Below are 57,671 nucleotides of genomic sequence, written 5' to 3'. Positions count from 1 at the left end.
CCGGGCCCTCGATGATGCCGAAGAGCAGCGCGCCCGCCCCGAGGACCAGCAGCGCCGAGCCGGGCAGGTCCAGCGGCGCGGTGTGCCGGGGGATCCGGGGCGCCGCCGCGGCGCACCAGACCAGCAGGGCCAGGCCGAGCGGTACGTAGCACCAGAACAGCCCCTGCCAGGGCAGGTACTGAAGGATCAGCGCGCCGCCGGCGTTGCCGGCCATCCCGCCGATGCCGAGCGCCGTGCTCCAGGCGGCGACCGCGCCGGCCCTGTGTGCGGGCGGGGCGGCGTGCAGCAGGACGGCCATGGTCGCCGGGACCAGCAGCGCGGCTCCCGCGCCCGAGACCGCGCGACCGGCCAGCAGCAGCGGCAGGGTGGGCGCCAGCGCGCTCAGCAGGGCACCCGCCGCGAACACCCCGAGCCCGGTCAGCAGGGCGCCCTTGCGGCCGAGCCGGTCGCCCAGCGCACCGGCCGGGACCAGCAGCCCCGCGAAGACCAGTACGTAGGTGTCGACGATCCACAGCAGCTGGGAGGCGGACGGGTGCAGGCCGCTCGCGGCGATCTTGGGTATGGCCAGGTTCATCGCGGCCACCAGGGACTGGGCGACCAGCACACCGGCGCACATCGCGGCGGTCACCGAGCGGCGCCGCCCGGAACCGACGCCGACCGCCGGAGCGGACGTTGCGGAAGACAGGGTCGAAGTCATGGCCGGGACGCTAGGCTCGCGGTGACTTAACTTCAAATGCAAGGTATGCACTTCATGATTGCGCGAAACGCAAACATCGACTTCAACCTGCTGCCGGCGCTGGACGCCCTGTTGGAGGAGGAGAGCGTGACCGCGGCCGCGGACCGGCTGGGGCTCTCCGGGCCGGCGATGAGCCGCGCCCTGGGACGGATCCGCCGGACCATCGGCGACCCGGTGCTGGTCCGCGCCGGCCGCCGGATGGTGCCCACCCCGCGCGCCCTGGAGATCAGGGCCGAGGTGCGCCGCCTGGTGGAGGGGGCCCACGGGGTGCTGGCCCCGTCCGCCCCTGCCGACCCGGCACAGCTGGCCCGGACCTTCACCCTCACCAGCAGCGACCTCTTCATCACCGCCGTCGGCCCGCGGCTGCTGGCGCTCGCCGCCGAGGAAGCGCCGCAGGTCGTCCTGCGCTTCCTCGGCGAGAGCCCGGTCGATGTGCCGCTGCTGCGGGACGGCGCGGCGGACCTGGAGCTCGGCATCCTCGACAGCCGCGAGCCGGAGATCCGTACCGAGCGGCTCTTCACCGACCGCGGGGTGGCGGTGGTGCGCGAGGGCCACCCGCTGACCACCGCGCCGCTCACCCCGCGCCGCTACGCCGCCGCCGCGCACCTCAACGTCACCCGGCGCGGCCGGCTGACCGGCCCGGTGGACACCGCGCTCGCCGCACTCGGGCTGCGCCGCCGGGTGATCGCCACCGTTCCCACCTTCGCCGCCTCGCTGCTGATGATCCGCGACAGCGATGTGGTCGGCCATGCCAGCGAGCGGGCGGGGGCGGCCACGGTCCGCGGGTTGGGGCTGTGCACGCTGCCGATCCCGCTCGACCTGCCGTCGATGACCATCGAGATGGCCTGGCACCCCCGCCACGAGGCGGACCCGGGCCACATCTGGCTGCGCGGTCTGGTCCGGCGGGTGGTCGCCGAGGAGGTCAGTGGCGGATCCGCCACGGGACGACCGTGAAGTCGCCGCTCTCCAGGATCTCGAAGGGCGCCGACGCCACGCACCGCGGCAGGTCCTTGGTCTCGGCCGGGTCGTTGGTGGCTGCCCAGCTGTAGCCGAGCCGGTCGTGCCGGCCGTCGTCGCGGACGCTGAAGCCGACCCGCTTGCCCTTCAGGCCCGGCCGGTCGGTCCGGGTGACGATGCCGGAGGCGGTGGCGGTCTTGCCGCCGGTCATCAGGCAGTCGATTCGCCCCTCGGCGAAGCCGTGGGTCCTGTTGGGGAAGACATGGCTGAACCGGAAGGTGCCCTTGGCGTCGAGCGGGCCCTGGTCCTTGCGGAAGCGCGCGTCGAACGTGAAGTGGATGTTGTCGCCGGCCGAGCGGTAGAGCTTGGCGGAGCCGGTCAGGCTGGCGCCGGCGTCGGCGGCCGGGGCGGGGTGTGCGGGCCGGGCGGCGGGTGCGCCGTCCGAGGCGGCCGCGGAGCCGGCGGTCAGGGCCGCGGCCAGCGCCACCGCCCCGGCCGTGGCGAGCGCGATCCGGGCGCGGGAGCGGCGGTTGGGGGAGGAAAGAGGGGGCATCGGGGCCTTCCAGGGGCTGGGCGGAGGACGTTCGGCCGGCTGGGTTCCGGCCGCCTCCAGGCTTCCGGCCGGCCCACGGTCGGGCATCGGGCCGCAGAGCGACGCCGTTCCGCCGCTCGGCGGAACGGCACCCGGCGGCCCGTACGACCACGGCGGTACCGGCCGCCCGGCCACCGGCTCGTCGCCGTCCTGCCGCCACCCTGGCCGCGGCCCGGCGCCGCCCTGGCTCTGGCTCGTCGCCACCCCGGCTGCGGCCCGTCGCCGCCCCGCCGGAGCCCGGTTCCACCCGGCCCGACCTGCGGGAACATCGGGCGCAATGAATCGCCGGAGAGTCGCTTGAATACGCAATGAATCACCGGTCGGCATGCAACGGTGGCGCCTTGTCCGGAATCGTCGGCTCCCCGTACCGTCGATGCGTCCCGCCCGCACCCGTTCCGTCGAGGGGTCCCATGACGTCGCTGCACACCGCCCTGCTCCAGAGTTCGGGACGGCCCGGCGATGTCGCTCACAACCTGCGGGTGCTCGACGACGCGGCCCGCTCGGCGGCGGCGCACGGCGCCGGCCTGCTGGTCACGCCCGAGATGTTCCTCACCGGCTACGCCATCGGCGACGCCGTGCCCCGGCTCGCCGAGCCCGCCGACGGCGCGTCCGCGGAAGCCGTCGCCGCGATCGCCGCCCGCCACGGCCTGGCGGTCGCCTACGGCTTCCCCGAGCGGGACGGGACGGCGGTGTACAACGCCGTCCAGCTCATCGGCCCCGACGGGCAGCGGCTGGCCGCCTACCGCAAGACCCACCTGTTCGGCTGCTTCGAGCGGGAGTGGTTCACCCCGGGCGACCGGGCGGTCGTCCAGGCCGAGCTGGGCGGCCTCCGGATCGGCCTGATGATCTGCTACGACGTGGAGTTCCCGGAGAACGTCCGCGCGCACGCCCTGGCCGGCACCGACCTGCTGCTGGTGCCCACCGCGCAGATGCACCCCTTCCAGTTCGTCGCCGAGTCGCTGGTGCCGGTCCGCGCCTTCGAGAACCAGATGTACCTCGCGTACGTCAACCGCACCGGCCCGGAAGGGGAGTTCGAGTTCGTCGGGCTCTCCACGCTGGTCGGGCCGGACGGCGTCGCCCGGGCCCGCGCCGGCCGCGGCGAGGAGCTGGTGCACGCCGCCGTCGACCCGGAGTTCCTGGCCGCCTCGCGCGAGCTGAACCCGTACCTGCGCGACCGCCGCCCCGGCCTGTACACCTCGCTCGTCTGACCCGCCCCTCCCCCTTCTGCCACACCATCGGCTTTTCCGTGCAAGGAGTCCGTACCCCATGACGTCCACGGTGCCCCCCGCCGTCCCGCACACCGACGCCCAGCCGCCGATCACCATGTTCGGTCCGGACTTCCCCTACGCCTACGACGACTACCTCGCCCACCCGGCGGGTCTCGGCCAGATACCCGCGACTGAGCACGGCACCGAGGTCGCCGTCATCGGCGGCGGCCTCTCCGGCATCGTCACCGCGTACGAGCTGATGAAGATGGGCCTCAAGCCTGTCGTCTACGAGGCCGACCAGATCGGCGGCCGGCTGCGGACCGTCGGCTTCGAGGGCTGCTCCTCCTTCGGCGACGAGGAGCTCAACTGCGAGCTGGGCGCGATGCGCTTCCCGCCGTCCTCCACCGCGCTCCAGCACTACATCGACCTGGTGGGCCTGACGACCACGCCGTTCCCCAACCCGCTGGCCGAGGCGACCCCGTCCACCGTCGTCGACCTCAAGGGCGAGTCGCACTACGCCGAGACCCTCGACGACCTGCCCGCGGTGTACCGCCAGGTCGCCGAGGCCTGGAACGCCTGCCTGGAGGAGGGCGCCGACTTCTCCGACATGAACCAGGCGATGCGCGAGCGCGACGTCCCGCGGATCCGCGAGATCTGGGCGAAGCTCGTCGAGAAGCTCGACAACCAGACCTTCTACGGCTTCCTCTGCGACTCCGAGGCGTTCCGGTCCTTCCGGCACCGCGAGATCTTCGGCCAGGTCGGCTTCGGCACCGGCGGCTGGGACACCGACTTCCCCAACTCCATCCTGGAGATCCTGCGCGTCGTCTACACCGAGGCCGACGACCACCACCGCGGCATCGTCGGCGGCTCCCAGCAGTTGCCGCTGCGCCTGTGGGAGCGCGAGCCGCAGAAGATCGTCCACTGGGCGCCGGGCACCTCGCTGTCCTCGCTGCACGACGGCGCCCCGCGCCCGGCCGTGACCCGGATGCACCGCACCGCCGGCAACCGCGTCACCGTCACCGACGCCTCCGGCGACATCCGCTCCTACGAGGCCGTCGTCTTCACCGCGCAGTCCTGGATGCTGCTGTCCAAGATCTCCTGTGACGACGAGCTGTTCCCGATCGACCACTGGACGGCGATCGAGCGGACCCACTACATGGAGTCCTCCAAGCTCTTCGTGCCGGTGGACCGGCCGTTCTGGCTGGACAAGGACGAGGAGACCGGGCGCGACGTCATGTCGATGACGCTGACCGACCGGATGACCCGCGGCACCTACCTCCTCGACAACGGGCCCGACCGGCCCGCCGTCATCTGCCTCTCCTACACCTGGTGCGACGACAGCCTCAAGTGGCTGCCGCTGGACGCCAACGAGCGGATGGAGGTCATGCTGAAGTCGCTGTCGGAGATCTATCCGAAGGTCGACATCCGCAAGCACATCATCGGCAACCCGGTCACCGTCTCCTGGGAGAACGAGCCCTACTTCATGGGCGCGTTCAAGGCCAACCTGCCCGGCCACTACCGCTACCAGCGGCGGCTGTTCACCCACTTCATGCAGGACCGGCTGCCCGAGGACAAGCGCGGCATCTTCCTCGCCGGCGACGACATCTCCTGGACGGCCGGCTGGGCCGAGGGCGCGGTGCAGACCGCGCTGAACGCGGTCTGGGGCGTGATGCACCACTTCGGCGGTGCCACCGACGCCACCAACCCCGGTCCGGGGGACGTCTACGACACGATCGCGCCCGTCGAGCTCCCCGAGGACTGAGCTTCCCGGGGGCTGAGCCCCCGGGGCTGGGCTCCTCGGGGGCTGAGTTCCCCGGGACCTGGGCTCACCGGGGAGTGCATTCCCCGAGCCCAGATGCCCGAGCCCGGGACGCCTGAGCCCGGACGCCCGAGCCCGGGCGCCCGAGGTCGGGTGTCCCGAGAACCGAACGGCGGCGGGGCCCCGCACCGCCGGGCCCCGCTGCCGCTGTGGACGGCCCTACACCCCCGCCGCCCGCGCCGCGGTGTACACCTCCGCCGCGAGGTCCTTGAGCTCCTCGGCGTCCCGGGCCCGGCCCTGCAGATCGATCAGGACCTCCGCCACGCCCACCGCGGCATGCTCGGCCAGGTCCGCCACGATCTGCGCCACGCTGCCCTGGAACGGGCGGCGGTCCGGCCCGTCGTACGGGGCGCCGGTGTGGTCGGCATTGGCCCGCAGCACGCTCTGCACCGGCTCCCGACGGCCCCGCTCCGCGGCCAGCTCCTGGAGCTGCCGCCACTGTGCGGCGAGCGCCTTCGCCCCCGCGCCGACCGGCATCCAGCCGTCCGCCCGGTCCACCAGCCGGCGCAGCGTCCGGGGGTTGTTCGCCGGCAGCAGGATCGGTAGCGGCCCCTTCGGCTTGGGGCCCACGACGGACGGGGCGACGGTGGTCAGCGCGCCCTCGTACGTCACCGGGTCCGGCCCCCACACCGCCCGGCAGACGTCGATCACCTCGTCGAGCACCTCGCCGCGCCGCGCGAACGGGGCGACCGAGGCGGCCGCGTACTCGTCCAGCGACCAGCCGGTGCCCAGGCCGGCCACCACCCGTCCGCCGCTCGCCGCGTCCAGCGAGGCCAGGGCGCGGGCCAGTTGGAAGGGGACGTGCAACGGGGCGACCAGCACGCTGGTGCCCAGCCGGGCCCGTTCGGTGGCCCCGGCGGCCAGGGCCAGCGTCACCAGCGGGTCGGCCACCGACCGGTACTGGTCCGGCCAGGGCAGGCCCGGGACGTTGTACAGCCCCTGGGTGGCGGGCTCCGGGAACAGCACCCGCTCGAAGACCCACAGGCTCGCGTAACCGGTCTGCTCGGCCGCCCGCGCCACATCGGCGACGTCCCGCCCGAGGTCGTACTGCCGCATCTGCGGGAGGCCCAGACCGAGTCGGATGGTCATGCACCACCCTCCTTCGTCTCGTGAGTGTCGTCGGTCACCCGTCGTCCCGGCCAACGTACCGCCGGTGCACGGGAGTTCGGGGATGAGAAGCGGTGGGGCGCCCGGTCAGCCGGACAGCGGGGTCAGCAGCATCCGCCCGACCAGGCCCACCCCGGCGTCCAGCCGCTCGGTGAACTCCTCGGTCACCTCCGGCAGCCGGCGTACGGTCCACAGCGCCCGGGCCGCCACCCAGGCGCCGTCCCTGGCCTTGTCCAGGCTCCAGGAGCCGATCAGATGGGTCAGCGGATCGGCCACGTCCAGGACGTCCGGGCCGGGCATCAGCTGCTCGCGGATCCGCTCCTCCAGGCTCGTCAGCACCCCGCCCACCCGGTCGAAGTCGCCCTCCAGGGCGTCCGGTTCGCACTCCAGCGCCCGGCAGGTGTCCAGCACCGCCAGCGCCAGGTCATGGCCGATATGGGCGTTGATCCCGGCCAGCGCGAACTGCAGCGGGTGCACCCCCGGGTGGCGACGCAGCTGGAAGAGCGGGCGCCAGCAGGCGGGCGCCCGTAGCCCGGCGGTCGCGGCGTCCACCGCGGCGAAGTAGCGCCGGGCGAAGCGGATGTCCAGCTCGCCGGCGGATCGCGGGTCGGCGAACCCGCCGCCCGCGATCCGCTGCGCCACCGCTTCGGTGACGGTCAGATAGACCCCGTTGAAGACGGCCACCCCGTCTTCGGTGGGCAGCGCGGCGTCCAGCGCCCGCATCCGTGCCAGCACCTCCGCCACGCCGCCAGCGGTCGGGGTGCCCGGCCGGCCGCGGTCATCGCCGCGCTGCTCCTGAGTCGTCGTCATGGCCCCAGCGTGGCAGCCGGTCCGTGGCCGGGGCGCGACCCGCCGGTTGCCGTTGCCCGGAAGGGGGTAATAACCGGCGCGCCCTCTTGTGGCCCGCCCCGCGCACCGCCGGAGGGGCACCGCACCGGCCGGTGAGGACGCCGGATCGTTCCGCGTTCCAGGAAGCGCCGCGGTCAACACGGCGCGCCGTCCCGGAGGTTGGCCCATGCCCTCACGACGTTCCGCCGCGCTGGTGACCGTGTTGCTGAGCGTGGCGGCGCTGCTGTCCGCCGCCGCTCCGGCGCAGCGGGTGCCGGCCGCCCGGCCCCGGGTGCTGGCGAGCTGGACGCAGCCCGATGCGGCCAGCTCCCGCAGGTGGGAGGCGGCCCGCGGTGAGCGGTCGAGGTGGTCCGCCTACCGCTTCGACTGGTCCACGGACTACTGCACCAGGGCGCCCGACAGGCCGCTGGGCCTGCCCTTCCACCTGCCCTGCGCGCGGCACGACTTCGGCTACCGCAACTACAAGGCGGCCGGCGCCTTCCGCGTCAACAAGCCACGGCTGGACAGCGCGCTGTACGCCGACCTGAAGCGGGTCTGCGCACACCGCTCCGGCCGGAAGCGGACCGCCTGCGACCGCCTGGCCTGGACGTACTACCAGGCGGTGCGCAGGCTGGGGCACTGAGGCCCGGCGGGCCGGCGGCTCAGTCCTCGTCGTCGTACGACGAGGTGCCCTCGTCCAGCAGCGGCGGCTGCTCCTTGAGGTGGGCGGGGGCCAGGGCGCGCAGGACGTGGTAGCCGGCCAGGACCACGATCGTGCCCAGGGCGATGCCGCTGAGCTCGAAGTGGGCGCTGATGTGCAGGCTGACACCGCCGACGCCGATGATGACGCCCGCGGCGACGGGCACGAGGTTGAGCGGATTGCGCAGGTCCACCGCGTTGTGCACCCAGATCTGGGCGCCCAGCAGGCCGATCATGCCGTAGAGGATGACGGTGATGCCGCCCAGCACCCCGCCGGGGATGGCGGCCACGACGGCGCCGAACTTGGGGCACAGGCCGAACAGCAGGGCGAAGCCGGCCGCCGCCCAGTAGGCCGCGGTGGAGTAGACCCGGGTCGCCGCCATCACGCCGATGTTCTCGGAGTAGGTGGTGTTGGGCGGGCCGCCGAGCGCGGTGGAGAGCACCGAGGCCGCGCCGTCCGCGGAGATCGCGGTGCCGAGCTCGTCGTCCAGCGGGTCCCCGGTCATCTCGCCGACCGCCTTGACGTGTCCGGCGTTCTCCGCGACCAGGGCGATCACCACGGGGAGTGCCACCAGGACCGCGGACCACTGGAAGCTCGGCCCGTGGAACTGCGGCAGCCCGATCCAGTCGGCCTTGCCGACCGCGGAGAAGTCCAGCCGCCAGTGGTCGGTGATCTGCCCCGCGCCGTTCACCGAGTGGATCATCCCGAAGACCCGGTCGAAGACCCAGGAGACCGCGTAGCCGAAGACCAGTCCGAGGAAGATCGCGATCCGGGACCAGAAGCCGCGCAGACAGACCACCGCGAGCCCGGTGAACAGCATGGTCAGCAGCGCCACCCACTGGTCCTGCGGCCAGTACGTGGTCGCCGTCACCGGCGCCAGGTTGAAGCCGATCAGCATCACCACCGCGCCGGTGACCACCGGCGGCATCACGGCGTGGATGACCCGCGCCCCGAAGCGCTGTACGGCGAGGCCGATCAGGAACAGCACCACCCCGACGACCAGCACCGCGCCGGTCACGGTGGCGCTGGTGCCGCCCTGCGCCCGGATGACCGCGGCCACCCCGACGAACGAGAGCGAGCAGCCGAGGTAGGACGGCACCCGGCCGCGCGTGGCCAGCAGGAAGATGACTGTGGCGACCCCGGACATCATGATCGCCAGGTTGGGGTCCAGCCCCATCAGGACGGGGGCGACGAAGCTCGCCCCGAACATCGCGACGACGTGCTGCGCGCCCAGACCCACCGTCCGCGGCCACGTCAGCCGCTCGTCCGGTCTGACCACGGCTCCGGGGGCCGGGTTGCGCCCGTCGCCATGCACGGTCCAGCGCACGCCGAGGCCCATGGTTGCTCCACTTCTCCACACGGTGATGACCGGGCAATGCTAGAGCGGCGTAAGTCCGCTTCCTGGTGGTCTGGTGGGTTCTGCGGCTGGTATGGCCTCGGTCACTGCCGCCGCTTCGGGCGGGCGGTCGACCCCGGGCCGGTGGGCGCGGTGACCTAAGCGTCCGCTTACCATGGCTCCGCCCCAGCGAACCGAGAAGTACAGGAGCCCCACCCCGTGAGCGTCGAATCCCTCCAGGCCGCCGACCCCGTCGCCTACGGCCAACTGGTCCCGGTCACCGTCCACTTCGACGACCTCGACGCCCTCGGCATGCTGCACAACTCCCGCTACCCGCTGCTGGCCGAGCGCGCCTGGGCGGAGTACTGGCACGGCCGCGGCTTCCGCTTCGACGGCGACTGGGCCGCCGCGGGCGACATGTGCAACGTCATCAAGGAGATGCGGGTCTCCTACGAGCGCTCGGTCACCAGCCCCGGCCGCTACGCCGCGCACCTGTGGGTCGAGCGCCTCGGCCGCACCGGTCTGACCTACGGCTTCCGGCTCTGCTCGGCCGACGGCGCGGTGACCTTCGCCCAGGGGCACCGGGTGCTGGTCCGGGTCGACGCGGAGACGCTGCGCCCGACCCCGTGGTCGGACCGGGCCCGGGCGGTCGCCACCGAGCTGCTCCGGCCCGAGCCGGACGCCGCCGACGTGGCGGCGGACGCGGCATCGGACGCGGACCCGGGCGCAGCCGAGGCAGCCTGAGCGGGGCTTGCCTCGGCGGGGGTTGCCTCAGCGGGCCCGGCCGCCGGACCGGACGGGACCGGACCGGACCGGCGCACGGCCGCGGCCCGTCGCCGTCATGGCCGCTCCGGGGCGGCGGCCGTCACGACCGCTGTGCGCCGCCGGTCGTCAGGACCGTTCCGGGCCGCCGGCCACCGCGGCGGCCCCGGGCCCGCCCGCCCGTACGCCGTCACCCGCCGCTGCCCGCGCGGCCGGCCCTCACTCCTCCGCGTCCCGGCCCGCCCGCTCCGCCAGGAACGCGGCATAGGTCAGTCGCCCCTCGGCGTGCTCCGGGGTGAGGTTGCCGCCCCGCCGCAGCGCCGCGGCGCCCGCGCCCGGCAGCCGTACCGGCAGCAGTAGCCGGCGCCGGCCGCCCGCCTCCAGCGTGGCCCGTACCAGCTCACGCGCCGTCAGCACCTCCGGGCCGCCCAGATCCGGAACCTGCCCGGCCGGCTCCCCGGCCGCCAACACGGCCAGCCGGTCGGCCACTTCGCGGACCTCGACCGGCTGCACCCGTAGCCCGGTCGGCACCGGTACCACCGGCGACCGGGCGCCCGCCTTGATCACCTTGAGCACCAGCTGGTGGAACTGCGTGGTCCGCAGCACCGTCCAGCCCAGGCCCGACCCCTCGATCAGCCGCTCCACCGCGAGCTTGGTGCGGTAGTAGCCGATGGGCACCCGGTCCACACCGACGATCGAGATGTACAACAGGTGCGGCACCGCCGCCGCCCGTGCCGCCTCGATCAGTCGTCCGGCCGCCTCGGCGTCGCCGCCGCTCGGCGTGGAGGCGCAGTGCACGATCGCGTCCACCCCGGCCACCGCCTCGCGCAGCCCGGTGCCGTCGCGCAGATCGACCGCGTACGACTCCGGCCGGAGCCGCCCGAAGCCGGTGTGCGGGCGCCGGCTCAGCGAGCGGACGTCATGGCCGTCGTCGAGCAGCCGGTCGATCAGGGGGCGCCCGAGGGTGCCCGTGCCGCCGGTGACCAGAAGTGTCGCCATCGCCGATCAGTCCTTGAGGTGGGGTGGGTGCGGTGGGGGAGGGCGCGCCCGCGGTGCGTGCCCTCCCCGCTATGACGGATCACCCGCCCCGCCTGTGACACGGCGGCGCGCCGGGGGCTGTGAGGCAGCCCACAGCGCTTCGCTCGCATGGGCGACGATCGGCCGTGGCAGACTGAAGCTGTACTGACATAAGAGCAGCAGCGCACTCCGGGGTCGGTGTAATTCCGAACCGGCGGTAATAGTCCGCGACCCGTCCGCAGCCAGCGGCCGGTTGAGCAGGTGGAATTCCTGCACCGACGGTGAAAGTCCGGATGGGAGGCAGTGCGCGGCGGGCGAGCTTCGGTACACCGCCGTCGGCGGCGCGTCCGGTCGTTTCCGGACGGGCCCTGTCGTACGTCCCGGTGTTTTCGTCGTTCCGTTTCCGCTTCTGTCGTTCCGACAGCCCCGGAGTCCGTGCCCGATGAGGCAGGAGGACCCGGTGGCCACCGCAGCCCCCGTCGAAACCGCGGCGATGCGCCGAGCCATCGAGCTCGCCGCGCGCGGTCTGGGGCACACCAGCCCCAACCCCGTCGTCGGCTGCGTCATCCTGGACCCGCTCGGCCGCATCGTCGGCGAGGGCTACCACCAGCGGGCCGGCGGGCCGCACGCCGAGGTCCACGCCCTGCGCGCCGCCGGCGACCGGGCCCAGGGCGGCACCGCCGTGGTCACCCTCGAACCGTGCAACCACACCGGTCGCACCGGCCCCTGCGCCCGGGCGCTGATCGACGCCGGTGTCGCCCGGGTCGTCTACGCCGTCTCCGACCCCGATCCGGCCGCCACCGGCGGCGCGGTCACCCTGGCCGAGGCCGGCATCGACGTCGAGGGCGGCCTGCTCGTCGACGAGGCCACGGCCGGCAACGAGGCCTGGCTCACCTCCGTGCAGCGCGGCCGTCCCTTCGTGCTGTGGAAGTACGCGGCCACCCTCGACGGCCGGATCGCCGCCGCCGACGGCACCAGCCGCTGGATCTCCTCGCCCGAGTCGCGCGCCGACGTACACCGGCTGCGGGCCGCCGCGGACGCCGTGATCGTCGGCTCCGGCACCGCCCGCGCCGACGACCCGCAGCTCGGCGCCCGGATCGGCGGACTGGCCGACGACGAGGTCAGCCAGCCGCTGCGGGTCGTGGTCGACTCCGGCGCCACCGCCGTCAAGGCCGGCGCCCGCGTCCTGGACGGCACCGCGCCCACCCTCATCGCGGTCGCCGAGGACGCCGACGCCGCCCACCTCGAAGGCCTCGCCCCGCTGGTGCGCCTCCCGCGCGCCACCGACGGGCGCGGCCTGCACATTCCCGCCCTGCTCCAGGCCCTGTACGCACGGGAGGTGCGCTCCGTCCTGCTGGAGGGCGGGCCCACCCTCGCCGGGGCCTTCCTCGCCGCCCGGGCCGTCGACAAGGTCGTCTGCTACCTCGCGCCGGTACTGCTCGGTGCCGGGCCGGCCGCCCTCGGCGATGCCGGAATCACCACCATCGCCCGGGCGCTGCGGCTCGAGGTGACCGGCACCGAACGGCTCGGTCCCGATCTGCGCATCACCGCCACGCCCGTCCGTCCCGCCCTCCACGAGGAGAACTGAAGTGTTCACCGGAATCGTCGAAGAACTGGGTGAGGTCGTCGCCGTCGAGAACCTCGGTGATGCTCCCCCAGCTACCGCTGGGGGTGCCCCCACTCGCTCCGCTCGGTTCCGCCTGCGCGGCCCCGTCGTCACCGAGGACGCCAAGCACGGTGACTCGATCGCGGTCAACGGCGTCTGCCTGACCGTCGTGGACACCGCCAACGGCGAGTTCACCGCCGATGTGATGGCCGAGACGCTGCAGCGCTCCAGCCTCGGTGCGCTGGCCCCCGGTTCGCGGGTCAATCTGGAGCGCCCCATGGCGCTCGGCGGGCGGCTCGGCGGGCACCTCGTCCAGGGCCATGTCGACGGCACCGGCACCCTCGTCGAGCGCATCCCCGGCGAGCACTGGGAGATCGTCAAGATCGCACTGCCGCCCGCGCTGTCCTGCTACGTCGTCGAGAAGGGCTCCATCACCGTCGACGGCGTCAGCCTCACCGTCGTCGACGCCGCCGACGACTACTTCACCATCAGCCTGATCCCGACCACCCTCGCCCTGACCACGCTGGGCCTCAAGCAGGCCGGCGACCCGGTGAACCTGGAGGTCGACGTCCTCGCCAAGTACGTCGAGCGGCTGCTGGGCCGGGGCGGGGACGGCACGGACCTGAGGGACATCGAGGAGATCAAGGAGATGGACCGGTGAGCGCCCTCGACGCCCTGAACGGCCAGGCCTTCACCGCCTTCGGGCAGCACGTCATCTGGTCGGACATGATCGGCAACACCATCGGCCTGGCCGCCCTGGCGCTCGGCTGGCGGCGGTCGGTGTGGACCTGGCCCGCCCAGTTCCTCTCCGGCGTGATCCTCGTCGCCGCCTACGCCTCCGCCCACCTCAGCGGCGGCGTCGGCAAGCAACTCCTGGTCATCGGGGTCGCGTTGTGGGGCTGGCGGCAGTGGCAGCGCGGCCGGCGGCAGGCCCAGGACGGCACCATCGCCGTACGCTTCGCCGGCCGCCGGGAGCGCGTGGTGCTGCTGGCCGGCACCGCCCTGGGCACCGTCGCCGTCGGCGGCCTGTTCACCCTGCTGCCGCAGCTGTCCTGGAACCCCTGGCCGGACGCCTACATCTTCGTCGGCACGCTCGCCGCGATGGTCGCCCAGGCCCGCGGCCTGGTCGAGTTCTGGTTCGCCTGGTTGCTGGTCGACGTGGTCGGTGTGCCGCTCGCCTTCAGCAGCGGGCTCGCCTTCTCCGGCTTCGTCTACGTCGTCTACCTCGCGCTCGTCGTATGGGGCCTGCGCGACTGGTGGCTCCGCTCCCGCGCCGCGGAGCGCCCCGTCCTGGAAGGAGCAGCGGCATGACCGCACTGCAGAGCTGGTACGACGCCCCCGTCGACGGACCGGAGGCGCTGGCGCTGGACCCCGTCGAGCAGGCCATCGCCGATATCGCCGCAGGCCGGCCGGTCGTCGTCGTGGACGACGAGAACCGCGAGAACGAGGGCGACCTCGTCATCGCCGCGGAGAAGGCCACCCCCGAGATCGTGGCCTTCATGATGAGCGAGTGCCGCGGTCTGATCTGCGCCCCCATGGAAGGCCCGGAGCTGGACCGGCTGGAGCTCCCGCAGATGGTCGAGCACAACACCGAGTCGATGCGGACGGCCTTCACCGTCTCCGTCGACGCCACCGCCGCGCACGGCGTCACCACCGGCATCTCCGCCGCCGACCGCGCCACCACCCTCCGGCTGCTGGCCGCCGGCGACTCCGTGGCCGGCGACTTCGTCCGGCCCGGCCACATCTTCCCGCTGCGCGCCCGGCCCGGCGGCGTGTTGGTCCGCAACGGCCACACCGAGGCTGGCGTCGACCTCGCCCGGCTCGCCGGACTGCGCCCGGCCGCCGCCATCGTGGAGATCGCCGGCGAGGACGGCACCATGCTGCGACTGCCCGAGCTGGTGCCGTTCGCCCGCAAGCACGGCCTGTCGATCATCTCCATCGAGGACCTGATCGCCTACCGCAGGTCGTCCGAGCCCACCGTCCGCCGCGAGGCCACCACCCGGCTGCCCACCGCACACGGCGAGTTCACCGCGTACGGCTACCGTTCCACCGTCGACGGCGTCGAGCACATCGCGCTGGTCGCCGGCGACCTCGGCGACGGCACCGACGTCCTGGTGCGGGTCCACTCCGAGTGCCTGACCGGCGACGTCTTCCACTCGCTGCGCTGCGACTGCGGCCCCCAGCTTCAGGCCTCGCTGGAGCGCATCGCCGAGGCCGGCCGCGGTGTGGTGATCTACCTCCGCGGCCACGAGGGACGCGGCATCGGACTGCTGTCCAAGCTGCGCGCCTACGAGCTCCAGGAGCGCGGCCGGGACACCCTCGACGCCAACCTCGAACTGGGGCTGCCCGCCGACTCCCGCGACTACGCTGCCGGCGCGCAGATGCTGACCGACCTCGGCGTGCGCTCGCTGCGCCTGATGACCAACAACCCCGACAAGACCGCCGCCCTGGTGCGGCACGGCCTGACGGTCTCCGGCCGCGAGCCGATGCCCGTGCAGGCCGGCGAACACAACCTGCGGTACCTCCGCACCAAGCGGGACCGCATGGGCCACGACCTGCCCTGGCTGGACCCCGGTGCCGACACCGGCACCGGAGCGGGCGACGAGGCGGCCCCCACCACCGCGACCACCTGCGACAACCAGTAGCACCGGACCGGCGGTCCACCCCACCACCCCACCATCACCCCAACGAGGAGAACCGTGAGCGGCAAGGGCGCACCCGAACTGACCGTGAAGAACTGTGGCGACCTGCGGGTGGCCGTGATCGCCGCGCAGTGGCACGAGAAGGTCATGGACGGCCTCGTCGACGGCGCCCTGCGCGCCCTGACCGAGCTGGGCATCGACGAACCGACCCTGCTGCGGGTGCCCGGCACCTTCGAGCTGCCGGTCGTCGCCAAGGTCCTGGCCGGCCGGGGCTATGACGCGATCGTCGCCCTCGGCGTGGTCATCCGCGGTGGCACCCCGCACTTCGACTACGTCTGCCAGGGCGTCACCCAGGGCCTGACCCAGGTCGCGGTGGACACCGGCGTCCCGGTCGGCTTCGGCGTGCTCACCTGCGACACCGAGGAGCAGGCGCTCGACCGCGCGGGCCTCGAAGGGTCGGTCGAGGACAAGGGCCACGAGGCGGTCACCGCCGCCGTCGCCACCGCCGCCACCCTGCGGACCGTGTCCGAGCCCTGGCGCTGAGCCCGCCCGTCGCCCGCCACCACCCATCAGTCGAGGCGCTGCGCGCCGCCCGCCCGTCGCCCGCCACCACCCACGAATCGAGGCGCTGCGCGCCGCTGCACAATCACCGCGTAGGGTAGCCACCATCATGTCCAAGAAGACGTTCGAGGAGCTCTTCGCCGAGCTCCAGCAGAAGGCCGCCACCGGCGACCCCGCCACCTCCCGTACCGCCGAGCTGGTGCAGGCCGGTGTCCATACGATCGGCAAGAAGGTCGTCGAGGAGGCCGCGGAGGTCTGGATGGCCGCCGAGTACGAGTCCCACGAGGCGGCCGCCGAGGAGATCTCCCAGCTCCTCTACCACCTCCAGGTCATGATGGTCGCCAAGGGCATCTCCCTCGACGACGTCTACGCCCACCTCTGATCCACCCCCTGCACCCACCGCAACGCTCCTCACCCGCAAAGGAACTCGCTCTCATGCTGCGCATCGCTGTCCCCAACAAGGGTTCACTGTCCGAGCCTGCGTCGGCGATGCTTCATGAGGCCGGCTACCGCCAGCGCAAGGACCGCAGGGAGCTGGTCCTGGTCGACGCGGAGAACGACGTCGAGTTCTTCTTCCTGCGCCCCCGGGACATCGCGGTCTACGTCGGCTCCGGCAAGCTCGACATCGGCATCACCGGCCGTGACCTGCTGCTGGACTCCGGCTCGCCGGCCGAGGAGATCCTCCAGCTGGGCTTCGCCGGGTCGACCTTCCGCTACGCCACCCGCCCGGGTACCGCCAAGGACGTCAGCGAGTTCGGCGGGATGACCGTCGCCACCTCCTTCTCCGGCCTGGTCACCCAACACCTCGCCGACAACGGCGTGGACGCCTCGGTCGTCCACCTCGACGGCGCGGTGGAGACCGCCATCCAGCTGGGCGTCGCCGAGATCATCGCCGATGTGGTGGAGACCGGCACCACCCTGCGCAACGCCGGCCTGGAGATCATCGGTGAGCCGATCCTCACCTCCGAGGCCGTGGTCATCCGCGGCACCGGCGCCGATGAGGACGACCCGAAGGTCCGCCAGTTCCTCCGCCGTATGCAGGGCGTCCTGGTGGCCCGCCGGTACGTGATGATGGACTACGACATCCGCGTCGAGCACGTCGAGAAGGCCGTGGCCCTCACCCCGGGCCTGGAGTCGCCGACCGTCTCCCCGCTGCACCACGAGGGCTGGGTCGCGGTCCGCTCGATGGTCCCGTCCAAGGACGCCCAGCGCATCATGGACGAGCTCTACGACCTGGGCGCCCGCGCCATCCTGACCACCGGCATCCACGCCTGCCGGCTCTGACCGGCCCGCTCCGTACGACGAAGACGACGGAAGACCACGGAAGATCACGGAAGACCACGACGTGTCCGCGGAAACACAGCCCTCTCTGCCCAGCCTCCCGGTGACCTTCCGGCCGACCCGCACCCGGGTCGTCCTGTACACCGTCGGCCTCGCCCAGCTCGCCGCCCTCACGGCGATCGCCATGGCGCTGCCGAAGCTGACCGGTGGCGAGCGGCTCAGCTTCGTCGTCACCGGCCTGCTGGTCGGCGCCGTCCTCCTGCTGCTCAGCCGCCCCAAGGTGGTCGCGCGGCAGGAGGGCGTCACGGTGGTCAACCTCACCACCAAGCGCGAGCTGGCCTGGGCCCAGATCGTCCGGGTCAACCTGCGGGTCGGTGACCCGTGGGTCCACCTCGACCTCGCCGACGGCACCAGCCTGCCCGCCATGGGCATCCAGCCCGGAATCGCCAGGGACCAGGCCATCCGGGACGCCCGGGCGCTGCGCGATCTGACCGAGAAGCACGGTGCGCTCGACCACACGGCCGGATGAGCCTGCCCTGATGCGGTCCCCGATGTTTACTCTGTTCCCCGGGGCGCGCCCGCGCCCAGCCCGCTAGCGGGCCCCTGCGACCCGAGGAGTGACTCCCTCCGGCAATGGACGGATCGTCCTGTAGTACCTGCGCCGCCCCTCCCTCTCCCGCGCACACCACGGAGGCGGCGGCATGACCGGCCCCCTGCTGCTGCTCGCCGCGGCCCTGGTGCTGATCCTGGCCAACGGCTTCTTCGTGGCCGCCGAGTTCGGCCTTGTCACCGTCGAGAAGGCGGACGCCGAACGGGCCGCGGACGGCGGCGACCGCCGCGCCCGCACCGTGGTCCTTGCACTCCGCGAACTCTCCTTCCAACTCTCCGGCACCCAACTCGGCATCACCATCACCTCCTTGGTGGTCGGTATGCTCGCCGAGCCCGCGCTGGCCCAGCTGCTGTCCGGGCCGCTGCGCGCGACCGGCCTGCCCAAGGGCGCGGTCCCCGGCGTCGCCGTCGTCATCGGCATGCTGCTGGCCTCCGCCGTCCAGATGGTGATCGGCGAGCTGGTGCCCAAGAACTGGGCGGTCTCCAAGCCGCTGCCGGTCGCCCGCTTCGTGGCCGGTCCCCAGCAGGCCTTCTCGCGCTTCTTCCGGCCGGTGATCACCCTGCTGAACACCGTCGCCAACCGGCTCGTCCGGGCGCTGGGCGTGGAGCCGACCGATGAGCTGGCGTCCGCCCGCACCCCCGGTGAACTGGTCTCGCTGGCCCGGCACTCCGCCCGCGCCGGCGCCATCGAGCAGGACACCGCGGACCTCTTTGTCCGCACCCTGTCGCTGGGCGACCTGACCGCGGAGAACGTGATGACGCCGCGGGTACGGGTCAGCGCCCTCCAGGCGACCGCGACCGCCGAGGACGTGGTGAACCTGACCCGGGCCACCGGCCTGTCCCGCTTCCCCGTCTACCACACCCGTCTCGACGAGGTCGTCGGCATGGTGCACCTCAAGGACGCGCTGGCCGTCCCCGCGGAGGACCGGCTGCGCACGCCCGTCGGGCGGATCGCGGTGGCGCCGCTGCTGGTGCCCGAGACGCTGCCGGTGCAGCCGCTGTTGGAGCGGCTGCGCAGCGAACAGCCGATCGCGGTGGTCGTCGACGAGTACGGCGGCACGGCCGGTGTGGTCACGCTGGAGGACATCATCGAGGAACTGGTCGGCGAGGTCCGCGACGAGCACGACGGGGTGGACCTGCCGGAGCTCGGCCAGGCCCCGCCCGAGGAGGGCCGCCCGACCTGGGACGCCGACGGCGGCTGCCGGGTCGACACCCTGCGCAAGATCGGCCTGGAGGCCCCGGAAGGGCCGTACGAAACGGTGGCGGGACTGGTGGCACACATACTCGGCCGGATCCCGGCCCCCGGCGACACCGCGGAACTGGACGGCTGGCGGCTGCGGGTGCGACTGGTCTCGCACCACCGCGCCGAGCGGATAAGGCTGGTCCGGACCGCCCCCGCCGCCCCCGCCACCCGTGAGCCCGCGGCGGCCGGTGCGGAGGTGGCCCGATGACCCTGGTCCAGCTCCTGTTCGCGGTACTGCTGGTGCTCGCCAACGGCTTCTTCGTCGGCGCGGAGTTCGCCCTGGTCTCGGTGCGCCGCTCGCAGATCGAGCCGCTGGCGACCGAGGGGTCCGGACGGGCCCGCCAGGTGCTGTACGGCCTGGAGAACCTCCCGCAGATGATGGCCGCCGCCCAGTTCGGCATCACCGTCTGCTCGCTGACGCTCGGCGCGGTCGCCGAACCGACCGTCGCCCGCCTCCTGGAGCCGCTCTTCGAGGCGGTGCACCTGCCCGCCGCCCTGGTCCATCCGCTCGGCTACGTCATAGCCCTGGCGCTGGTGGTCTTCCTCCACCTCGTCATCGGCGAGATGGTCCCCAAGAACCTGGCGATGGCGGCGCCCGAGAAGACCGCCCTGTGGTTCAGCCCCGGCCTGGTCGCCTTCGCCCGGCTGTGCCGCCCGGTCACCGCCCTCCTCGGTGCCTGCGCCCACGGGGTGCTACGGCTCTTCCGCGTCGAGCCCAAGGACGAGGTCGAGGCGGTCTTCACCAGCGAACAGCTGACCCACCTGGTGGAGGACGCCGGCCAGGCGGGCCTGCTCGAACCGGCCGAGCAGGAGCGCCTCTCCGACGCCCTGGAACTGGGCAGCCGCCCGGTCACCGATGTCCTCCTCGACCGGGCGGCCCTGGTCACCGTCGAGCCGACGGTCTCGCCCCGCCAGGTGGAGGAGCTGACCGTACGGACCGGCTACTCGCGCTTCCCGGTCTGCGCACCCGGCGGCGCGTACATGGGGTATCTGCACGTCAAGGACGTCCTCGACCTGGAGGAACGGGACCGTGCGGTGCCCCAGCGGATCTGGCACCCGATGACCACGCTCCGCGCCGAGCTGCCCCTGGACGACGCCCTGACCGCGATGCGGCGGGCGGCCTCCCACCTGGCGGCGGTCGCCGACCCCACCGGGCGGGTCCTGGGGCTGGTGGCCCTGGAGGACGTCCTGGAGATGCTGGTCGGCGAGGTCCGCGATCCGGCGCACCACCGGGCACCGGAGCCCCGCGGGGAGGCGGCGCTGCCCGCCGACGACCCGGCGCTGGCGGGCTGATCCGGCCGCAGCCGCCCCGCCCGTGGCCGACCGGCCGTGCGCCGGGCGGCTACCGCGGCGGCACCGGCCCCTGGGGGTCCGGCCCGCGGCCCGAGAAGACCTCGCCGTACGCCTGCATCAGATCGGGCAGCCGCAGCGTCGCGAGGTCGTCGCGGGCCGGGGTGCCGCGCCAGGTGGACAGCCGTAGATCGCGGTAGGCGCAGCTCTTCTCGTAGAGGGTGCGCAGGAAGCGGCCGTTGCCCAGCTCGTCGATCCAGCCCTGGTCGACGACGTGGGCGCTGATGCTGGACAGCTCCTCGCGGGCCTCCTCGTCCCAGCCGTCGCCGTTCTCGGCGGCCAACACCTCCCCGATCGCGGTCAGCTCCAACGGCCGGTAACTGGGGAAGTCGACCCGGGTGGTGAAGCGGGAGGACAGCCCCGGGTTGGCCGCCAGCAGCCGGTCCATGCCCTCGGGATAGCCCGCGAGGATCACCACCAGCCGGTCGCGGTTGTCCTCGGCGCGCTTGAGCAGCACCTGCAGCGCCTCGTCGCCGTAGGCGTCGCCCTTGCTGTAGCCGGAATTGGACAGGCTGTACGCCTCGTCCACGAAGAGCACGCCGCCCAGCGCGGAGTCGATCAGCTCATTGGCCTTCACGGCGGTCTGCCCGAGGAACTCGCCGACCAGATCGGCGCGTTGGGCCTCCACGAGGTGGTCGCCGCCGAGCAGCCCCAGCGCGTAGAAGACCCGCCCCAGTATGCGGGCCACGGTCGTCTTGCCGGTGCCGGACGGACCGGAGAAGACGAAGTGCCGCTTGGGTGGCTGCACCGGCAGTCCCTGGCCCGCCCGCAGCCCCGCCATCCGCAGCTGCGCGGACAGCGCCCGCACCTGCCGCTTGACCGGCTCCATGCCGACCATCCGCTCCAGCTCCGCCAGCGCCTTCTCCAGCAGCACCGGGTCGGCGGGCCCGGCCGGCAGCCGCTCGGCGGCCCGCGGTCCGCGCGGGGCCGCCTTGACCCGGGCCGAGGTGTCGCCCCCGGCCGGTGCACCGCCGGCCGCCGCGCCGTCGGTGCTGGCCGCCTCCCCACCGGCCAGCAGTTCCCGGCCGTCGACCGGATCGAGCGGCGCCAGCGGGTCCAGATCGCCGCCGGCCTCCTGGCCCAGGCCCGAGGCGGAGACCGTGGCGAGGTCGGAGCCCTCGTCGAGGTCGTCCGCCTCGGTGATCGCGGCGAGCCGGGCCGCGGTGTCCATGAACGCCGGGTCCACCCGGTGCACCGCGCGGTAGAGGGGGAGCGCCGCGGCGCTGCGGCCGGTGCCTTCGTGGGCGCGGGCGAGCCAGTAGCGCAGCTCCTTGCGCTGCGGCTGCTCGCTGCGGCAGCGCATCAGCGCGGTGGCCAGCAGCGGCTCGGCCTGCCCGTACATCTCCAGCCGCACCCGCGCCATCCCGCCGAACAGCCCGGCCTCGATGCCCAGTACGGGGTCGCCCAGCAGCGGTTCGGTGTGCCGTACCAGCTGCTCCCAGTCCTTGACGAGGTAGGAGCGGCAGGCGTGCAGGAAGCGCACCTGGGGGTCGGTGTCCACCGGCGGGCAGCCGGCCAGCGCCTGGTCCAGCTCGGCGACATGGCGCCCGTCGAGCCAGTGCGAGGCGTGGGCGAGCAGCAGGTCGCGGCCGGTCTCCAGCACCGGCTGCACCCACCAGCCCAGCCAGTACCAGGAGTTGAGGGTGCGTCGGTGGCGGGCGCGCATCTCGCCGAAGCGGTCACGGTGCCGGTGCATCCGCAGCAGGGCGATGGCGGTGTCGGCGCGCAGGGCGTGCAGGCCGAGCCAGGCGTCGGCCATCGACGGATCGAGCCGTACCGCCGCCCGGAACTCCTCCTCCGCCTGCGGATAGGCGCCGACCGTATAGGCGTCGACCGCACGCAGCCAGGCGAGCTCGGCCGGGGCGGGCGAACCCTGAGTTCCGACATCCATCCGTCCCCCCACAAGAACATCCCCCGTGTGCTGCCGCCGGGCGCGTGCCGACCGCTGCGCTTTCGAACTCACGTACGAAGGGCGGAAGTTGGCCCTCGCGCGCACCGCGGTCCCGTGGCCTGCGGCGGCACGGACTCGCATGGTACCTGCGGGATCGGCGCAGGCCGAAGAGGGCGGTACGGGGCAAGAACGGGTCGGGTGGCGGGGCGCGGCGGCGCGAAGAGAGCGGTGACCCTGGGTGAGGGGGAGGCGGCGCCTGACGGTGGAACGAGGTGGTTTTGTGCAGAACGAAGCCCCCGATCACGGGGGAACAACCGGGGGCTTCGCGTCTGCGGGCGGTCCGTTGAACCGCACATTGAGAACGTAAGTCCTGTACGCCCCCCAGGTCAAGCCGAGTTGGGGGACTCGGCGGGACCCTGTCGGCGACTCGCGGCGCGTCGGCCAAGGTCGACTACGGAGCGTGAAATGCGGGGGCTGTCATGGTGTCGAGGACGGTCCCTCGCGCACCTCGTACCCCAACTTCCCCTGGTGCACCAGAAAATCGGCGTAGGGGCGCGAGGGGTCCGCCGCGAAGTGCGCGCGCTCCGCCGGAATCCAGCCACTCCAGAACGCGGCGAGGTCCGGTCCGTCCCGGAGTTGACCCCTTTCCCAGGAATGATCGCTCGCCAGTTCCATCCACAACAGGCAGGCGAGCCAGGGCCGCAGTGCCCGCCGTCCGGTGCCGACGCCCTCGACCAGCACCACCGGAGCGGGCGCCAGCACCCGCTCCTCGGTGAACTCCCCGCGCACCCAGTCGTAGACCCCGTACCGGGCCGTCCCGCCGCGGGAGAGCGGCTCCAGCACCTGCGTACGGAACCGCTTGTCCCAGGCGAACAGCTCCTCATGGGTGGCGAGGTCGTCGGTGTGCACTACCGGGGCACCGCCCAGCGCGTCCGCCAGCCGCCCGGTGAAGGTGCTCTTGCCCGAGCCCGCGTGCCCGTCCACGGCGATCAGCCGCACCGGTCCGCACGACGGCGGCAGGGTGCGCAGACGGGCGGCGAGCGGGGCCAGTGCACGGTTCACCGCGCCAGCGTACGTCGCCGGCCTCCGCCGCCGCCCTCAGTGGTGTGGACCAATATTGGTGGCGCGACGCGCCCCGCACCGCCTTCCGCAGCAGGTCCCGAGCGGCAATAGTTGAGCCACTGCCGAGCCGTCCGTGCCCGCCCGGCCCCGCGCACCCGACCGTCCGCATCCGACTGGGGGACACTCCATGACCCGTTCCGCGCCCCGTCGTACCGTCCTGGCCGCCGCGCTCGCCGCCGCGGCGGGTGTCGCCGCCCCCACCGCCCAGGCCGACGAGCCCCGCGGCGCCTCCGCGGGCGGCGCGGCCCCCGCCACCGACCCCACCGCCCCGGACGCCGCGCATCGAACGAAGAGCCTCGTGGACCATCACGCCTGGACCACCGCCGCCGACTGGGACCAGGGCACCGCGCGGGGCACCCGCACCGCGCACGGCCCGCGCCCCGGCGTGGTCATCGCCCGCCCCGTCGGCACCGCCGACTACCGGGACCCGCACACCGGCCGGACCGCCGCCTGGGAGTACGCCACCTGGACCTCCCCGGTCCACCCCCTCGCCGTACCGGCCACGGAGGCCGTCGCCTCCTGGAACGCCCACACCCCGCCCGGCACCTGGATCACCGTCGAACTGCGCGGCAGGTACAGCGACGGCACCGGCACCCCCTGGTACGTCATGGGGCGCTGGACCGCCGGCGACGGCGACGCCGACATCCGCCGCACCTCCGTCGACGGCCAGAAGGACGGAAAGAGCAGCATCTCCACCGACACCTTCGCCCTCGACGACCCCGCCGGCGGCCTCCGCCTGACGTCGTATCAGCTACGGCTCACCCTCCACCGCAGGCCCGGCACCTCGCTCACCCCCACCGTCTGGCGGCTGGGCGCCATGGCCTCGGACCTCCCCGACCGCTTCGAGGTGCCGGCCTCGAAGCCCGTACGGGTCGGCCGGGAGCTGGTCGTACCGCGCTACTCGCAGGAGATCCACAAGGGCCAGTACCCCGAGTACGACAACGGTGGCGAGGCCTGGTGCAGCCCCACCTCCTCCCAGATGATCATCGAGTACTGGGGCCGCAAGCCCACTCAGCAGCAGCTCTCCTGGGTCGACCCCGACTACGCCGACCCCCAGGTCTGCCACGCCGCCCGCTACGCCTTCGACTACCAGTACGAAGGCTGCGGCAACTGGCCCTTCAACGCCGCCTACGCCGCCACCTACCGGGACCTCCAGGCCACCGTCGCCCGCCTGTCCTCCCTCAACGACGCCGAGCGCCTCATCCACACCGGAATCCCGCTCATCACCTCCCAGTCCTTCCTCAAGACCGAACTCGACGGCGCGGGCTACGGCACCGCCGGCCACCTGATGACCGTCATCGGCTTCACCCAGGACGGCGACGTCATCGCCAACGACCCCGCCTCGCCCGACGACAAGGCGGTCCGGCGCGTCTACCGGCGCCGGCAGTTCGAGAACATTTGGCTGAGGACGAAGCGCCACGATGCAAACGGCCAGGTCAAGAGCGGTTCGGGAGGGGTCTGTTACCTCTACTTCCCGGTGAAGTCAGCACCAAGTCAGCACCGGGTCCTGCGAGAGCTCGGAATCCTGTAGCGGCTCACGCCGCCAACCCGACCGACAGCTCCTCCGGCAGGTAGCCCTGGAAGGTCGCCGCCACCACCTGACGGCAGCGCTCGCGCCCGTCCTGGGTGAGGTGACCGTAGCGGTCGACCGTGACCTTGATGGACCGGTGCCCCAACCACCGGGACACCTCGTGAATGGACACTCCGTTCGTCAAGGTCACGGCGCCCATTTGTGCCTCAGGCCATGGGGTGTGTATTGCCGAAGCCCCAGCCGCTTGATGGCCCGATCCCAGGAAGCTCGGACGAGTCCGGGGTATGTTATCCAGCCCTGCTGGTTGAGAATGGGGAACCGTTCGGCAAAGGCAGTGAAGAATTCCTGCACCGGAACGTCGCGCCATTCACCTTCTTTCCGGTGCTAGGCCCTTTCCGGTCTTTCGGGGCCTTGCCTGTTTAGGCGGCGGAAAGTCCCCCTGACAGACCAGAAAGTCCTCGAAAAGTCCCCGGAATGGGCTGCCTGGCGAGCCCTCTGAACAGGCGATTCGACCGTATGGCGCCACGAGGGAAGGCGCTGATCGCCCAGAGGCTGCCTCCCCTCTTGGGCTGCGGATGCGTGCCTGCCGAAGTTGAGAGGCCCTGTCAGGGTGACGGTACGGTGTTCCGGCTTCTGGTGGGGATGCTCCTGCTCTTCCCCACCGCAGAGTGCAAGCAGCGGTCGAGCGCAACATGAGGCGTCACCGCAAGGTCCGATCGACGCGCTCCAGACCAGTGCGTGGAGGACCACCTGGTTTCCCCGCCCGCGACGAAGCGCTGTCGTCGCAAGGCGACAGGGGAATGCGACTGTGCCGAGCCCCGGCTCGTCGTGGCGGGCCGCGGTGCCCAGTACCCGACCGAGCCGGCCAAGGAGATGAGCCCGATCGCTGCCCTGTACACGGTCGTGTGCCGGGTCTGCGAGGCGTCGTACAAGTTGCCCTGGCGCCTTGCCCCTTCCTTCTGATCCCCATTCATGACGCGCAGCTCCACGGTGTCGGGTAGCGGTTGCCAACCCTGCGCGTCCGGCGCGCCACGACCCTGGGGGCTATACGCCCGTCCCGGCGTTGACACGGTTGATTGCTGTCGAGATTGGCCTTGAGAATGGCTGGTAGCCTGCCTGGTGGCTAGACGCGTACTGCCACTCGCCGACACCAGCGCCCACGCCGCAGGTGAGCATCGGCCAAGGCCAACGGCCCGCGCTCTGAAGGACGACATCAACATCGGCCGACGAGGCGGGCAGGCGTGGGCGGAGTCCGCCGGAATCCGAGACTGCGGTGCCCAAATTCCAGACCCGCGCTGCACGCGTTGCCCGACAGATCCAGGCCGCCAGTGGCGTGAAGTACACCACCGCCCTTCGCCTGTTCGCCCCCGCCCAGGAAGAACTGGACCTTGCCGACGCAATGCGTACGGCTGGCCTCACCACCACCGCCGACTCCCTGACCCGTATCGCGCTCGTCCTCGCGGAGCGCGGCATGTGGGTCGGCGCTTACGCCCATATCGAGAACGAGTTCATCGACACTGACCCGACGAAGGTTGAGAAGGCGCGGGCTGTCTGCCTGGAAGCGGGGAATGCGGTGATGAGGCGAGAGGGATTCCTGGAAGCCGGCTTCGAACCGGGCGCGGAGATCTACCACGCGGCGTTCCTCGCTCTGTCCCGGGCGGGAGCCGTACCCGACGGCCGCCGCCTGGCACGCGCTGCGGTCGGTGTGTTCGACTCCGACCCCCTGATGTGCTCAGACGTCATCCGTTCTGAGGGGCGCCGCCCCTTCACGTACGAGAGCGCAGACAAGCTCATCGGCCCCGATACGCCAGCTGCAGTCGCCGCCAGGAAGGCCGCCCGTGCCATGGCTGCTGCCTCCCGGGTCCAGGAGCACGGCGACGAGGAGTGGTACGAGGCCGCAGAGCTCATGGTGGGCGCCGCGTGGCACGGAAGCGTGGCCGCTGGACTTCCACCGCTGCACGGCCTTACTGAGTTCCAGGACTTCTTCGAAACCGTCATGGAGCGAGTCCTCGACGTAGGCCCGTAAAACGCCAACGCCCGGAGACGCCCGGCAGCCCGGCTGCGCTCCGGCGATGCGCAACCGCCAAGGCATGTCCACGGTGGGGCCGGGCGAGACACGATCCCCACCACCCCACCGGGACTGGGCAGTGGGGGCGTTGGAGGAATCGATAACATGATGTATAGGGTCAACTCATTCCATGCGACGGCTAGTTCCTCCTCCTCGCATACCCACGGAATCACCGGAGGCTAGGAATGCTCAGCTCGCCCTCTGTGTCTCCCTCCGTGGGGTTGCCCATCTCTCCCTGCCCGTACGCAGGTGCACGAAGCCGTCTCAGGCGTCGGCAGCCACCGCTCATTTGGCTCCAAAGATCACCTTGTCAAGGACTCCGCGGACCGAGCTGGCGACTGTCTCCGATGCGCCGAGCGCCGCGATAATGCCCATGGGGAGGAGGAACTTGCGGATGTCGTCAGCTGATTCGCTGAACGCGGGGATCAGAGGGAGGACAGTTGCAGATCCCAGGAGCAGCACAGCGGGCCATAGGCGCGTGAGCATCTGCGTCGCCAACGAGCTCCTAGTCACCTCGGGAGCGCCATCGAGGAGCGCATCCCAGTCGTCGCGAGCCGCAGCCAACAATCCGCCGGTCAATGACGCAAGAACCCGCTCGTAGTCGGCTTGGTTCCCCGCTTTCGCTAGAGCCCGGGAATGATCGCGGAGAATCTTCGCGATCCGCTTGTTCTGGATACGAATTTCTCGACGCAATGAGATCTCCATCAAGAATTCCGTACGCCTCAGTCGAACCCGAGTTACATCAATTTCTCGCGCAGCTGAATCAATCATCACCCGCAGGCGACGGCACTCACTCTTCGTCCACCAGGCGTACCGCCATTTGTGTGCTTGGGCGACAATTCCGATAAGGCGAACCAGGAGAAGGTCAGATCGTCGAGCCATAGGTCCCGCGAACTCGTGCGTCCGGGCATACCAAACAGCTAATATTGCATTAATGGCGACAATGCCAACTATCGTGAGCGCCATGGCCAGTAAGGACGAATGCTCCTGGTAGAAGGAATCGCCGTAAGATCCATCTATGACTCCGATGGCAATCGCATAGAACACAGAAACGACGGCCAGCACGACGAAAGAAGCGACTCGATAGAAGGGGCCGGAATGCCACGGATCGCGCCTCCAAGCACGAATATACGCGGCCTGAACCCTGCGTCTCTCATAAGTGCTCAGCGTGGTGATGGAGCTTATGATGCTCCAGATCCGTGCTCTCTCGGAAGGGGCTTGTTGCCTCATGTCGTGATGGAACCCGGCACGCACGACATCCCGATATCTGACCGTGTGCCGCCCCGGTGCCCCTGCTCTCGATCCAGTTGCCATACCACAAGGCTAGGCGGACCTTCACGGACTGTCTGCCGGATACCAACGTCCTACTGACCTCGCCCCGCGTGGTGACCCCGGCAGCCCGAGCGCCGGCAACTTCGCCCCGATGGGGAGGCAGTGGGCTACAGGCTGTCCTACCTTTCGAGACGTGGTTCCCGTATGAGGTATGAGACGGCCAGTGAGGGCCACGCCGAGCAGAACGGTCGAAGACGAGCGTCGTCATCGGACCTATCAGACAAGCTCTAGCGCGGAGAGCTCTACTTCGCGCTCCGTCTGATCGTTGTGCACCCTCGTCTCTGGCTCGGTGTGTTCGCCGGTCTTCATCTTCGCCCGGTCGCACTCAGGCTCACGCCGGTCCGACGACCTCTGGTCACGTCAACGTTCCGCCGTCCTAGGGAGTTTGCCGTGAACCTCCTCGTCATCGTCTGCTCACCCACACGGCGCGCCAGGGCTAGCGGCAGGCGGTCCGGGAAGCTGAACAGGCGGCGACGCTCAACCGTGTGCTGGCTCAGGGGCCGACCGCACGTCAGTCAGTGTGACGTCACCTGTGGCTGTACCGGCCAGGAGTCGCGGCCCGTCGAAGGCCAGGCACGTGATGGCACCGTGCAACACCAGGCGACCGACCCGTTCCCGGCCTGCGAGGTCGTGCACCGTGACCGTGCCGCTCTGGTGCCCCGTCGCGAGGTAGCGGCCGTCTCTGGTGAGAGCGGCGACCTCTTCATCAGCGGGGAGGTGGAGGGGCGGCTCTGTCTCGTCGGGCCACAACACCTGGGTTAGCTCGCCAGTGTCGAGACTCCACTTTTCCACTCCCAACCATTGCGCGCGGTATGGGCCGCCGAGTTGGGCGACGGTGACGAGGTGGTTTCCGTCCGGCGTGAACCGGGCGGCCCGGACGAGGTACCCGTCCCGTGTCACTTCGCGTACGAGATCGCCGGAGGCCGCATCCCAGACACGGACCACGCCGTTGAGGGTTCCGGTCACGATGCGGCGACCGTCAGGTGAGATGTCGAGGGCCGACACGGGGGAGCCGTGGCGCTCGTTGATGTGCGTCGGCCAGTGCGCGCGTGGGCAGTCACCACCTCCCACCGGAGGCAGCGCCTCGTCGCGGGCGCCGTCGCGTGTCCGCCAGTTCTCGTCGCAGGGCTTGCCGTTGACCATGAGCGGGCGTATCCGGGACCCACGCCGCAGGTCAAGGATTGTGGCGTCGCCGCCGTAGGCCCCCACGACGCACAGATCGGCCTCGCCGTCCAAGGCGAGAGCGTCTTCGCCGTGTGGAGAATGTGGTCTGCGCACCGTGCGCAGCAGTCGCCCCGTGGCTACGTCCCAGATCTTCAGGTCGCCGTCATTGCCCAGTATCGCCGCATGGCCATCGCGCAACGATGCCGTGCGCACCGTGCCCCGGTGACCGTCCAGTGAGAGCCGTGGCGCGGGAGACAAGGGGCTGAGGACGTGGACTCCACCGTAGGCCGAGCCCACGACCACCCACTGGCCGTCAGGTGAGATGGCCAGGGATCGGACGAGGCCGGTGTCGAAGTGCCCCAGAATGGAGCGGTTGGCGAGGTCCCAAACGATCACTGAGTGGCGCCCGTGGTCGCAGACGGCTGCATACCGGCGATCCGGTGTGCCCGCTACGATCAAGTTCGCGAGATCCTGCGGGCCGACCTGCTCGGGTAAGGCATAGGGCGGGAGTTCCGTCGGCTTGTAGGAGGGCTGGAGTTCGGTGAACTCGTCGGGCGTCAGCGGTTTTCCCGTTCCGGAGGACAGGTCCCAGACCATGCCCGTTCGGTCTATCCGCAGGGCTACGAGTCGCCGACTGTCGTCGCTGAAGCGGAGACTGAACACCTTCATCTTGTTCTCGGTGAGTGGGAACTCTCGAATCGTCGAACCGGTTTCCGTGTCGAAGACCTGGACGGTCCTGTGCATGCCGTTCCTGTGCCGGGTGTACCAGCAGAGCGCAGTTCTGGTTCCGTCCTCGGACATGGCCACAGCGTCCGCGCTGTATTCGCTGGTGGCGAGCGTGTGGGACAACAGCCGGGAGTTTTCGCTCGCGGCGCTCCACAAGGTCGCGATGACCGAGTCGTGTTCGGGGACCCGAGGGCAGAGGAGACCGGATTGCCCGCTCACCGAGCACTCGTACAAGAGCTGTTGGGCGGTGAACGACGTCCTCCGCTCCGATCCCCCGCTACGCAGGTTGTGCGCCTGACGTCCGAGTACCCCGCGCATCGAACCGAGTACCGGGTTCTCCGGAAGCAGGTCATGCAGAGCAGTGATCTCGTTCAGGAGCGAGTCCACGCCCGTCGCGGTGATGCGCGCGCTCAGATAGCCGCAGTCGGTGACGGCCTCCTCCAGCTCGCGCAGTGCTCGCGGTTCCCGTCCGTCAAGGTCGGCGGTGAGCTCGCCGCCTGTGCCGGGCGTCATGAGCCGGACACGGTCGGCCATGTAGCCCAAGAGATGCTCCACGCCATGGGAATCGGTGGCGTCGGCGCGGAGCGTCGCGGTGATCCGCTCTGTCGACTCTTGTGGATAGATGCCGTGTCGGGACTCCGAGCGGAGATGGTCGCGCAATGATCCGTGGAAGGGAATAAAGGGACCGTCGGGCCGCGCGCCCCGTAGATACGGAGCGCACAGCTCCAATGCGTCGTCGACGGCTGATTGACGGAGACCGGACAGTTGGGTCAGCTGACGTCGTGTGAGTCCATTGCCTCGGCTCTGAACCAGGAGACCGAGAACCGGGCGGATGACGTCGCGCCACCTGCGGGGGTCGGCGGTCACTTGACGGTCGAGGAAGCTGCTGTAGAGGTCCGCTAGCCCGCGCGGCAGAACACGCTCGCCTGAGGCAAGGAGACGCAGCCGTTCAGCGTCCTCGGACGCGGCAAGGGCGGCATACAGGAAGTTGCCGTCGGCGACGTGAGCGATCGATTGCGCGACACGCGTGGGGTCGGCGATTCCTCTGTCGTGGAGGCGGCCCAATAGATAGGTGCGCACGTCGTGCGTCCCCGCGGGTTCGTCGTGTCGGAGCCGCAATCGCCGACCATGAGAGAAGCGCTCAGCAGTGGGGCCGTCGCGTGCGGTGAGCACAAGACGCAGCCCTGGCACGGGGTCGGTGCGCAGCGTGGACAGCAGCCGGGCCAGCGTCTGCGGCCCCTCGATCTGTTCTTCGGTCTCGTCCACAGCGTCAAGCAGGATGACGGCGTGGGTGCCGAGTGCGGACAGCGGCTGTCGGAACAGGCTGTCCAGCAGATGACGCGGTTCGGCGTCCGGGAGGACCAGCTGGTTGATCCCGATGACGGTGGAGTCCCGTACGGGCCCCGTGAACTCCTGGTTGACCGCGATGGTGGCCGGAGCGTGGTACGCCACGGCTTCGGCGTATCCCGGGAGCGTGGCGCACAACTGGCCAGCCACTTGTTCCAGCACACCGCGAATGTTTAGCGAACCGAATCGCTGGGCCTGGCAGAAGTGCCACGCGTGCAGCCATCCCGGTCCAATTCCCTGTGGGGACGGCACCTCGCCGAGCGAGACCTGGGCCAGCCGTACTGCGAGCGCGGACTTGCCGACCCCTGGTTCTGCCGATATGACGAGAAGCGGTCCGGTGGTCTCGTACCAGGACGCGATCTCTGCCAGGGCCCATTCCCGCCCGACGAAAGAGTTGGACTGTCCGGCCAGTTCTGCCGGGATCCCCGGCCCTTTGTCGAACGTCACTGGTTCCTGTTGCCGTCAATACCGACGATTGTGGACCGGCTCACCGCGCCAAGACGCTGCCGTACTTCCGCGTCACCGCCTCCCGCGGGACGGTGTGCTGCGGTGATGTTGCTGTCCGAGACATCCGCGAAGTCTTGCTCCACCGTCCAGCGGGACGGGGACGAAGGGGGGTCGTCGGCGGTACGGGCCCGGCTCCATTCGAAGAGCGCCTGAATCAGAAGCAGTGTGCCGAGGCCGACCCCGGTGGGCCAAGTCCAACTGGTCGTCCACACGTTGATGACAACGGCTATGGCCGCAGCGGACACAGTCGAGATGACGGCTGCCGACGCGCGAGAACGAAAGGCCGCTCCAAGAGGTCGCGGCGATCGAACGGACATGTACCTCACTCCTGGAGCAGGTGGACTCTCGTGGTGCGATCTGTCCGGAGGCTACGCTACCCGCGTCACCTCGCGAACGGCATCTGGTAGATCGGAGCGAGTCCTCCACCTCACCCGACTTGCCACATAGGACACGGTCTTAGGCGGGCGGTTGAGGGTCGGCACCACCCCGGAGGGAGGAGATGACGAGGCGCCCGTACCTTGTAGTGAGGGCAGCGGCGGTAGCGGCGACCGACAGGCCGAGGGCGACGAGCAGGTGGGTGGCGGACTGGTCGCCGAGGACCTGGAGGACGCTGAGAGCTGTGCCGAGGGGGAGGCCGAGGATGGTGAGGACTCCGAGAGCGCCGCTGATCTGCTGGCTCTCCTGGTTCTGGACCAGTCGGCTGTAGTCCGCGGCCTCGGCCAGTATCTCTGCGAAACGCTCGGGCAATCGGTACTGAGCCTGGAAGGCAAGCAGTAGCTCGTTAGCCGGGCCGTGGGCGGTCAGGTGTTGGCGCCAGTACGTACTGCGGAAGAGCGCGATGTTCCTTTCCAACGATCCGACTTGGGTGGAAAGATGCGGGCCGTCGAATACCCCGGAGAGTTCGTCGGTGAGTCGGTCGATGTGGTCACGCTGGAGCGTGCCGAGTAGCAGTGCGTCGAGGTAGACCGTGCGGGCATGCAAGGCCCCGAAATCGTAGAAGTCGCCCTCGCCGGCGTCGGCGCGATGACCGAGGAATGCGGCGCTGTGCCGCAGCACCAGAGCACTCCAGTCGGCGGAGATGCGCACAGCCTGATCGAATTCGTCGGCGGCGGTTTCCGGAGCGAGCGGAAAGTCGCGTGGTGTGGAACGGGATGCCAGCTGCCACAGCCAGTGGTCGGCGGTAGGCGGGAGTGCTGCCGTGGGCTCAGACCGAAGCGCGGGAGTGTGGCGGGCTTCTGGGGTGAGGAGGGCGATGGTGTACGGGCGGGCTATCGCGAACTCGGCGGTGCCATCGCGGACCTCGGCCACCTGTCCGAAGAGCTCCTGCGGCGCGAACGGGCCGGTGAGTGGGTCGGGGCCGGCATCGGGCCGGTGGCCTATCGCTCGCAGTACCGGAAGCAGTGGTCTCTCTACGGTGAAGTGCAGCACCGCCAGAGCGTGTCCATGGCTCCGTCCCGTGGCGGTACGCAGCAGCTCCATGCCGTGCAGCCGCAGCCCGTCGTGGACGAGTGACATCGTCCGATGCCAGCGACAGGGGCGCCCAGGGGACCCGTACAGCACTCTGGCGGACGCGGGCGCGAAGTAGGTCGCGCGGGTGGCCGCATCCGTCCGTCTGCTGCCGAGCTCGAACGGGAAGGGTCCCTCCAGCCAGTCCGGTGTGCGCAGGAGCCGCACCGGGAGCACGACCATGAGGATCTGTCGCGCCCCGGCGACAGCCTCCAGGTCAACGGTCATCGGTAGTACTCGGCAGGGTCGGGCTGGTCGAGCCTGACCACGAACTCCGCGCCACCGGGGCGGTCTGCGGCCACGTGGAACCGTACGCGTTCGCCCGTGCGGATGGTGCGGAAGCCTTCGGTGACGATCTGCGTGTAGTCGAAGGTGTAGTGGCCACCGTCCGCCTCGTCCTGGACGATGAAGGCGCCCACCGTTCCGGTCTGTCCTCCGCCGGTGGGCCGGCGGTCGACGATGATGCCGTGCCGTGCGTCGCTCATGCGATGGCTGCCTCTGGGTCGGTGATGTCCTGTACGCAACGGAAACCGACCGCGTTACTGCAGCCACGTTTCCGGTAGATGCCCTTGCTGCTCGCTTGCACGGCGCGCAGCGGATTGTCGTAGCTGCCACCGCAGATGACCGCTTCGCCGGCGTCATCCAGGCTGGTGGAGGTCCACTCCCAGACGTTCCCCGCCATGTCGGTGATGCCGTACGGCGAACGGTTCGCGGCTCTCCCGCCGACCGGGGTGACCCAAGCTCGGCGAAGTGCCTCTTGGGCGAACTCCTGCTGCCAGGCGTGGAAGGTCACCACGGGATGACCGACCCATGTGTCAGCGCAGTTGACCGGCGCGCCGTCCGCGTCGTCACCCCAGGGAAAGAGACGGCCGTCCGTTCCGCGAGCGGCGGCTTCCCATTCCAGCGCGGTGGGCAGGCGCTTGCCCTCGAAGGCTGCGAACGCGAAGGCACTCCACCAGCTGACGCAGATGGCTGGATAGTCGTCGTAGCGGGCATTGCGGTAGTAATCCGCTTCGCGGAGCCGGTCGGTCCAGGGGGTATGGGTGACATGGTCTGGCTGGTCGGGGTGGTCCCAGGGCGAGGTGCCGTCGGGCCGCAAGGCGTCGAGGAAGCGGCGGTAGCGGGCGACCGTGACGGCGTGGCGGTCGAATCGGACTGCGTGTCGTACGCGGCGTAACAAAAGCCGTTCAGCCGGACCGACGAGGTGAACCCCAGCGGGAAGGACGCAATCGTCGGAAGAGACAGCCGTCGGTATGCGGGCGAGGAAGGCTCGCACCTGCTCGGTGATGAAGGCACCTCCAGGCAGCTCTGCCGCTTCTTCACGACCGCGCGGGGTGGCAAGGAATCGGGCAGCCAGCAGCTCCTGGTAGGCGGTGTGGACGAAGGCAACCTGGTCCGGACCGGCCGGCCGCAACAGAGGGGCGAGCACGCAGCTGTCGAGTTCGAGACGACCGCCGATGAAGGCGCCAGGGCCAAGATCGCGGTGCACGTCGACGAGGGAAAAGACCGTCTGATCAGTGAGGAATGCCCTGCCGAAGACTGCCGGCAGCCGCTCTTCAGTATCGGCCTGACCCTGGGCTGCGAGGGCCTTCGTGAGGTGCGCGCCGAGCAACGCGTCGAGGGGCTGCGGAGAGGCAGGCTGGAGGAGAGCGGTCAGCCGCATCTCCAGGAACGTGGCATCGGGGTCCGCGAGCCGTACGAGGTGGAAGTGTGGCACTCGGGCCGGGTCGACTCCGTTCGCGTACATCTGCTCAACCAGCTGCTCGGACCGAGCCGCTCCGCTGTCCAACAGCTGGCGGACCTGAGGGGAGTCGGCGAGGAACGACACCCGCGAGCTCATGACCACCGTGGACTCAGCGGAGAGCACCGGGGCCAAATCCGCGAAGAGCCGCAGGAAGCCGGCGGGGCTGGCCTCGTCCACACCCTCGTCAACCGCGTCCAGGACGCACAACGCAGAACCGGACCGGATCAGGTAGAGGAACAGGTCATACGCACGGGAGCGGTCCGCCGTCATGCACGGGGACAGCAGGCGTGCGGCGTATTCGGGGGAGGTCTCATCCCTCGCTTTGAGACTGAGGTCGAAGTAGAAGCGAAACCGCCGTCCGTCGGGGTCCGCGGCCAGTGTTCGGAGCAGCGTGCTTTTGCCGCTGCCGGGACGACCGATGATGAGAACGTTGGCTTGGCCACGGGCAAGGCGGCCGAGGAGGGTGGCTGCGTCCTCGGCTGTCTGGATGAGGGACTCTCCCGTGTGGGTATCGGTGGACAGCACAGTGGCGGTGACAGCCTTGCGTGGTTCGGCACAGTCCACGGAGGTCACGTCGGCCAGGTGGGCGGCAATGTCGACGTGCCTGTCGATGAAGCTGTCGTAGCGCACCAGCCGGTAGTCGCGGCCGAGCAGTTCGCGGACAGGCCCGGGCAACTCCTCGTCCTCACCTGCCTCGTCGAGGATGACGAATCGGGTGAGTTTGGGCAGACGGGTGCGCAGCAGTTCACCGCCGTTGGAGGTGAGTACGGCGCGCAGGTCGTCCACGTCCTGCGAGACCATCAGCTCTACGTACTCCAGGCGCATGCCCGATTCACGGCAGAAGAGCTGGTAGACCGTGTCGGAGGTCAGGACGAATCGCTTGGCTTGACGGTAGCCGAGGGTGATGTACAGCCCGGCGAGGAACTCGCAGCGACGGGCGACCTCGGGAGCCATGTGTGGCTCTCCGCCCAGCAGGGCGGAGCTGCTGGTACTTGTGAACCAGACCAGGACGTCGACGAGTCGGCGTACCGCCAGCAGGCCGTCCTCATCGGAGATGTCGTAGCCGTCGTGCGTGGACCGATTGCGCAGACGACGGATGTCATCCAGCGCGTTCAGGACGGTACTGCTGCGGATGTGCGGCTGACAGCGCTTGACCAGGTCGTTGAGGGCTCGGCCCGATGGGTCGCCCTCGATGCCATGGTGCCTCCACAGCTCCTTGAGAAGCTTCTCCGTCAGCTTGCCGACGAGAGAGACAGCGTTCTCCGGATAGCCATCATTGAGGCTGCGCAAGGGACGTTCGAGGTCCAGACCGAGGCGATCAGCGACACGGGAGTGGTCATCGAGCTCGCTGCGGAGCCGCTGCAACCGTTCGTCCACCACCATGCTCATCGCCCTTCACCCGGCTTCACGCCCAGTAAGAAGGCGAAGCGGTCGGGGAAGGCGAGCACCGGCTCCGGATGCGCGGCTCTCATCTCCTCGATTCCCTTCTCGATCTCGCTGTCACAGAACGTGGAGAGCACTGACATGTAGCGGGCCCGCACCATCCCGATGTACTTCTCGCGATCGAGACGTAACTGGTAGTCGACGTAGCGAAGTGTGGTCTGCAACCCGGCCGCCCGTAGACTGTCGACGATGAGTTCGGGGTTGGGCTGGAGTTCCGTGAAACGGTCGAGCGCAGCCTGGAACAGCGGGTATTCGATGCTGGTCGGCAGCATGACCACGAGTAGCCGACCGCTGGGAGCAAGGCGAGCGGCTAGGCCATGCAGGATCGGCGAGGTGATGCACCGACTCCTTCAGCCAGATGGCGTCCAGTTGCCCGTACGGTAACTGGGCGCTTCCTGCAGCCATGTCTTCTGCCGACGCTACGATCGGCGTCAGGCCAGCGGGTGGTGGTGTACCGAGCTGGTGCAGCATCGCCAGGGAAGGGTCCACGCAGAGGATGTCATGCTGCGGGTCGCTGATCCGCGCCACCTCGCGTGCGAACATCCCTGTGCCGCAGCCGATGTCGGCGATGCGGTCAGCGGAAGACAGACGCAGGGTCTCGGCTATGCGTGCAGACATCCAGGTGGTGTGGTGCGCCCCATATAGCCCATGCTCGTCGTAGTCGGCAGCAAGCCGCTCGTAATGTCCCTGAACATCCCGCCGTTCCACAGTCCCCCCGCCCGGGTATACGGCTCTGCTGGTCCGCCGTCAGGCTACTCCTTCCGTAACTCCACGGAACCGATCAGCCACAGTTTCAGCCAGAGCAGGGAGGCTCCGATCGATGGCCTGGCATTGCCCGATGCTGCGGGGAGAGCTTCCCGATCACCTTGCCGATGGCAGTGTTCAGCGCGGCGAACAGGTCCACGGTGCTGTGCCGCGCGTAGTCGAAACTGCGCCGCGCTAACCGGCAGTTACCGACCGGGCTCGCCCACTGCAATGGCTGCCCAGAGACCTGGGCTCCGAACAGCCATTACGTGCTGCAGTCTCGCCTATGCCGAGATCGCCCAATCGAGCAGCCAACGGACGAGCGCGCGGGTGGCCCCAGACACGATTGCGCTGACGAGGGTGAGGAAGACCGACTGGCGCTTTGGTTCCGCGGTTGGAGTCATGCGAATCCCCTTTCGAGGGAAGTGACATGGGAGGCGACGTCGCTCTTCCAGCTTGTGGTCGTGAGTCGATAGCCCCCCTGCACCCTGAATGCAACTGAAAGAATCTGAAGGCCAGTTGGACAATCGCGGGAGGCAGGCTGTGGGGATCGCGATGCCGGATGAGGGCAAGCTGCCTCGCAGTCCCCTGCGTGCTCTCGTAGCTGCTGTGCACGACCTCTACGTGGACGCCGCCATGCCCGGTACGAGCCGGATCAGCAAGCTGATCCGGGAACGGGATGACCTTCCGGACACAGTCAGCCACGAGATGGTGGGGAAGCTGCTCCATGGAGAAGCGCTCCCAAGGTGGGAGAAGCTCCTGTGCGTAGTTCAGCAACTCTGCGACATGGCGGTGAGCCGTCCGGTGGCGGAGGAGGAGAGGGGTCGGTTTCACGCGCTGTGGCTTGCGGCTGAACGTGGCCGTCAGCGACGGCCCAAGGCCGTGGCAGCCGCCAAGCCGTACACCCTGCTGATGCTCGGGGTCCGCGACTTTTCGGGGCTACCCTTACGCCCCGAGGTGGGCGATGTCGCCATCACCGTGAGGAGAAGGAAGCCCGAGGAGGGCCGGTACGGGCAGATCAGCTCGATCAGCCTCAACGGCCGGCTGAACTTCCGCGGTGGTCTCGGCAGGAGAGCATGGCCCCACACCGTCAGGCGCCTCGCGAAGGTCGGTGACGCTGACCACGATGAACTTCCCACCAGGGCACGTGAGGAAGTCGCCGTCGAGGACCGGCACCCTGAGCGTGTTACCAACCGAGAGCTCGCGCTGCTCGACAAATGGAAGGTCCCACGTCGCTCCTCGCTGGCGGACTATCGAGCTCTCCATGAGGCGCTGGACAGTGCCACCGAGGAACGGCCGATGCAGGTTGTTCTGGAGAACCACCCAGCACTCCTCGCCAACGTGATCACGGGCAACCACGGGGTATGGGTCGGACCGCAGGTTCGTCTGGGCGACCAGTACGTCTCGGACTTCCTCATCGCCAGCCAGACCTCGGCGGGGTTGCGCTGGCACCTCGTCGAACTCGAATGCCCCCCAGCGCGGCTCACCAACGCCGGCAACCAGCGCGAATCTCCCACGCTGCGCCATGCCATTTAACAGATTCAGGACTGGCGCGAGTGGTTGAAGACCAATCTCCTGGCCACCCGCGAGAAGCTCCCAGGCATCACCATGGATGCACGCGGACTTATCATCATGGGGCGGGAGGACGGGACAGACAGCGCCCGCGAGATCCGGGATCGCCGCTCCGCCAATGACCGGATCGAGATCCAGACGTATGACTGGCTGCTGCGCGCCGCCCGCCGCGCCGACTCTATGGCCTGGGGCCTGCTGGACGAGGAAACCGGAGACCTCGACCGGGACTGGTAACAGAGAGGTCGCCCGCGGACACACTTGGGCCCCTTGCATCATCCAAGCTAGGGCCCAGGCTACCGCCACCCACGTATGGACATACCGGGGTGGGGAGCATGAGGGCCCCGCCCTCACCCCGTAGGAGCCACTGACAATTCACGTGTCCAGATCGATGACGCTCTCAACGACACCAGCTCGGCAGGCTCGATCCACGGCCCTGTGCCAGGTGCCGCTATCCCTGTTGCGCGAGAACGGCTCGCGCTTCGCCGAGTTCCAATTCGCCTGGATCGACACCCTCCAGACCTACTGGCTCGGCGGCCCCGACCTCGGCCAGAAGCTGGTTGCCGCGGTGGACGGCACGGACCCGGAAACCGTCACCGACCCAGAGACGGTGGGCAAGCTGATGTACCCGCCGATGGAGATGTTCCACCGGATCGTCCGCAAGGACCGGGACGGCTTCAACCGGGCGCTGGCCAACGCCCTCCAGTGGCACAAGGAGTACTGGAGCGAGGAGGAGCGAGCCTTCCAGATCTCGGGCCTCGTCGCCCTCGCCCCCCTCGCAATGCCGTGATCCTGTCCCGTTCCCGGCACACCACGGCCACGTAGAAGGCGGTGAGCCAGGCGTTCGGGTGCACATACCACTGCGGGCCGGTGGCCTGAAGTATCCGATCCTGGTGCGCAATGCGGCACTGAACTCGCGCTTCCGTCGTGGTCGCGGCAGCGAACACCGCGGAGCCGACCTGCATCGCGTTCACCCAGGCATCCCACGTGGGGAAGATCGAAGCCCGTGGGTCCATCAGGCAGTGCGCCTTGGCCAGGGTGAGCGTGGTGCTCAGGGCATCGCCCAGTGGTGGAGCGTGCCTCCAGCCCGTCGATCAGCTTCTGTGCGTTGTTTTGGAGCACGGCGAGGCCCTCTTCCGTGTTCCCCGTGGGAAAGGGGTGGCGGGGGATGATCGAGGCCACGTGTTTCTCCTGAGAAGAGCTGTGGGCTGCCTCGGCCGGGAAGTCGTGGCGGGGAATGCGCGTCGTCATGTGTGTCTCAGGTGGGGAACTCACCGAGCCAACCGCGCTGGAGCAGGTGCTTGGGCAGGTACTCCGACTCGACCTCGATCGGGAGTTCACCGTCGTAAGCGAGGCAGGCGATTGCAAGGGGGCCCAGGGCGATGCTGCCGTCGATGTCCGCTTCCCGGTCCTCGTTCAGGGTCCAGTACGTCTTGTGCAGCTGCAGCGCCTCCACCAAGGCCGGACTGAAGCCTTCCTCGTCTTTGCGCACGAAGCGGTAGAAGAGGTTGATCGGCGGATAGAGCAAGCCATCCAGTAGATCTCGTGGAGCGGCCCGTGCCACTGCGGGATCCGACGCCTGGAATGTGGCGGTGAGCTTCTCCACCAGCCCCGGCCGCCGCAGCCAGTATGTCTGCAGGGTGTCCACCCAGTGGTAGATGTACTCGTCGTATTGCCCCTCAGGAGCACGCAGCCGCTCCAGCGGGATCTCACACAGCTGCGTCATCCGCTGCTGGTCACGACAAATGACGGCCAGCCAGAACGCCGTTAGCCAGTTTCCCGCATCGGCCGTTGGAAGCGGGCCAACGGCCGGAAGCGTCCGCACCTTCCGGTTGATGCGGCATTCGACGGTCCCCTCGTTCGCCGTCGTTATGGCGAACAACGCTGAGCCCAGCTGCATCGCGTTGACCGTGGCCTCCCATGTCTCCAGCGCCGCCGCTCGCGGATCGACGACACAGCGAGCGCGCAACACCAGGAGTCCGGTGTCGAAATGGGAGTCGATCAAGCTCGTGGCGCCGACGGAGTCCTCGAGACCGTCGATGCCCTCGGCCAAGTGTGCGCTCAGCCGCTCCGCGAACTGCTCGGCGTCGGGTCCTGCCGCGTCATGCCGGGCAACAGTGACGGTCACGGAGTCAGGGTACGTCGAGGCTCTGACGACACTGCCGGCGGGCCTGCGCGTGGTCCCGAATCTCGCCCCCACTACCGAGAGGTGTTGCTAAGGATTACTCCGATGAGGTTGGCCGCCGCGATCTCGTCAAGTTCGACCAAGCCTGCGTCCTTAGCCTCTTCTTTGGAGCCGGGGATCCGATCCGTCGGTTCCCACTGGAGGTCCCGGCTGAACAGTTCGTCATGCTGCTCGTCTCGCAGCTCACGACGCCTCAGGAGCGGCCCTTGGCCGTCGGCTGTGGTGTAGTACGAGATGCGTCCCTCGGCGTCGACGGCATCGAGCACGGTGTCGCTGAGCGTGCTGAGAGACGGGGCGCCGAGGTGGCCTCGCAGGGTTCCGGGCCGGAACAGCACGCCTGTCAGATCGAGGAAACCGGCGTTGTCACGGACGAACTCCCCTCCCCGCTCATAGAAGAGGACAAGCGGCTCGTAGAGATCCGGGAGATCGGGAACCGCATCCGGGTAGTGCGTCTGGAGTTCCGCCATGCGCACCGCGCCCGCACAAGTGCGCCTAACGGCCCCGCTGGGCACATGACTTAGGTATTCCTCAAGTTTCGCAGCGAATTGTGGGGGAAGATGGAAATCCGGGGCCACATACTGAGTAACATCAAAGAAAGGCCACTCGCTCTCTGCTGAGTAGACCTCTGCCCACAGGGCCGCCCGCCGCATATACTCACGCAACAAAATGCGTCGAGACATGACATGCCCGAACGCGAAATCCCAATCCCCCATCCACTCCACCGCTCGTAGACGATTCAGCATGGGGGGCGACGTCCGGTCGGTCACTTCAGCTCAATTCCCTTCGATCGCAGCTCCTGGAAGAGCGCTGCCATTACCTCGTCGATATTGGAGAGATTGGGTGCCAGCTCGACCTTGGGGACGTCGAGGCCCAGCCCGCGCCAGTGGTTGAACCCGCCCCTGTTCTCATTCGCTGCAAGCTCGTGGGCGCCCGCCTCGGTCGACCTTTGAGGCCAGTCGCGATAGTACCCGGATTCGCCCTCATTGCGGAAATGTTGCCATAGGTGCGGCTCATCGCGCAGATACGGAATGCCCGCCTCGATCAGGTGACTCTCCACGTATTCATGAGCGATGTAGCGCTCGAACTTCATCGTTTCCTCAGGGGTCAGGCTACGCTGAGCGGCCGCCTGCCAAATTTCGGCGAGGTCGCTGCGAGGTGTGAAATGCGCTAGCCGTACGTCGCCTGGGGCCTGGGCTACCACATGCTGGGTGAGGAAGAAGTGGGTACGGACGCGGTCTAGCACCTGAGTGCTGACACCGGTGTTCTCAGAAATACTCCTGGTGTCCAAGGAATCCGGGTTGGCCCGGATCTCATCATAAAACCGTGCCGCCGCGGCGTCTTCGGGCGCAGGTTCTTCGACGTACCGTGCGCCGTCCGGCCTGGGCTCGGACCCACCCGGAAGGAGCGGACTCTCGGGCTCGTGCGGAAACGGCCCGTCGCCGTCCGTATGGCCCAAGCCGTCCACGCCTCCAGTGCCGGGCAGGTCATGTCCGCTTCCCCCGCTGACGGGGCCGTCGCCCTGGTGCGGGATGGACGGGCCGTCGCTGACGCCGTGGCCACCGTTGCCCGTGCTGCTTGTTTCGTCGGTGTGGCGAGCGCCGCTCGTGGAGTTGTCCAGCCCGCCGGTGACCGGAGTGTGAGAGGTCCCGTCACCGCCCAGGGAGTGGCTGTTGGTGGGCATGCTGTCGGCCCTGCCGCCTGGGGTGTTACCGTCGCCGGCGCGGCCCATGGGGGTGTTGTCGCGCGGGCCAGTGGCACTGTGGCCTGCGTTGTCACTGGTGCGGGCCGGGTCGGACATCTCCGAGCCGCCGCGTCCGCCAACACCGGCCGGGACCCGCTGTTCCTGGTGGGCCGGTTTCTCGGTCCGTGGGTTGTCCGCGCTCGCCTTCGGGCTGGGGACATTCTCCTTCTTGGCCTCGTCGCCCTTCTGGAGGAGGCTGCCGTCCTCCCTGTATAGGGAGCCATCGGTGCCCATGTACTTCCCCGGGCCGTCGAGTGGGCTCTTCACTGTGCCCGGCGGGAGGGTGACCGTGTCTTCGGGCAGCTTGATTCTGCCGCCCGAGAGCCTGGTCGCCCCCTCCGGAACGGCGGCGTCCTTGGGGAGCTGGATCGTGCCGTCCGGCATCTTGTGGGCGCCTTCGGGCAGGCTGTAGGCGCCGTCGGAGATATTCGGGGTCGCGAGGTGGCCGGCGTCCCTGAGGCCGGCCATGACGCCGCGGAGCTTGGACAGGCCGACGCCTGCGCCCTTGGCGACGTAGGTCATCGGGTCGATGGCCTGGGCCACCTTGCTGCCGATGGAGATGGCCTTGGCCGCCGTGGCGGCCTTGCCCGCGCCCGCCACGGCGCTGCCGCCGCCCCGGGTGATGACGGCGCTCAGGACGTTGAAGGTGACAGCGCCTGCGGCCCGGGAGTTGTTCGATCCCCACTGGTCCCAGGCGACGAACGCTTTGCCGGTCTCGGCCATCGCGGTACGCGATTCCCGCAGCCAGGAGGGGAGCATGCCGTCCGGCAGCATCCAGTACGCGGGGCCCACGAAGGGCAGGGTGGTGATCGTGACGCCGGTGGAGAGCTTGGCCAGACCGAGCCATGCCTCGCCGGCGGCGTCCCCTCCGTGCCCGCCGAACAGGGTTTTCAGCGCCTCGACGCCGGCTCCTGCGCCGTCGACGACGAAACCCTTGCCGAATTCCCAGGCGTGCTCCCACACCTGCCACCCGGGAATGGATTCCTCGACCGCCTCGCCCCAGGGCAGGCTCTTGGCCTGCTTGAGGTCTTCGGCGCGGTAGCCGTACCCCGTCTTGTGGGTGGCGTCGATGACGTGGAGCGCCTTGCCGTTGACGAGGCCGACGATCTTGGCGTGGCAGTTGCGTTCGGCTTCCTGGAACGCGGTCCAGACTTCGGCGATCTTGTTGCGGCGGGCCAGGTTCTCGTCGGTCAGGTCGCCGTCTTCGCTCCAGTCGTCTTCGGCGGCCTCGTTGGATTGGAAGTCGGCGGCTTTTTTCTTGAGCTGCTTGAACTTCTCGATCAACGGGGTGATCTCACGGGCGTAGGTGCCCAGCGCCTTGGCGATGACGCGCATGTCTTCGCCGAGGTCATGCGCCGTGTCCTCCACCGGTTTGGTGACGCCGAACAGCTGCTCCGCCTCGGGTGCCTTGTAGAAGGCGGCCAGGCCGCCGAAGGACTTGTGGACGTCCGAACCGGCCCTTTCGACCGTGGAGCCGCCGCGGGAGAGCGCCTTTACCTTGGATTCGAGAACGTCCAGATTACCGGTGAAGACCGGTACGTCGTCCGGGTCGACCGGTCCGCCGCTCACTTTTTCTTCCCCCCGAAGTCCTTGAGCGCCTCCAGCCGCACGGCGTGGGCGGCGCTTTGGGCGTTCTTGGCCGCTTCCAGGTCGCCCTGGACGTATTCATTGGTGGCTTTGGCGGCGCCCCAGACAGCGACCTGGCAACGGTCAGCCATCGCCTTCATGCCCTTCTTGCGGCCGTTCACGTACTCGACTAGCGCGGCGGCGACCGGGCCCGTGGCCGTCTTCGGCAACAGGTCCGGGGCCACCGGTCCCACCGGCTTGTACCCCGACGCCGACATCAGCCCGTTCGGTGACGTTGTGGCCTGCGTGCCCGGCACGGCCGTACCGGCCGCCTGGGCGGCCTCCTGGATGTCGGCGAGCAGTGTGTTGAGGGCCGTGCCGAGGTCTTCGGCGTGCGTGCCGACAACCTTCAACTGGCCCCGCACTCCCTGCGGCTGAATGTCCCATGACGCCATGAATGCCCCCCGTATTCCTCATCTCTTGCACCCACGCACCACGACCCGCGCGACACCACCGCCCCCACGGAGGCCAACAACCCATCAGCGCAGTGCACAAATGGTGTTTCCGTCTGCTGGTGCGCTGGGGGTAATTCAGCCGATGTTGTCGACTGCGGCCTTTGCGCGTGCGAGTGTCTGGTGCGCGGTGGAGTCGTTCTTCTCCAGCGTCGTCTTCAGCAGCTGGATGATGCTCCGGACCTCCTGCGAGGCACGGTTCCAGCGCTGCTCCTTGCCGTGGTACTCCTCGGCGACACCATCCGCCGCGAAGTCCGCCATCGCCGCCTTGACCTGCGCATCACGCGCCGCGATCACCTGCTCCAGACGGCCGATCACCGTCTGGATGTTGCCCTGCGCCTCCGCCGATGCACCTGAGTCGTACGAACGACGGTCCATGCCAGCAGCCATCACGATCACTCCCCCTAAAGACTCTGTGTACTTCCGCAGCTACCGGGCTGTCAGCGGCCTGAGAAGCGGGCCGCGTCGAAGTTCGCCGCCGCCATCTGCGTCCGGGCGTTGTCGGCCTGTTCCTGCACGCCCGAGCCGAATGCCGACTCCATACCCGACTGGCCGCCCACAATCGCGGACAGCGCGCTGTTCAGCGACGCCGTGATCTCGTCCGCGTTCGCCTTGAAGGAGTCGAACGCCGCCTTGCCGGCGCCGTTGAACTTGCCCTCCAGCGGCTGCGCTGCCTGGATGAGCTGGTGGATCAACGTCCCCAGTTCTGTGCTCGATCCCTGCGACTTCGACCTCAGGGTCGAGAGCGTCTGCGCTCCCATGTCGAACTTCATCGGGCTCCCCCTGCCGGACTTGGCGATCGTATGTACGGTCATGCCTATCAACCGGGACATGACCGGTGCAATTCACAATCCCGATGCTATGACGAGGGTGTGACAATGGCTCAAACGCGCCAGGAGCCAACCCCGTCACTTGCGGCGATGTGCTGGGCGTGGGGACGCATATACCCATCCACCGTGCCGCTCCGATCGACCAGGTGCTCTTACTCGCCTTTCAGGTGCCGCATCAGTCGTTCGAAGTCCTGCCAGCCGGACAGGTCCGAGGGGTCGCCCGGCAGCAGGTAGTACAGCGCGGGGCGGGCCTTGGGGCCGAGGGGGACGGGCGGCTGGGAAAGCGGGGTGTTGCGGGCGCGGCCGTTGGGCATCTGGTGGACCTCTTCCGCGCCGAGCACGAAGGCGAACGGGACGCCGGGTCCTTCGAAGTGGGGCGGTACCGCCAGGTCGCGGCGGGCTTTGCGGATCTGGATGAGCATCGAGGTGAGGCGGTGACGAGTGGCGAGCAGTTCCGCGGCCCTGGGCAAGGCGTCCACCGGAGGCTCCTCGTCCGGTCCGTAGCCGAAGGCCAGCGTGACGTACTCCTCCACGCCTGCCTTCGTGCGCTTGACGCGTATGGTGGCGAGGCCGGGCCGGTCCGGGCTGCCGACCACCACGAACCAGGTCGGCGCAGGTGCCCGCTCGTAGGCGATGTCGGTCAGCTGGCGTGGTGACCAGGGCAGGGTGGCGGGTTCTGCGGTGCCCCAGCCGGCCGGGGGCTCGCCGGTGAGTTCGCGCCATATCGCTTCCAGCGCGCCCCCGAGTACCAGACGCTCGTCCGCGGGGTGGGTGGTGCGGAAGGTGATGGCCAGCTGGTGCTCGTCGGTGGCCGTGACCTCCTGGTAGGAGGCGGCCAGCTGAGTGCGGGGGGCGTCGTCGGTTGCGTCGGGCGACGCCACGGGGGCGAACATGCCGTCTTGCCAGGACAGTACGGCTCCGGTCAGCCCGTCGTAGTAGCCGTCCCGCTCATCGCGTAGGACCCAGCGGGAGGGCCAGTGGCTGAGGCTGTCGCGTACGGCGGGGGAGAGCGTGGTACCGGGCGGGCTGACGATCTGCAGACCCAGCTTGGCGTTGGCGGCTGTCTGGTACGCGTCGGAAAGCCAGGCGGTCATGGCGACCACAGGGCGGTCCTGGATGACGACAGCGACCTTGTCGGTCAGGACGTCGACGGTGGCCTGACCGGCGGCGGGCGGGGGCGCGACGCTCACACCTTCGCTTTTCACCACGGCGAGGTTGTGTGCGGCGGCTTCAGGAGGCCAGGCGGAGCCGTCAGCCAAGGTGGCCAACCGGGCAGCGAAGGCGCCCGCGAGACGTTCGGCGTGCTCGACGCCGGTGGTGGCGCGGGCTTCCGTCCACCAGTAGGGGACGGGCGGTGGCGTGGCGCCGAGGAGCCGTTCGGCCTCTCCGGGGACCTGGACGAGCAGCGGGGCCTCGACGGAAACGAGCGGTCGGCCCTCCTCGTCGCAGAGTCGTATGACGGCGCCTTCGCCTGTGGTATCGACGAGGTTGTCGGGGCCTCCGGAGAGCAGGCCCGCGAGCATGGTTGCCGGGTCGGGCATGCGCTGAGTGAGGGCGATGACGTCCTTGGTCATGGGGTCGTCCGGTCCTTCGTCGTCTGTGGCAGCGGTGCCGTACGGGTGATGGCCCACGTGTGCGGGAGAGCTCTTCGGTGTGTCACTCCGGTGAGTACACGGTTTGGATCAGGCGGTTGGGCTGGCCTCTGCGGATGAGGACGCCGCGGCCCGGTGGCTGCTGGGAGGCGTAGACGCCGGGGAAGAGCTGGCCCTCGCCGCGGTCGCCCGCCATGAGCAGTGCGGAGGATCCGGACTCGCGCAGGCCCTGGACCAGGGGCTCGTAAATGCCGCGTGAGGCGCCGGCGACACGGCGCGTCAGGACGAAGTGCAGGCCGATATCGACGGCGGAGGGGATGTACGGCAGGAACGGGGCCAGCGGTTCCTGGCCGGCGGTGGTGAGCACGTCGTAGTCGTCGATGAGGACGACGATCCGCGGGCCGCCGCCCCAGCTGCCGGGTTCCAGGTCTTCGAGGCGCGCGCTGTCACCGGGCAGCCGCTTGCTCAGCTCAGTGGTGACAGCGGCGGCGAGGCCCGCGCACAGCTTGGCGTTGTAGGCGTAGCCGCCGTTGAACTCCTCAGGGATCGCGCCGCGCAGGCCGCGCCGTGGGTCCATGACGGCGAAGACCAGCTCGTCCTCGCTGTAGCGCTCGACGAGGCCGCCCGCGATGGTCTTCAGGAGGTTGGTCTTGCCGCATTCGCTGTCGCCCATGATCAGTAGGTGCTGGTCGTGCTGGAACAGGTCGAGCAGGACGGGGTCGAGCGCGGTCTGGTCCAGGCCGATGGGCACCCGCTGGGGTTCGGCGACCGGGCCCGGCAGGAGGTCGGGCTGCAGGAGGTGCGGCAGTACGCGTACCGGCTGGGCGACCTCGCCGCTCCAGGTGGCGCGGATCGACCGGGTCGCGCGCTCCAGAACTGCGCCCAGCTCCGCGGTATCGGCGAGCGAGTCCGTACGGGGTAGCGCGACCTGGGCGAAGAGCTTGCCGGCGGTCAGGACGCGGCCGGGCTCGTCGGGCGAAAGGGTCGCTGCCAGCTTGCTGTCGATGCTGGATTCGCTGGGGTCGTTGAGCCTCAGCTCGACGCGGGTGCCGAAGTTCGACTGGACGGCGATGCGGACGTCGTTCCAGCGGAGCATGCCCGCCACGACGTGGATGCCGTAACCGCCACCGCGTTGAAGGATGTCGGCGACGGCGTCGTCCAGTTCGTCGAAGTCGTCGCGCAGGGCGCCGAAGCCGTCGATGAGGAGCACGATTTCGGCGGAGGCCAGCTGCGGCAGCCGGCCCGCCGCGTGCAGGTCACGCAGCTGCTCGACGGAGTCGATGGCATGCTCGCGGAAGAGGTCCTCCCTAGCCGCGAGCATGGTTCGTACCTCGTCGACGGTGCGCGCCACCCGCTCACGGTCGACGCGACCCGCGACACCCCCGACGTGCGGCAGGCCCGCCAGAGCGGCCAGGCCGCCGCCGACCAGGTCGAGGCCGTAGATGCCGACCTCCTGCGGGGTGTGGGTCAGCGCGAGGGAGAGGACGAGGGTGCGCAGGAGCGTGGTCTTGCCGGACTGCGGGCCGCCGATGACGGCGGCGTGGCCGCCCGCCATGGTGAGGTCCAGGTACCACTGTCCCTGCCACTGCTTGGCCGGATCGTCGAGCAGACCGAGCGGTACCTCCAGTGGGCCGCGGCGCCCCGCGAGCTGCATACCGCGCGCACCGACGTTCAGGGGGCCGGCGACAGCGTCCAGGGCGATCGCGTCGGGTAGCGGGGGCAGCCAGATGCGGCGCACCGTACCAGTGGCGTTCGCCAGCTGCTCGACCATGACGCCCAGCTCGGTCGGCCCCATCTCGCGGCGCCGCACCGCAGGCTCGTGCCCGTCCGCATTCTCCTCAGGGGAAAGGGTGTTGAAGGTGTCGTAGGGGAGGGCGAGGGGTCCGCTGTCCTCGTCGTCCTCACGCTGTACGGGGCCGCGGTAGGCGCCCGAGACATAGCTCGCCTTGAAGCGGTCGTAGTGGCTGGTGTCGACCTTGAGGTAACCGAATCCGGGCAGCGGCGGCAGGTGGAAGGCATCTGGGGTGTCCAGAACCGTACGGGATTCGTCGGCGGAGAAAGTGCGCAGGCCGAGCCGGTACGAGAGGTAGGTGTCCAGGCCCTTGAGATGGCCGCCCTCGATGCGCTGGCTGGACAGCAGCAGGTGCACCCCGATCGAGCGGCCGATGCGGCCGATGGATAGGAACAGGTCGATGAAGTCCGGTTTGGCGGTAAGCAGTTCACCGAACTCGTCGATGACGACAAACAGATGCGGCAGCGCCTCCAGGTCGGGCCGACGACTGGTGCGCAGAGCGGCATAGTCGCCGATGTCGGCGATGTTGCCGGCGTCCTTGAGGACCTGCTGGCGGCGTTTGACCTCGCCGGCGAGGGAGGCGTGGACGCGCTCAACCAGGCCGGCCTGGTTCTCCAGGTTGGTGATGACGCCGGCGACGTGCGGCAGGTTGGCGAACGGTGCGAAGGTCGCCCCGCCCTTGTAGTCGACGAGGACCAGGGCGAGGTCCTCCGGCGGGTGCGTGGCCACCAGGGCGAGGACAATGGTGCGCAGGAGTTCCGACTTCCCCGAGCCGGTGGCGCCGACGCACAGGCCGTGCGGGCCCATGCCGAGCTCGGAAGACTCCTTCAGGTCCAACAGCACCGGCTCGTGGGCATCGTTGATGCCGATCGGTACGCGCAGGAAGGCACGTTCGCCGCGCGGCGCCCACAGGCGCGAGAGGTCGAGCTGCGCCACGTCGTCGACGCCGAGCAGCTCGGCGAAGTCCACCGGCCCGGTCAGGGGGGCGTCGGTGAGCGACTCGGCGGAGAGCCGCAGTGGCGCCAGCATCCGAGCCAGGCCCTCGGCGAACGGGATGCCGGCCTCGTCCACAGAGCCGTGGGCGAGGACCGGCTCCTGCGCGCGCAAGTCCTCGATGATCACCTGATCGCCGTCGACAGTGATCCGCACGCCGACATGTCCCGGCTCCTGGACCCGCCGTTCGAGCAGGTGCAGAACGGTGACGCCCATCTCGCGCAGGCCGACCGCCTCGTCGGGACGCGGCAGATCGACGGCGTCCTCACCATGCCCGTCGGTGACGACCAGCAGCCGGGACGTCATGGACAGGGCGTCCTTGCCGGACAGGCCGCGGCGCACCTCTGCCGCATAGGAGGCGCGACGGCGCAGTTCTGGGCCGAGCTGCCGGGCGAGCTGGGGTGCTGAGGGTGCGATACGGCGCGCGGCGACGGGGCCGTCGAACTGCTCGGTGTCGAGCAGATGCGGCAGCCACTTGGCCCACTCCCAGTCGGCGAGCCGGTCCCCGGGCACCGCGATCGCCATTGCCACATCGTCGGGAGCATGCAAGGCAGCGGCTTGCACGAAGAGGGCGCGCGCGACGCGCAGGCAGTCCTCGCGGGCGCCGATGACGCTGACGTTACCGACACGGTCGAGCGGGACTGTCAGCGGCAGCTCGGTGCCGGTGCGGAAGCGGGCCATCAGCGCCGACGCCTCATTGAGCATGAAGCGGTCGGGTGGGGTGAGGACCGACGAACCCTGCTGGGCGATCTGCAGATCGCGTACGGGCATCTCACCGGTGCCGACACGTACGCGCAGAAAGTCGCCGTCGGCGCGGCGGCGCTCCCACAGGCGAGCCGGATCGCGCACGATGTCGTAGAGGGCGGCCGGGGGCGGGTTGAGGACATCGGCCCGCTCGCGCCGTTCACGCTCCTCGCAGGCCAGCTCCTCGCGCAGATCCTCCAGATAGGCCAGGTACGCCTCGCGCTGAGTGCGCCGAGTGCGCTGCGCCTTGCCACGCTGCGAGAAGACCAGCGCGACGGACCCGATGACGGTGACGACGAGGATGATCGCCCCGAGCCCGGCGAACTGGCTGTTGCGCACCACCGTCATCATCACCACCGACGACATGACGCCAGCGACGGGCAGCAGCGACATCGCGATGTTGCCCGCCTTCCCCTCGGGGAGGTTGGGCGGAGCCTCGATGACTCGCGCCTCGGAGGCAGTTGGGGGACGGGTGGTCCTGGCCGGGCGGTGGATCAGTCGGGTACTCATCGTCGTCCGTCATTCACGATCGGGCTCGGCATCTGATTCAGTGACGCTTCTGGGAGAGGGAGAGCTGGAAGACGTCCGCGGCGAGGCGGGCAGCGGCTTCCCTGGTCGGGTGAGCCAGCAACTCGGTATGGACTCGGCCACCGGCTGCCAAATGCCGGTCATACGGCAGAACCTGAACGCTTACTCCAGTGGACCTGAGCCTCCGGGCGGCCTCGTCGAGGTCGACTCCCGAGTGCGCTACCAGTTCGGTGAGCACGACCACCGTGCCGGCGATCACATGTCGAGGCAGCCCCTGCATCCACTGGAGCACCGAGTGCGTGCTGGTGATGCCTTCCGGTGTGGCGGGCGCGGTGAGCACACGGCCGTGGGCGGCGGCGAGCGCGATTCGGGCGACTTCGGCGGGCAATGTCTCGCAGTCGATGACCATCACCCCGAAGTAGCGACGCAGCGCGACCACGGCCCGCTCGTACGCCCGGCTGTCCAGCATGACGCCGATCTGGCCCTGGCTCGCGGGCAGCAGCCAGGCGTTGTTGGGGAGCTGGACGAGATAGCCGGTGACGTCGAGCAGGGACATATCCGGCTTGACGATGTCCGAGACATCGCTGGTGGTCCACCGCAGCGCCTCGGCACCGAGCCGCATCGGCAGCGAGCCGAGCGCCGGATCGGCCTCCAGGAACAGGACCGGGTCCTGCCGGTAGTGCGCATACGTGGTGCCCAGCAGCGCGGCGACCGTCGACTTGCCGGACCCGCCCCGGATGGAGGTGACGGCGATCTGCCGGCCTGTCGTCACGGACTGCTGCAGCACCGCAGCGGTGCGGGTGACCTCGGCGACCTCACGCGCAGCGGACGAGGAAAGCGTACGGCGCAGGGCACGTACGGCACGCGCCGCGAAGGATTCTCCGTGCCGCGGCTTGCTGCGGCATGCGTCGACCAGCCCCGCGTCCACCACAGGTCGCGAGCCGGGACCGCTCTGGGGCTGGGGGGCCGGGGCGTACGCGGCCGGGGCCTGCTGCTCCTGCTGCTGTCCCGGGTACCCGGTCTGCTGCGGCCAGCCGCCCGGCTGACCCGCCTGCTGCTCCTGCCCCTCATGCGGGTAGCCGGCCTGCCGTGGCGCGCCACCGCCATGGGTGGCGTCCGGCGCCTGCGTGCCCTGCGCAGGCAGCGCACTGCCCGGCGCGGAAGCGCGGTACGCCTGCGCGCCGGGGCCCTGTGCCCCCTGCTCGGCGCCGCCCCTCAGGTCACGCAGCACATCACCCTGCCAGCCGTCTCCGCTCGGCATGCCTGTCTACCCCCCACTCTGCTGCCCCACCCGCAGCGCCAGTACAGCGACTCAGATCTGTCAGAACTGGTTGAGCAGCTGCCCATACACACCGAACACGCCAAAGGCGAGGGGGAAGAGCCCCACCATGCCGATGGACTCGACCAGATCGCCCATACGCCGCAGCCGCACCTGCACATGCTCAGGAACCTGCACCGCCAACACGACCAACGGCAGCACCGCAGCCACACACAGCACAGCCAGCGGCCCGACAGCCCCCGCATGCTCCATCCACCACATCACCAGGCGCACCACCAGGCACGACGCGGCAGCGAAGAGCACAACAACCTCAACGACCAGCGGGAACGCTCGCGTCCTCGACACCAGCACCACGACAACGAGCGCTGCCAGCGCCACGGTCCATACGGTCGGCTTCTCGGCCAGCGTGAGCAGCCATCCGGCGGAGGCTGCCGAAATCGCGGTGACGAGCGTCGAGAGGGCGAGGCCGCGGTGCGTCGCCGCCAGCGCGGTACCTACCTGGTGACGGCTGACAGAGACACCGCCCGAGCGGCGGTCATCGAGCGCGGTGAGCCCCGACGCCATCAGCGCAAGCCGCGGCAGCACTCCGAGCGCCACCAAAGAGAGGACAGCCATCACGGCACCGAGCCGGGCCGGATCACCCTGAACAGCGGCCACCGCCTCCCACGCAAGGGCGATCGCGGCGGTGGCCACCGCGCCAACGAGCCCACCCTTGCCCAGCGGAGAGAAGTAACCAAGGAACACAAGGGTCACGACCAGCGCACCCGCCACGGCAGCGAGCCGCGCGGTGCCCGGCCAGTCGAACGCATCGGCAGCCGTCCACGCCGTGAGAACACCAAGCCCGCCGGCGGCGAGCAGGAGCGCGGTCGCCAGTCCCCGGTTCCCCCGTCCGACCTTGGCGACGAGCGCACCGGCCGCCAGGAGCACAGGCAATACAGCTGACAGAGCACCGACCAGGGTGCCAAGCGGGAACTCACGGCGGGCGAGCAACGCGGCGATCACCGCGAAGGCGACGGTCGCCACACCCGCACTGGCCCGGCGCGCAGCAGGACGCCAGCGCCAAGACCGCAGATCGAGGTCGTCAGCCACCTGATCAGTGACGTCGTGCACAACCGGAGCCGGCGGCGCAGAATGCGTCGTCACCAGCCGGAGCACGGCACCGTCGGCGATCCCGGCCGACGCCAGCGTGCTGTCGTACGGCAGGACAGAGCCGTCGGACGTCATCAGCTGCCGAGCTACCGGGCGCGATGCGGGCCGATCGCCCAGCAACGGAAGGACATCCGGGATCAGCTGCCCAATCGGCGTATCGGAGAGCAGGACGACATCGGCCCGGCGTCGCTCGCCGACCAACGTCACTCGGCTCAGTTGCATCCGGGAACTCGCTGCTCTGCTCACCACTTACCGGAACCTATCATCGCGGCGTTGACGACCTCTTGGGCCAACCAGCCATACACCTGTGCCGCTGACGTCCACCACGACCCCATGTCAGAGGAGACGGAACACCTCTGCCATCGCGCAGAGTTCATCGCATATGCCCCTGGGTACCGCAAAACCTGTCCGAATCCGATCCATGGAGACCTGGGATTTCGCCTACCTCGTCGGCTGCCCGTACTGCTGCATCTGACGCTGCTGCTTCTCCTGCTCAGCCTTCTGCGTGGCCAGCGTGTGCTGAAGGAACGACCACCCCACGCACCCCGCACACAGGACAGCTGTGATTGCGATCCCCGCGAACACCTTCCCCAGCCGCTCGTCCGCCGTCCGCCGCCCCCGCTGCGCACCGAACAGCAAGGCGTCCCGCAACCTGCGTCGCCGTACCGCCACCGACTCCAGCAGCTGACTGTCGTAATCCCGCGCCATCTTCCCGCCCGTCGCCTCAATTCGCCTGCGCGCCAGCCACGATCGATGAACCTCGACCATGTGCGATGCTTCGCCGGCAGCCCCTCCGAAGTCCTCCCACATGATGGCCCACTTCTGGGGCTGCCGTTGAGCAGGCGACCTGTCGAGCACCTTCATATGCCGTGCGAAGGCATCCGGCCGTCACTCCGTGCGGTTCCCGGATCGACGAACTATCCGCCCGCTGAGTAGCCGCGCCGGCGTGGGGGCACACCACCGACTGTGTGCCAGCATTCGGCTGCGCGCCCACCCGCAAGCGCGTACCGCACATACGACCAGGCCACAGAGGCAGAGAGTTCTCGGCATCCGCCAGTGGCCACGTGTGTTCTCAAGGACGTCCAGCCCTGGGGGAAGGGGGCGAACAGCTGCCGTCGTCCCTCGCCCGGGCCGCCGTGCAGGCTCAGCATCGCTGATCAGGCAGCTCCGAACCAGGGACGCCGGCAGGGATTTTTCAGGGACTTTCAGTTCTGTCCCAGAGACTTTCCAGGGAATTTTCCGCATAGTAAGAGGGAAGGCCTCGACAGCTCCGAAAGATGCAAAGTCCCAGGTCAGGGCTGATTTCTTGTCAATCGCTGACGCTCAGCAGGACGCGAACCCGTGCAGACCACGCCGAACGGGCAACCGAGTAGTTGAGAGCCCGCGAGAGGCTGCGAAAGCCGCCCGGGTGCAGCGCCGATGCCAGTGCTGTACCCGGTGAACTCGGCCTTGAACAGGTCCAGTTGACGGCGTCGGCGCACTTCCTAGTGCGGGTAGAACCCCGACCCCCGACTTCCGGCCCAGCCGGCCCGCGTCGACCATCCGCTGGAGCAGCGGGGGAGCGGCGTACAGCGGCTCCTTGTACTCCTCGTTCATGTAGCCTCCCGTTCGCGACAGTTGTTTTCCAGCCACTGCTTTATCTCGCTAGGCCAGAACCGCAGTTGTTGCCCCACACGAAAACTTGGGATGGCCTGCTTCTCGTGATTGTCATAGACCCATGAGACGGGCTTCTCGAGAAAGTCAGCCAAGGCTGGCACGGTCCACATGGATTGGTTCATGGCTGTCTACTTCCGCAGGTCGGGAGTGCGACACATTAAGGACGGATCGCGGCCTTACCAAACGGCTCCGTAGATCACCATCTGGACCCACGGGCCGTGGTGGTCTCCTCCAGATAGGAAGTCCACGAGGTGTTCCGGTCACGCGCTGTGAGGGACGAACGTGTCTGCTCGCGGACCACGGGAGCGTCCATGCCTGTCAACGCTGAGACTCAGCACCGACCCAGCACAACGCCCCCGGACCGGAAGGGCCCCAGCGGAACTCAGCATGAAGTCAGCACAGCTCGGCTGGGCTCGCTCAGAGAGAACGGGCCCAAGCCGCTGAACTGTATGTTTGCCACTGGCAGTCGCGTACTGGCCGATAGGGGTTGCCTGAGTGAGCGCTGCAAGGCCCTGCCCAATGCCGATGAGGCACCTCCGACCTACACCTTTCGGGTCGGCTGGGAGGTGCCCCACGGCGCCGCCGTTGCTGTCGCTGCCGGCGTCTACGGCAGCTGGCGCGTCTTTTGGCGCTTTGGTCGCTTCTCAACAGGGACCAAACCTCGGCGGATCTTCATCAGATGCTCGTCTTTTGTGTTCTCGCGCACGGCGAGACGACTCAGGATTCGATGCTGGGTTTCCGGCGTCCAGAACACTTCGAGACGCTCCCGTGCGCGTGTGATCGCGGTATAGAAAATGCTGTGGGAGATGCTCTCCTCGTTGGCATCTGTGATGACAACCTTTACTGACTCGTACTCAACACCCTGTGCCTTGTGGATCGATACGGCGTAAGCGATCTGAAACGGCACCATGGTGGTGGCAGAGTCGTCGTCATCGTCGCTGTTTCCGCGCTCGAAAACGTCGAACTGGACAGTCGAGCCTTCCACCCAGCGCAGACCTGTGAAGAGCACATCGTCTTCAGTGACATCTCGTTCGAGATTCACATCGAAAGTGATACGGCCGGGCACACGATCGATCTTGACGATCTTTCCCTTCAGGTTGTTAAAGATGACTGGACTGAACCGATCAGACTCGTTGAAAAGTACTGGATCTCCGACCTTGTATGTGGACTCGCTCCATGTCACAGCCGGATTCGAGTTGCTTGCCTGTAGGAACCGGTTAACGTTGTTGATGCCATATAGGCCGTCATAGTTCAGGCAGAGCACGATCTCGTCGTCGGTTCCATGTTGAAAGAGGGAGTCTCCCAGAACCTTCGAGTAGTCATTCTTGGAGAGCGACTCCTCGATGTGGTCGTCCAGGTTCCGCACCCTGCTCCACAGCGTGAGAAGGCCCTGATCGGTCGTTCTGAAGGGTTCTGTGAGTTCGAATACAGACTCGCTTGGGATGTACGACCGGATGATGCTGAACCAGTTGCCAAACTCGATCGACTCGATCTGGTAGACGTCGCCAACAAGCACGAGCAGATCGAAGGATGTATTCTCAAGTACATCGAGCAGGCTTGCGTTGCTCACGGTGCTGCACTCGTCGATTACCAATACGCCGTACGTTGATCCGAACGACCTACCATTGCGTACGTGCTTGCTGATCGTGCTGAACTCAGTGTTCGGCGCCTGTACTCGTCTCTTTAGGTTGTCGACGGCCGGATTGGTATGCGCCAAAAAGAGCTTTCGCGCGTCCTCGAAGTAGTTCGCGATGTGATTCACCATCGTCGATTTTCCCGTACCGGCCGCGCCGTAGACGAGGGCGACCTTCGAGTGCCCGAACAACTTCGTCAGGGCCTCAGCCTTCAAAGGGTCATCGATGACGCCCGGGTTCACATCAATCCATGCCTGCACGTCGCTGCTGTGTTGAGGGACGCCACTAGCAGAGATTTCCCGGAGTTTGTTGATGATCGAGACCGTGTCGTCCTCGTACCCGACGATGAACACATGCCCATTTGCTTGAGCCAGATTCCGTCGCGCGTGTCGTGCAGTGGGCGGAAGCATGCGATTGTGGCG

At 69.2% G+C, this 57,671-nt stretch carries 48 protein-coding genes, 2 pseudogenes and 1 riboswitch (2 of these 51 cut by a window edge); of the genes and pseudogenes, 20 read left to right on the top strand and 30 right to left on the bottom strand.

All coding sequences use genetic code 11. From position 1 onward, the window contains the following. A protein-coding gene (locus tag AB0G84_RS09200) for an MFS transporter (protein ID WP_361317688.1) crosses the window boundary here: on the bottom strand, window positions 1-697 show its 5' portion. It extends 815 nt beyond the left edge of the window; only the first 697 of its 1,512 coding nucleotides appear in the window; it begins with the start codon at window positions 695-697; the stop codon falls past the left edge of the window. A gap of 54 nt (window positions 698-751) precedes the next feature. Between AB0G84_RS09200 and AB0G84_RS09195 the strand changes: the two genes are divergently transcribed. After that, window positions 752-1,690, top strand: coding sequence for a LysR family transcriptional regulator (locus tag AB0G84_RS09195; protein WP_361317685.1), 939 nt, complete (start codon window positions 752-754; stop codon window positions 1,688-1,690). Here AB0G84_RS09195 and AB0G84_RS09190 read toward each other — a convergent pair. Then, the gene (locus tag AB0G84_RS09190; RefSeq protein WP_361317682.1) at window positions 1,659-2,246 is read right to left on the bottom strand and encodes a hypothetical protein; all 588 of its coding nucleotides are present in this window, start codon (window positions 2,244-2,246) and stop codon (window positions 1,659-1,661) included. The two genes, AB0G84_RS09195 and AB0G84_RS09190, sit on opposite strands and share 32 nt — an antisense overlap. A 449-nt stretch (window positions 2,247-2,695) precedes the next feature. Between AB0G84_RS09190 and AB0G84_RS09185 the strand changes: the two genes are divergently transcribed. After that, on the top strand, window positions 2,696-3,493 hold the full coding sequence (locus tag AB0G84_RS09185; protein ID WP_361317680.1) for a carbon-nitrogen hydrolase family protein: 798 nt from the start codon (window positions 2,696-2,698) through the stop codon (window positions 3,491-3,493). 58 nt (window positions 3,494-3,551) lie between these two features. Further along, window positions 3,552-5,255: an NAD(P)/FAD-dependent oxidoreductase gene (locus AB0G84_RS09180; protein ID WP_361317677.1), complete on the top strand. Its 1,704-nt coding sequence runs from the start codon at window positions 3,552-3,554 to the stop codon at window positions 5,253-5,255. Between the two features lie 216 nt (window positions 5,256-5,471). Here the strand turns inward: AB0G84_RS09180 and AB0G84_RS09175 are convergent, their stop codons facing one another. Next, window positions 5,472-6,401, bottom strand: coding sequence for an LLM class F420-dependent oxidoreductase (locus tag AB0G84_RS09175; RefSeq protein ID WP_361317675.1), 930 nt, complete (start codon window positions 6,399-6,401; stop codon window positions 5,472-5,474). A gap of 105 nt (window positions 6,402-6,506) precedes the next feature. Further along, window positions 6,507-7,163: a DUF5995 family protein gene (locus tag AB0G84_RS09170; RefSeq protein WP_361317863.1), complete on the bottom strand. Its 657-nt coding sequence runs from the start codon at window positions 7,161-7,163 to the stop codon at window positions 6,507-6,509. Window positions 7,164-7,434: 271 nt separating this feature from the next. Between AB0G84_RS09170 and AB0G84_RS09165 the strand changes: the two genes are divergently transcribed. Further along, the gene (locus AB0G84_RS09165) at window positions 7,435-7,890 is read left to right on the top strand and encodes a phospholipase (RefSeq protein ID WP_361317673.1); all 456 of its coding nucleotides are present in this window, start codon (window positions 7,435-7,437) and stop codon (window positions 7,888-7,890) included. A gap of 19 nt (window positions 7,891-7,909) precedes the next feature. Here the strand turns inward: AB0G84_RS09165 and AB0G84_RS09160 are convergent, their stop codons facing one another. Continuing rightward, window positions 7,910-9,286: a solute carrier family 23 protein gene (locus AB0G84_RS09160; protein ID WP_361317670.1), complete on the bottom strand. Its 1,377-nt coding sequence runs from the start codon at window positions 9,284-9,286 to the stop codon at window positions 7,910-7,912. A gap of 216 nt (window positions 9,287-9,502) precedes the next feature. Between AB0G84_RS09160 and AB0G84_RS09155 the strand changes: the two genes are divergently transcribed. Beyond that, window positions 9,503-10,027, top strand: a complete 525-nt coding sequence (locus AB0G84_RS09155; protein ID WP_361317667.1) for a thioesterase family protein — start codon at window positions 9,503-9,505, stop codon at window positions 10,025-10,027. 237 nt (window positions 10,028-10,264) lie between these two features. On the opposite strand, the gene AB0G84_RS09150 is transcribed toward AB0G84_RS09155, so the two are convergent. Beyond that, window positions 10,265-11,044 carry an NAD(P)H-binding protein gene (locus AB0G84_RS09150; protein ID WP_361317664.1) on the bottom strand — a complete coding sequence of 260 codons (780 nt, stop codon included), beginning with the start codon at window positions 11,042-11,044 and terminating at the stop codon, window positions 10,265-10,267. Between the two features lie 198 nt (window positions 11,045-11,242). After that, window positions 11,243-11,373, top strand: a riboswitch (FMN riboswitch). Window positions 11,374-11,522: 149 nt separating this feature from the next. On the opposite strand from AB0G84_RS09150, the gene ribD reads away from it, so the two are divergent. The 10 genes from ribD (at window position 11,523) to AB0G84_RS09100 (ending at window position 20,297) form a co-directional block, all read left to right on the top strand. Then, window positions 11,523-12,650 carry a bifunctional diaminohydroxyphosphoribosylaminopyrimidine deaminase/5-amino-6-(5-phosphoribosylamino)uracil reductase RibD gene (gene ribD / locus AB0G84_RS09145; protein ID WP_361317661.1) on the top strand — a complete coding sequence of 376 codons (1,128 nt, stop codon included), beginning with the start codon at window positions 11,523-11,525 and terminating at the stop codon, window positions 12,648-12,650. A 1-nt stretch (window position 12,651) separates the two neighbouring features. Beyond that, a complete protein-coding gene (locus tag AB0G84_RS09140; protein ID WP_361317659.1) occupies window positions 12,652-13,329 on the top strand; it encodes a riboflavin synthase in 678 nt (225 codons plus the stop codon). After that, entirely contained in the window at window positions 13,326-13,979 is a 654-nt protein-coding gene (locus AB0G84_RS09135; protein WP_361317657.1) for a nicotinamide mononucleotide transporter family protein, read from the top strand. The genes AB0G84_RS09140 and AB0G84_RS09135 overlap by 4 nt, the downstream gene beginning before the upstream one ends. Continuing rightward, window positions 13,976-15,313, top strand: a complete 1,338-nt coding sequence (locus AB0G84_RS09130; RefSeq protein ID WP_361317655.1) for a bifunctional 3,4-dihydroxy-2-butanone-4-phosphate synthase/GTP cyclohydrolase II — start codon at window positions 13,976-13,978, stop codon at window positions 15,311-15,313. Before AB0G84_RS09135 ends, AB0G84_RS09130 begins: the two co-directional genes overlap by 4 nt. A gap of 54 nt (window positions 15,314-15,367) precedes the next feature. Then, entirely contained in the window at window positions 15,368-15,853 is a 486-nt protein-coding gene (gene ribH, locus AB0G84_RS09125; RefSeq protein ID WP_361317652.1) for a 6,7-dimethyl-8-ribityllumazine synthase, read from the top strand. 127 nt (window positions 15,854-15,980) lie between these two features. Beyond that, window positions 15,981-16,253: a phosphoribosyl-ATP diphosphatase gene (locus AB0G84_RS09120; protein WP_030412067.1), complete on the top strand. Its 273-nt coding sequence runs from the start codon at window positions 15,981-15,983 to the stop codon at window positions 16,251-16,253. A gap of 53 nt (window positions 16,254-16,306) precedes the next feature. After that, window positions 16,307-17,155, top strand: a complete 849-nt coding sequence (gene hisG / locus AB0G84_RS09115; protein ID WP_361317650.1) for an ATP phosphoribosyltransferase — start codon at window positions 16,307-16,309, stop codon at window positions 17,153-17,155. A gap of 61 nt (window positions 17,156-17,216) precedes the next feature. Then, window positions 17,217-17,681, top strand: a complete 465-nt coding sequence (locus AB0G84_RS09110) for a PH domain-containing protein (RefSeq protein WP_361317648.1) — start codon at window positions 17,217-17,219, stop codon at window positions 17,679-17,681. A 172-nt stretch (window positions 17,682-17,853) separates the two neighbouring features. Beyond that, window positions 17,854-19,212 (top strand): hemolysin family protein, encoded by a 1,359-nt coding sequence (locus AB0G84_RS09105; RefSeq protein ID WP_361317645.1) that lies wholly within the window; start codon window positions 17,854-17,856, stop codon window positions 19,210-19,212. After that, on the top strand, window positions 19,209-20,297 hold the full coding sequence (locus AB0G84_RS09100; RefSeq protein WP_361317643.1) for a hemolysin family protein: 1,089 nt from the start codon (window positions 19,209-19,211) through the stop codon (window positions 20,295-20,297). The genes AB0G84_RS09105 and AB0G84_RS09100 overlap by 4 nt, the downstream gene beginning before the upstream one ends. 49 nt (window positions 20,298-20,346) lie before the next feature. On the opposite strand, the gene AB0G84_RS09095 is transcribed toward AB0G84_RS09100, so the two are convergent. Both AB0G84_RS09095 and AB0G84_RS09090 read right to left on the bottom strand, forming a co-directional pair. Further along, window positions 20,347-22,245, bottom strand: coding sequence for an AAA family ATPase (locus AB0G84_RS09095; RefSeq protein WP_361317641.1), 1,899 nt, complete (start codon window positions 22,243-22,245; stop codon window positions 20,347-20,349). A gap of 477 nt (window positions 22,246-22,722) precedes the next feature. After that, window positions 22,723-23,307 (bottom strand): hypothetical protein, encoded by a 585-nt coding sequence (locus tag AB0G84_RS09090; RefSeq protein ID WP_361317639.1) that lies wholly within the window; start codon window positions 23,305-23,307, stop codon window positions 22,723-22,725. A gap of 187 nt (window positions 23,308-23,494) precedes the next feature. Between AB0G84_RS09090 and AB0G84_RS09085 the strand changes: the two genes are divergently transcribed. Continuing rightward, the gene (locus tag AB0G84_RS09085) at window positions 23,495-24,898 is read left to right on the top strand and encodes a peptidase C39 family protein (protein WP_361317637.1); all 1,404 of its coding nucleotides are present in this window, start codon (window positions 23,495-23,497) and stop codon (window positions 24,896-24,898) included. Between the two features lie 4 nt (window positions 24,899-24,902). On the opposite strand, the gene AB0G84_RS09080 is transcribed toward AB0G84_RS09085, so the two are convergent. After that, window positions 24,903-25,088, bottom strand: a complete 186-nt coding sequence (locus AB0G84_RS09080; RefSeq protein WP_361317634.1) for a hypothetical protein — start codon at window positions 25,086-25,088, stop codon at window positions 24,903-24,905. Window positions 25,089-26,231: 1,143 nt separating this feature from the next. On the opposite strand from AB0G84_RS09080, the gene AB0G84_RS09075 reads away from it, so the two are divergent. Further along, window positions 26,232-26,924 (top strand): hypothetical protein, encoded by a 693-nt coding sequence (locus tag AB0G84_RS09075; RefSeq protein WP_361317631.1) that lies wholly within the window; start codon window positions 26,232-26,234, stop codon window positions 26,922-26,924. Window positions 26,925-27,251: 327 nt separating this feature from the next. On the opposite strand, the gene AB0G84_RS09070 is transcribed toward AB0G84_RS09075, so the two are convergent. From AB0G84_RS09070 to AB0G84_RS09040, 7 genes and pseudogenes are all read right to left on the bottom strand, one after another. After that, on the bottom strand, window positions 27,252-27,671 hold the full coding sequence (locus AB0G84_RS09070) for a hypothetical protein (protein ID WP_361317628.1): 420 nt from the start codon (window positions 27,669-27,671) through the stop codon (window positions 27,252-27,254). Window positions 27,672-28,775: 1,104 nt separating this feature from the next. Beyond that, entirely contained in the window at window positions 28,776-31,982 is a 3,207-nt protein-coding gene (locus AB0G84_RS09065; RefSeq protein WP_361317625.1) for a hypothetical protein, read from the bottom strand. A gap of 516 nt (window positions 31,983-32,498) precedes the next feature. Next, complete coding sequence (locus AB0G84_RS09060; RefSeq protein ID WP_361317623.1) at window positions 32,499-33,776, bottom strand: hypothetical protein; 1,278 nt, start codon at window positions 33,774-33,776, stop codon at window positions 32,499-32,501. Next, the gene (locus AB0G84_RS09055) at window positions 33,773-34,033 is read right to left on the bottom strand and encodes a hypothetical protein (RefSeq protein ID WP_361317621.1); all 261 of its coding nucleotides are present in this window, start codon (window positions 34,031-34,033) and stop codon (window positions 33,773-33,775) included. Before AB0G84_RS09055 ends, AB0G84_RS09060 begins: the two co-directional genes overlap by 4 nt. Continuing rightward, window positions 34,030-36,681, bottom strand: coding sequence for an SUMF1/EgtB/PvdO family nonheme iron enzyme (locus AB0G84_RS09050; protein WP_361317618.1), 2,652 nt, complete (start codon window positions 36,679-36,681; stop codon window positions 34,030-34,032). Before AB0G84_RS09050 ends, AB0G84_RS09055 begins: the two co-directional genes overlap by 4 nt. Then, window positions 36,678-37,007 (bottom strand): hypothetical protein, encoded by a 330-nt coding sequence (locus AB0G84_RS09045; RefSeq protein ID WP_361317873.1) that lies wholly within the window; start codon window positions 37,005-37,007, stop codon window positions 36,678-36,680. The genes AB0G84_RS09050 and AB0G84_RS09045 overlap by 4 nt, the downstream gene beginning before the upstream one ends. Window positions 37,008-37,107: 100 nt before the next feature. Continuing rightward, window positions 37,108-37,278, bottom strand: a pseudogene (locus tag AB0G84_RS09040) (class I SAM-dependent methyltransferase); the annotation flags it as partial. Window positions 37,279-38,088: 810 nt separating this feature from the next. Between AB0G84_RS09040 and AB0G84_RS09035 the strand changes: the two are divergent. From AB0G84_RS09035 to AB0G84_RS09025, 3 genes are all read left to right on the top strand, one after another. Further along, the gene (locus AB0G84_RS09035; protein WP_361317615.1) at window positions 38,089-39,015 is read left to right on the top strand and encodes a hypothetical protein; all 927 of its coding nucleotides are present in this window, start codon (window positions 38,089-38,091) and stop codon (window positions 39,013-39,015) included. A 24-nt stretch (window positions 39,016-39,039) separates the two neighbouring features. Continuing rightward, window positions 39,040-39,285: a hypothetical protein gene (locus AB0G84_RS09030; RefSeq protein WP_361317612.1), complete on the top strand. Its 246-nt coding sequence runs from the start codon at window positions 39,040-39,042 to the stop codon at window positions 39,283-39,285. A 208-nt stretch (window positions 39,286-39,493) separates the two neighbouring features. Next, on the top strand, window positions 39,494-39,838 hold the full coding sequence (locus AB0G84_RS09025) for an immunity 49 family protein (RefSeq protein ID WP_361317609.1): 345 nt from the start codon (window positions 39,494-39,496) through the stop codon (window positions 39,836-39,838). Here AB0G84_RS09025 and AB0G84_RS09020 read toward each other — a convergent pair. From AB0G84_RS09020 to AB0G84_RS08955, 14 genes and pseudogenes are all read right to left on the bottom strand, one after another. Further along, window positions 39,726-40,013 carry an Imm49 family immunity protein gene (locus AB0G84_RS09020; RefSeq protein WP_361317861.1) on the bottom strand — a complete coding sequence of 96 codons (288 nt, stop codon included), beginning with the start codon at window positions 40,011-40,013 and terminating at the stop codon, window positions 39,726-39,728. The genes AB0G84_RS09025 and AB0G84_RS09020 overlap by 113 nt on opposite strands. 293 nt (window positions 40,014-40,306) lie before the next feature. Further along, window positions 40,307-41,176, bottom strand: a complete 870-nt coding sequence (locus tag AB0G84_RS09015; protein WP_361317607.1) for an immunity 49 family protein — start codon at window positions 41,174-41,176, stop codon at window positions 40,307-40,309. A 71-nt stretch (window positions 41,177-41,247) separates the two neighbouring features. Further along, window positions 41,248-41,700, bottom strand: coding sequence for a hypothetical protein (locus AB0G84_RS09010; protein ID WP_361317605.1), 453 nt, complete (start codon window positions 41,698-41,700; stop codon window positions 41,248-41,250). Window positions 41,701-41,996: 296 nt separating this feature from the next. Continuing rightward, entirely contained in the window at window positions 41,997-44,543 is a 2,547-nt protein-coding gene (locus AB0G84_RS09005) for a hypothetical protein (protein WP_361317602.1), read from the bottom strand. Next, a complete protein-coding gene (locus AB0G84_RS09000) occupies window positions 44,540-44,995 on the bottom strand; it encodes a DUF6507 family protein (RefSeq protein WP_361317600.1) in 456 nt (151 codons plus the stop codon). Before AB0G84_RS09000 ends, AB0G84_RS09005 begins: the two co-directional genes overlap by 4 nt. A 135-nt stretch (window positions 44,996-45,130) precedes the next feature. After that, on the bottom strand, window positions 45,131-45,442 hold the full coding sequence (locus AB0G84_RS08995; RefSeq protein WP_361317597.1) for a pore-forming ESAT-6 family protein: 312 nt from the start codon (window positions 45,440-45,442) through the stop codon (window positions 45,131-45,133). A gap of 50 nt (window positions 45,443-45,492) precedes the next feature. Continuing rightward, the gene (locus tag AB0G84_RS08990; protein ID WP_361317594.1) at window positions 45,493-45,825 is read right to left on the bottom strand and encodes a hypothetical protein; all 333 of its coding nucleotides are present in this window, start codon (window positions 45,823-45,825) and stop codon (window positions 45,493-45,495) included. Between the two features lie 209 nt (window positions 45,826-46,034). Next, window positions 46,035-47,456 (bottom strand): DUF6177 family protein, encoded by a 1,422-nt coding sequence (locus tag AB0G84_RS08985; protein ID WP_361317592.1) that lies wholly within the window; start codon window positions 47,454-47,456, stop codon window positions 46,035-46,037. Window positions 47,457-47,538: 82 nt separating this feature from the next. Further along, window positions 47,539-51,513 carry a type VII secretion protein EccCa gene (eccCa, locus tag AB0G84_RS08980; RefSeq protein WP_361317589.1) on the bottom strand — a complete coding sequence of 1,325 codons (3,975 nt, stop codon included), beginning with the start codon at window positions 51,511-51,513 and terminating at the stop codon, window positions 47,539-47,541. 37 nt (window positions 51,514-51,550) lie between these two features. Beyond that, window positions 51,551-52,792, bottom strand: a complete 1,242-nt coding sequence (locus AB0G84_RS08975; RefSeq protein ID WP_361317587.1) for a MinD/ParA family protein — start codon at window positions 52,790-52,792, stop codon at window positions 51,551-51,553. A 60-nt stretch (window positions 52,793-52,852) separates the two neighbouring features. Next, window positions 52,853-54,181, bottom strand: a complete 1,329-nt coding sequence (gene eccD, locus AB0G84_RS08970) for a type VII secretion integral membrane protein EccD (RefSeq protein WP_361317584.1) — start codon at window positions 54,179-54,181, stop codon at window positions 52,853-52,855. Between the two features lie 219 nt (window positions 54,182-54,400). Then, a complete protein-coding gene (locus AB0G84_RS08965) occupies window positions 54,401-54,667 on the bottom strand; it encodes a hypothetical protein (protein WP_361317859.1) in 267 nt (88 codons plus the stop codon). A gap of 792 nt (window positions 54,668-55,459) precedes the next feature. Further along, window positions 55,460-55,555 (bottom strand): annotated as a pseudogene (locus tag AB0G84_RS08960) (3-hydroxyacyl-CoA dehydrogenase family protein); the annotation flags it as partial. A 664-nt stretch (window positions 55,556-56,219) separates the two neighbouring features. Continuing rightward, window positions 56,220-57,671, bottom strand: the 3' portion of a protein-coding gene (locus AB0G84_RS08955; RefSeq protein ID WP_361317581.1) for an ATP-dependent RecD-like DNA helicase. It continues 1,296 nt past the right edge of the window; only the last 1,452 of its 2,748 coding nucleotides appear in the window; its start codon lies off the right edge, out of view; the stop codon is at window positions 56,220-56,222.

Source organism: Streptomyces sp. NPDC020742 (genome assembly GCF_040641675.1).
Lineage (GTDB): Bacteria > Actinomycetota > Actinomycetes > Streptomycetales > Streptomycetaceae > Streptomyces.
This window is presented reverse-complemented; position numbering and strand designations above follow the sequence as displayed.

Coding starts and splice junctions, on each gene's coding strand:
- AB0G84_RS09195 (WP_361317685.1), top strand. CDS start 752: ATGATTGCGCGAAACGCAAACATCGACTTCAACCTGCTGCCGGCGCTG.
- AB0G84_RS09190 (WP_361317682.1), bottom strand. CDS start 2,246: ATGCCCCCTCTTTCCTCCCCCAACCGCCGCTCCCGCGCCCGGATCGCG.
- AB0G84_RS09185 (WP_361317680.1), top strand. CDS start 2,696: ATGACGTCGCTGCACACCGCCCTGCTCCAGAGTTCGGGACGGCCCGGC.
- AB0G84_RS09180 (WP_361317677.1), top strand. CDS start 3,552: ATGACGTCCACGGTGCCCCCCGCCGTCCCGCACACCGACGCCCAGCCG.
- AB0G84_RS09175 (WP_361317675.1), bottom strand. CDS start 6,401: ATGACCATCCGACTCGGTCTGGGCCTCCCGCAGATGCGGCAGTACGAC.
- AB0G84_RS09165 (WP_361317673.1), top strand. CDS start 7,435: ATGCCCTCACGACGTTCCGCCGCGCTGGTGACCGTGTTGCTGAGCGTG.
- AB0G84_RS09160 (WP_361317670.1), bottom strand. CDS start 9,286: ATGGGCCTCGGCGTGCGCTGGACCGTGCATGGCGACGGGCGCAACCCG.
- AB0G84_RS09150 (WP_361317664.1), bottom strand. CDS start 11,044: ATGGCGACACTTCTGGTCACCGGCGGCACGGGCACCCTCGGGCGCCCC.
- AB0G84_RS09130 (WP_361317655.1), top strand. CDS start 13,976: ATGACCGCACTGCAGAGCTGGTACGACGCCCCCGTCGACGGACCGGAG.
- AB0G84_RS09120 (WP_030412067.1), top strand. CDS start 15,981: ATGTCCAAGAAGACGTTCGAGGAGCTCTTCGCCGAGCTCCAGCAGAAG.
- hisG (WP_361317650.1), top strand. CDS start 16,307: ATGCTGCGCATCGCTGTCCCCAACAAGGGTTCACTGTCCGAGCCTGCG.
- AB0G84_RS09105 (WP_361317645.1), top strand. CDS start 17,854: ATGACCGGCCCCCTGCTGCTGCTCGCCGCGGCCCTGGTGCTGATCCTG.
- AB0G84_RS09100 (WP_361317643.1), top strand. CDS start 19,209: ATGACCCTGGTCCAGCTCCTGTTCGCGGTACTGCTGGTGCTCGCCAAC.
- AB0G84_RS09095 (WP_361317641.1), bottom strand. CDS start 22,245: ATGGATGTCGGAACTCAGGGTTCGCCCGCCCCGGCCGAGCTCGCCTGG.
- AB0G84_RS09085 (WP_361317637.1), top strand. CDS start 23,495: ATGACCCGTTCCGCGCCCCGTCGTACCGTCCTGGCCGCCGCGCTCGCC.
- AB0G84_RS09070 (WP_361317628.1), bottom strand. CDS start 27,671: ATGGAGATCTCATTGCGTCGAGAAATTCGTATCCAGAACAAGCGGATC.
- AB0G84_RS09060 (WP_361317623.1), bottom strand. CDS start 33,776: ATGACCGTTGACCTGGAGGCTGTCGCCGGGGCGCGACAGATCCTCATG.
- AB0G84_RS09055 (WP_361317621.1), bottom strand. CDS start 34,033: ATGAGCGACGCACGGCACGGCATCATCGTCGACCGCCGGCCCACCGGC.
- AB0G84_RS09050 (WP_361317618.1), bottom strand. CDS start 36,681: ATGAGCATGGTGGTGGACGAACGGTTGCAGCGGCTCCGCAGCGAGCTC.
- AB0G84_RS09045 (WP_361317873.1), bottom strand. CDS start 37,007: ATGCTGCCGACCAGCATCGAATACCCGCTGTTCCAGGCTGCGCTCGAC.
- AB0G84_RS09020 (WP_361317861.1), bottom strand. CDS start 40,013: ATGCAGGTCGGCTCCGCGGTGTTCGCTGCCGCGACCACGACGGAAGCG.
- AB0G84_RS09010 (WP_361317605.1), bottom strand. CDS start 41,700: ATGGCGGAACTCCAGACGCACTACCCGGATGCGGTTCCCGATCTCCCG.
- AB0G84_RS09000 (WP_361317600.1), bottom strand. CDS start 44,995: ATGGCGTCATGGGACATTCAGCCGCAGGGAGTGCGGGGCCAGTTGAAG.
- AB0G84_RS08995 (WP_361317597.1), bottom strand. CDS start 45,442: ATGGCTGCTGGCATGGACCGTCGTTCGTACGACTCAGGTGCATCGGCG.
- AB0G84_RS08990 (WP_361317594.1), bottom strand. CDS start 45,825: ATGAAGTTCGACATGGGAGCGCAGACGCTCTCGACCCTGAGGTCGAAG.
- AB0G84_RS08985 (WP_361317592.1), bottom strand. CDS start 47,456: ATGACCAAGGACGTCATCGCCCTCACTCAGCGCATGCCCGACCCGGCA.
- eccCa (WP_361317589.1), bottom strand. CDS start 51,513: ATGAGTACCCGACTGATCCACCGCCCGGCCAGGACCACCCGTCCCCCA.
- AB0G84_RS08975 (WP_361317587.1), bottom strand. CDS start 52,792: ATGCCGAGCGGAGACGGCTGGCAGGGTGATGTGCTGCGTGACCTGAGG.
- eccD (WP_361317584.1), bottom strand. CDS start 54,181: ATGCAACTGAGCCGAGTGACGTTGGTCGGCGAGCGACGCCGGGCCGAT.
- AB0G84_RS08965 (WP_361317859.1), bottom strand. CDS start 54,667: ATGGCGCGGGATTACGACAGTCAGCTGCTGGAGTCGGTGGCGGTACGG.